We start from the raw sequence: 57,671 nt of genomic DNA on the forward strand, positions 1-57,671 counted from the left end.
CTGCAAGAGCTTCTTTTACAACAATCGACCAAGCCGTTCAAGCGGTAGTCACGATTTTATCCGCCGGTATTCAAATTGCTAGAATTGAATTGCTTGATGAAAAAACAATGGAACGCGTTAACCGCCATAGTGAAACAAACTACGAAGTGCTTCCTACATTGTTTATGGAATTCCACGGAAATACTGCTGGTTTACAACGGGATGTGGAATTTTCCAAGGAATTATTAGCTGATCTCGGTTGCCAACAATTTAAATTCGAACAAGATACTCGTTCACAAAATCAGTTATGGGAAGCACGCCATAACGTCGCATACGCATACATTCACACCTCCCCCGGTAAAAAGATGATGGTAACGGACGTTTGTTTACCCTTATCCCAGTTGGCCGGTGGAATCGAATATGCTAAAAAGTTAATGGACGACTACTTACTTGAAGGTGGTATTGTAGGTCACGTTGGTGATGGGAATTACCATGTTCTACTTATGTTAAATATGGATGACGCAGAAGAAGTACGTTTAGGAGATAAATTCAATAAAGAAATAGTCGAATATGCCCTACAAAGAGGCGGTTCATGCACTGGCGAACACGGCGTCGGTGTTGGCAAGTTAAAGTATCAAGAAATGGAACACGGTAAGTCATTAGTGGCTATGAAAGCCATTAAGCAGGCACTAGATCCGCTCAATATATTAAATCCAGGCAAACTAATCAATGTATGATGATTGCTATGAAACTTAGGGGGAACTATTAATGAAAAAACAAAAGTTTGGCTTTTTACTAATTATGGCTATGTTATTACTCGTTATTTCGGCTTGTTCGGGTTCAAAAGAAAAATCGGATAAAGATACAAGTTCAAAAAACGATTCAAAATCCGATGAAACATTTACCCTTCAAGCGGGACACTCTTTACCAGAAGATCACCCATACCATCTTGGATTTCTTGAAATGGCAGAAAATGTTGAAAAGCGCACAGACGGTCGTGTCAAGATTGAAGTATTTGCAAACTCCGAAATTGGAGCAGAAAGAGAATTAACAGAAGGTATGACACTTGGAACAGTGGATCTAGTTGTTTCTTCAACGGCTCCAGTAACAAACTTCGTACCAGAATTAAGTGTTCTCGATGTACCGTTTATTTTCAAAGATCGTGATTCAGCTGTAAAAGTGCTAGAAAGTGATATTGGCGAAGAATTATTTGACAAGATGAATGAACATGGAATCATCGGCCTGTCTTGGGCAGAAAATGGATATCGTCATATTACAAACGGTAAACACCCTATCAATAAACCAGAAGATCTAAAAGGACTTAAAATTAGAACACAAGAAAATGAAATTCATATTGCAGCGTTTAAAGAATTAGGTGCCCTACCAACACCAATGGCATGGACAGAAGCATTGACTGGACTACAACAAGGTGTCGTTGACGCACAAGAAAACCCTGCTATCGTTGCAGACCAATTTAAATTATACGAATCAAAACAAAAGTACATGACATTAACAGGACATGTCTACTCTGTTGCTATGTATATGATGAGTCAAAAAGCTTACGACAAACTTCCCGAAGATTTAGCTAAAATCGTTGTAGAAGAAGGTCAGAAAGCGGGTTCAAAAGAACGTGATTTAATCATTGAAATGGAAAAAGAATCAATTCAAGTCCTAAAAGACAACGGTGTTGAAATTATTGAAGATGTAGACCTTGTCCCTTTCCAAGAAGCTGTTAAACCAATCTATTCAAAAGTTGAATTCCAAGATTTATTAAATGATATTATTGCTGCGCAAGAATAATATATAAGTTTGTAAAAGGGAGATCTTTCTTTCTCCCTTTTTTATGTTTAGGAGGAGATCCATTGGACAAGTTCGTGGGCTATATGAATTTTACTATGAAGCATTTTTTAAATATAATAATGGCTGTATTATCTTGTGCCGTATTTGCACAAGTTCTATTTCGTTTCGTCTTCAAACTTCCACTGGCTTGGTCTGAAGAATTAGCTGTTTATTGCTTAGTTTGGATTACTTTTTTAGGTGCGGCCTATGCGCTCTCTCTAAAAGCCCATATAGGTGTTGATTTCTTTGTTGAACGTTTTCCAACTTCTATGAAGAAGTTTTTTTTAATCCTTGCTGCAATTGCTAGTTTTTCATTTTACATAATTTTGATTGTTCAAGGATTCGACTTGGTACAACAATCGTTGAAGCAATTATCTCCCGTTATGAGAATTCCGATGGGCTGGATATACTCAGTTATTCCTATAAGTGGGTTCTTCTTAATCATCAACCTCATCCACTTGTTGGCAAAGGATTTAAAGACAGGGGGTAAAACAGCATGACTGCTCTTTTATTTGCTTTATTAGCTCTTTTATTTTTAATTGGCGTGCCGATTGCGGTCGCATTAGGTATGGCTTCTTCACTTGTTTTTTTAGTAGACGGTCAAGTTTCTTTAATCGTCCTTATGCAAAGAATGTTCAATTCGGTCGCATCGTTCCCATTACTCGCCATTCCATTCTTTATTTTAGCCGGAAAGTTAATGGAAAACGGTGGAATATCTAGACGGTTAATTCATCTAGCAAACGTTATGTTCGGACGTGTAACTGGTGGACTTGCGATTGTATCCATTATTGCTTGTGCATTTTTTGCAGCAATTTCTGGATCAGCCGCCGCAACAACAGCAGCTGTCGGTTCACTTCTAATTCCGGCTATGATAAAGAAAGGCTATGATAAAAGCTTTTCTACAGCTGTACAAGCGGCCGGTGGAACAATCGGTGTAATGATTCCACCAAGTGTTCCACTTGTTTTATATGGAGTATCTGCAGGTGTGTCTATCAGTTCCCTTTTCATCGCCGGAATCATTCCAGGCATTCTTGTTGTTGTCTCGCTTTTAATTCTAGTTTATGTTATTTCACTTAGAAAAGGCTATGGTGGCGGAGAAAAGTTCACGATAATGGAATTTTTCAAAGCGTTCGCGGATGCTATTTTAGCGATACTTATGCCTGTAATTATTTTAGGCGGGATTTACGGAGGGATTTTCACACCAACTGAAGCGGCAGTCGTAGCCGTTTTCTATGGCTTAATTGTCGGAGTATTTATCTACAAAGAAATCAAATTAAAAGATTTGATAGAGATTTTCTCTTCCTCTGTCGTTGTCTCCGCAGTCATTATGTTTATCATCGCGGGTGCTTCGATATTTGGTTACTATTTAACAAGGGCGCGGGTCCCAAGGGAAATAACAGAAGTTGTACTTGGTGTGACGGATAACTGGATTATCGCCTTGTTAATTATTAATGTTTTACTACTTTTCATCGGAACCTTCTTAGAAACGTCCGCGGCAATTATTATTTTGACGCCGATTCTTGTGCCAATCGTAAGTGCCCTTGGAATTGATTTGGTTCACTTCGGTATCATTATGATTTTCAACTTAGCAATTGGCTTCATCACACCACCGGTAGGCCTAAACTTATTTATCGCTGCAAATATAGCGGGAACGAAATTTGAAAGCTTGATAAAAGCCATTATTCCGTTCATCATCATTATGATTCTTGATATTCTCATCATTTCATTCATTCCATCAATCAGTCTGTTTTTAGGTGGCTTTATGAAGTAATAAGAAAATCGACAACGCCTAGGTTGACATACTAAAAAAGCGGACTCAATTTCTATTAGTAGAAATTGAGTCCGCTTTCCATATTTCACAATTCGTTATTCTTCTTTCCCCGATACGCCGGCACTTTCAAATGTCGCCATTTCTTTCACCATGTTAACTGCGGATTGCAAGATTGGAAAGGCAACCGCCGCCCCTGTTCCCTCACCAAGACGCATTTTTAATTGTATCAATGGATCTTTATCTAAATGCTTAATGGCTGTTAGGTGTCCAGGTTCAACCGACTGATGCGATAAAATCATATAATCCGCCGCTTGTGGTGATAGTAGTTGAGCTACACAACCAGCTACTGTACATATAAACCCATCGAGAAGAACTGGCACCCGTTTTTCCGCCGCTGCAATCATAGCACCAGCCATGGCTGCTATCTCAAGACCGCCTACTTTAGATAGAATATCAATCGCATCTGTTGAATCCGGTTTATGATAATCGATTGCTTCTCGAATAACTTCAATCTTATGCGTATATTGGTCACTCGAAATTCCTGTTCCATAACCGACAATCGAAGCAGGGTCCGCACCAGTTATCACGGCTAGTACCGCACTACTCGTAGTCGTGTTACCAATACCGACTTCACCAATGATTAGGCACTTAACGCCACTTTCAATCAAATGACTGGCTTCTTCGTGGCCAGTAGATACAGCTTTTTCTGCCTCTTCCCGTGTCATCGCCTTTTCAGTCAAAAAGCTAGCCGTACCCGGGCGGACTTTTCTATGTATTACTTGTTCTTCTAATACCTCGCTTGCAACTCCAACATCAACAACTCTAAAGCTAGCGCCTATTTGCCTACCAAAAACATTAATGGCCGCCCCACCTTCCACAATATTAGTGACCATTTGCTTTGTCACTTCCTGTGGAAAGGCAGACACACCTTCTTTTGCAATCCCATGATCGGCTGCAAACACAATTACTCCAGGTGGGGTCACTTCAGGGAATGGCTCCCCCGTTATTTCCGCAAGCTGAATCGCAACTTCTTCAAGTCTTCCTAAACTCCCCACCGGTTTTAACAATGTGTCAATATAAACCGCTGCTTTTTTTCCCGCTTCCATATGTAAAGAAGCAATATTTGGCTGTATCATCTACTTCCTCCCTTTCTAATACAAATCGTTTTTGTGAAAATAAGATAACTATCTGCTTGCTTACATTAGTTGAAAATCGGCATTGTAACTACAATCATCATTATAAACAAGATCGCTATATAATTTACTGAAATAAGGAAAATCATTCGTGCCCATTTAATATCGTCTTTCACGAAAAAACCTGTGAAACTTGCCACTAAAAAACTAATGTTTAGCATCGTAGCGATTATTAGAAAGACTGTTCCTAGTGATGCCAGAAAAAATGGTAACGGAAGTAAGCAAGCAACATAAATGACAATTTGTCGCTTAGTAAACTCGACCCCACGCAGAACTGGTAGCATCGCAACTCCGGCGGCCTTATATTCATCATGCCTTCTTATTGCAATAGCAAACGTGTGAGGCATTTGCCATATAAACAAGATTAGGGCCAAAACAATCGGAACGTAATGATAACTTGGCGCGATTGCCGCCCATCCGATTAAAGGAGTAACTGCCCCTGAAAAACTACCAATGACCGTATTAAGTGTATACTTACGCTTTGACCAGAATGTATACAGTACAACATAAGTAAACCACCCAATAAAGGCATAAGCCGTTGCTTCCCATGTAGTAAAGGCTATAAGAATCATACCGATCAACGAGATTATAATTCCCATTGCTAATACTGTTTTCAGTGAAATTGTGCCTGTAACTGTTGGACGCTTTTTTGTTCTGCTCATTTCCTTGTCCAAATCAACTTCGTACCAGTTATTAAGCAAAAGCGCCCCACCCATAACTAATGTACTGCCAATAATCGTTAGTAAAAATACATCCCATTTAGCAGTAAAAGCAGTATTCGTAAAATAAAGGGCTAAACAGAAACCCGTAAATACGGGAAGAACATTAGATACCAATACGAGTCCTTTAAACAGAGATATTAAATCAGAAATTAAATTTAGGATTGTTCGCTTATTCGATGGAGTTGACTTTTCAACCTTCCGCCAAGAAGATATTTGTTCTACACTCATTCATTATTCTCTCCTTAAAACGTTAAATGCTCAACATATGAATACAATCTTCTTACCAAATTGCATACTAACTTCTAGTTTACTATTACCGCCGTTGTAAAACAAAGGAATACTTTATGACAAATAAAAGGCGGGTAAACTTAACGTGAAAATTAATACAATAAAGGACTTTATAAGTTCATCGCGAAGTATTTAAGCACTATTAAATCGGACCTATGGGTGAAGCTAATGATCAAGCTTCTTAGATTATAGGCGTCGCCCTTCCTGTAGACTGTGGGCAAACAGCCAAGTAACCGAATATTTATTTAAAATAGCGTAAAAAAGCGATTGCATAATAAGTGCAATCGCTTTTTCCTATTTATAAATTGAAATTCTTAGCGAACTTATTTCTTCGTAGCCGTTTCCCATACATTTTCAAGCCACTGATCAAAATCAGTACCCTTATCCCCTTCATACGTGTCATATAAATCCAATCTCATGTTTTTCAACTTCTCCTTGAACTCTTCATACGTATGGCCCGCAGGTAAACTTTTCTTAATTCTAGGGAACACTTTAGTAGCGTCTTTAATCAAATCGCCTTTCTTCCTTGGCGGCAATTCAACATCTTCACCAAACTGTTCAAGTTTATTAAATGCAGCTTCTTGCACTTTATAGACAGTATCGTTAATCATTCTATGCGTTAGTACATCGATGGTCCTTTTATGTTTCCATTGACCTAACTCTTCAATAGCTTCAAGACGTTCTTTCCAATTCGAGTTTCGATTCGCGGATTTCTTTAGTTCTTCGTAGTTCGGTGGCAATTCATTTTTAATTAGTTCGTTCGTCATTTAATTCAATCTCCTTCTAAATCAATCTTCTATTTATATAAATACTTATATATAGAAATTCTCTACTATGTATTGTATCATTATCTGTTGAAGCATAACCTATTTAACGCTTTATTATTTTTTTAGACATAAAAAAAGCAAATCAAAAACATAATCGATTTGCTTTTTATACATTATGAACCAACTTTTCTACGGGTGCTCGTAACTTTTTTTGATTGTTGGCTTTGCATTTTTTTTGCAGATTGTGTTCCTTTTCCTTTTACATTACTACCAGAAGTTTGATTTTTCTTCGCTTCTAACTGTTTTTGTATTGCTTCTTTCAAGCTAACTTTTGTCTTTGGTGTTTCTTTATTTTCTGTCATATCCTAGCCTCCCAACTAATAAATCAATGTTAGTTTCCATTATACTCGAATCTTTATTAATTTACTTATATCTTTCACTACAATTAATACGCAAGTTACAAAATAAGCATACTCCATCAAAGCATAGGATGTGCTTATCTCTAATTCTACTTCAATAGTTGAATGAATTCACGCATGAAACCGGGTAAATCGGGCCAAGCGTGACCTGAAACGAGGTTCCCGTCCGTGTGTAATGGCTCTTCAATATATGTAGCTCCACACGCTATGACATCCGGTTTACAAGCAATATAAGCAGTATACTCCCGCCCCCTCATCAGATCAGGAACAATAGATAACACTTGGGCTGCGTGACATATTGTGCCCACTGGCTTATTCTCCTCGAAAAAATGGCGAACAATGTTCGGAAGTGCTTCATCCAATCGAATGTATTCAGGTGCACGGCCCCCTGGAATAATCAATCCATCATATTCTGTAGGATCAATATCAGCAAATGCAGCATGAGAATCTAGCCCATATGCGGGCTTTTCCACATACGTTTCCATGCCTTCAATAAAATCATGTGTAACAGTATAAAGTTTTTTCACAGAAGGCGAAGCAATCGTTACGTCAAACCCCTCTTCAAGACAGCGGTAATAAGGATAAAATATTTCCAAAGCTTCTACTCCATCACCAGAAACAATTAACACCTTTTTACTCACAAACAAAACCTCCATTCAATTTTTATCACACAGCATTGCAACGTTCATATAGACCTTTCGCATAATCTATTTCGACATTTCCAAACGATTCCCCTCTTTTATTGTTGCTTCCCATAATAGGCTCTTAAATTTATTTCAATCGAATTATATTTATTCTCGCCAATTGCTTTTAATGGTATAGTAATAGATGGAGGTAAGGAGGTCCTTTAAATGATTGAACTTAACTCGGTGGAGAAAAAGTTTGGAGATGTATTGGCAGTCCATTCTATGTCGATCAAAATCAAAAAAGGTGAGATTCACGGAATTGTCGGGACCAGTGGTGCCGGTAAATCCACATTAGTCCGGATCATGAACCTTTTGGAAAGACCGGATCACGGAACTGTCCGCGTCGGGGAGAAAGTTTTGACCAGTTTATCCGAAAAAGAATTGCGTAAAGCAAGACAAAATATCGGGATGATTTTCCAGCAGTTTCAACTCGTCCTCAATCGAACAGTTGCCGAGAATGTAGCAATGCCTTTGGAATTAATCGGTGTTCCGAAAAAAGAACGAGCAAAAAGGGTCGAAGAATGTCTGCGGTTTGTAGGGATTTTCGATAAAAAAGACGCTTACCCTTCCCAACTAAGCGGTGGACAAAAACAACGTGTTGCAATTGCAAGGGCTTTGGCAAACAAGCCCGCGGTTTTATTATGTGATGAACCAACATCTTCACTTGATCCAAAGACGACGACTGAAGTATTACAAGTACTGCGCCATATTAAGGAGACATTAGGTGTTACGATTGTTATTGTTACCCACGAGATGGACGTCGTAAAAAGTATTTGTGAACACGTTTCGATTATGAAAGACGGTCAACTCGTTGATAGCTTTGCAATCACGCCTCAAGGATTAAACAAAAATGAAGATTATTACATAGAAGACTTGAGAAGAATCGCGGTGGTGAAAGCGTAATGGAAAAAGTAATTGAATATCAATCCGAAATTTGGCTTTCCATCGGCCAAACGTTCATCATGGTCGGCATTTCCCTACTTGCTGCGATTCTCATTGGATTGCCCTTAGGTACGTATCTATATTTAAGTCGACGTGGGAATTTGTACGAAAACAAATTTCTATTTGCGATTCTAGATACATTTGTGAATGTCGTTCGCTCATTTCCATTTCTCCTGCTAGTTGTATTTTTAATTCCTTTTACTCGCTTTGTAATCGGAACAGCTATTGGTACAATGGCCGCAACCGTTCCATTGTCCATTATTTCAATCGCTTATTATGCACGGCTAGTCGAACAATCGTTGTTGGACGTGCCGAAAGGAATCATTGAAGCTGCGGTTTCAATGGGCGCTTCAAAAACCCAAATCATTTTCAAATTTCTTTACCGGGAAGCTCGCTCGGGGCTCGTTTTCGGGTTAACTACCGCAACAATTAGTTTCATATCCTACTCGACCGTAATGGGAATTGTCGGTGGTGGAGGTGTAGGTGATTTTGCAATTCGATACGGATACCAACGTTTCGAAACAGAACTGATGACGTTCACTATCATAATGATGGTAATCCTCGTGCAATTTATCCAAGTTATCGGAACTAGTGTTTCAAAAAAAATAGACAAACGTTCATAGAAAAGGAGTTTTTATGTTGAAAAAGTTATTTGTTTTGTTGTTTGCTTCGGTTCTTTTACTAGCTGCTTGTGGGTCCGGTAAAGAAACGGATACAGGTAAGGAAAAAGAAGATCTAGATCCAGGAAATAAGGCTGAAGAAATTACTAAAATCCGCGTTGCTTCACTTATCCCACCAATGACGGATATGCTTGAAATTGTAAAACCTTTACTTAAAGAAGACGGTATTGAAATGGAAATCGTAATCCTATCGGATAATATTCAACCAAACTCTGCTTTAGCAAATAAAGAAGTAGACGCAAACTTTTTCCAACACCCTCCATATATGGAGATGTTCAATGAAGCAAACGATTCCAACTTGGTAATGATACAACCTGTCTATCATGCAATTTTGGGCGCTTACTCTACTAAATATGATAGCCTCGATGAGTTACCAGAAGGTGCACAAGTAGCTATTCCAAACGACTCTTCTAATATTGCACGTTCTTTGCAATTACTTGAAAAAGGCGACTTAATTAAATTAGCTGAAGGTGTCGGTCTCGAAGCTACAGTAAAAGATATTACTGACAACCCGAAAAACCTTAAATTTATCGAAGTTGACTTATTAATGCTTGCACGTTCAATCGATGACGTCGACCTAGTTACAATGCTTCCTGCTTATGCAGAACCGCTTGGACTAACGCCGGTAAACGATTCGTTGATCGATGAAGGTGAATCGGCATTCCCAATCTCCCTTATGGCACGTGAAGACAATAAGGATTCGGAAGCGATTCAGAAATTAGCTAAGCATCTTTCAGGCCCAGAAGTTAAAGCGTTTCTAGAAGAAAATTTTGCCGATATTGCAACTCCAGCATTTGAATAATTAATACACCAAAAGGAGCTACGGACCGCAATGGTTTGTAGCTCCTTTTCCACTTAAACACTTACCCTTGCCATTTTCAATAAGCTTTTACAATTCCTTCATTCTTCGCTTTTATAATAAGTAATGATGTCGTTATAATACCGGTTTAATGACGAAGTAGATACGCCAAACCAATCAGCAATTTCTTTTACTGTCATATCCAACGACTCAAAAAATGCATTATCTTGACCAAATCGAATTGCGCCAGCTGCAATTGCTACATCTTTTCTTGCATTCGGCTGTTTCTCTACTAAAAAGTCTTCTATTATCTCTAACAGTTCTTCAGAATCCCGATCATTTTTCTCTAAAAACTCTATCGCCTTTTGTAGAACACCCGCTTCAAAGTTGGTGAATTCTCCTCCATCATACCCATCTTCCCCAAGTAATTTCCAAAATGCAATTTCATTTTCTTTCAAAAATGCAGAAACCGATTGTTCTTTTTGAGATTCAAATTGCGCAACGAACTTCTCGAATACTTTACTATGGTCCGTAGGGAAAAATATCAAACTAGATACGGCCAAATAATGATTTTCCTTGGAGGTGCCATCCGGTAAAATGAAACAGTAAAGATGGACGCCTACTGGGACAGGTTTTTCACTTTCACGTCTCAAAAGAATTGTCTCATCTTCCATAATGTTTTTCACAGACATATAATTGTCATCCACTGCGACTACTTCACCGATGAATATACGCGGATCACGCCATGTATTTAACACTTTTTCTACAGTGGGACGGATCACTTTCTTCTGTTGTTTTCCTAAATAACCCTTCCATATTTCTGGTTTATGATGGAAAAAGAATTCGTCTAATACAATGGCTTCAATCATTTCCTCAACATAATATGTATCTAATTGCCCAGACCACTTTTTAACAACAGCCATGAACTCGTTTATGTCTTTTCGTTCAGGATACTCTTCATAAAAAGTTTGCAAGATTCTCTCTAACTCTTCTGATTGCACCTCTTCTATTGATACAGCCTGTTTCGATTCACAACATTTTTTATACTTCTTCCCGCTCCCACACAAACACGGATCATTACGTCCTATCATACGAACACTTCCCTTTTCCAATAAAGATATTCATCTAGTTTACCACGTTTACACATGATTTTAGATGTAATCTATAATTGAAACACTTCTGTAAATAATCACAACAATCCCTTTAGCAAAATACAAGAAGTAGAAATCGTGAAATCTCAACAGGAATTGCTAAAAATATTTCAACTAGACACAAGTTTCCCCTTCGAACCCCTAACCCGTTGTTGAATCCATCTGTATGTCCGCCCATTCCAATAGAAAAAGCGACTTACTTTTCCACCTTGCTTCATGACTTTTTTCGCAAGTATTTTGACTACTTTTTGCTCATTCACTTTCCCATCCGATAAATAAATACCAAGCAACCCTCTAACAATCAACCTATGAAACTTTTTATCCGGCAAGCCACTCGTATGTTTGTCGGCCTCGTGTAAAAAATGAATAAGTCTTTCAGTTAACTCTTCGTCATCCGCATAATAAAAACAAAAATTCAAATCGCCGCCTTCACGATCTTCTTCTTGATCAATGAAGTAATCCAACAAAATATGCAAACCTTGTATATAAGGAAAATAGCCCTCTCGAATCATATCCGCATGTTGAATTTCAAAATCATCCCGCAATGTATAAGAAACGAGACAAAAAATTCCTAAAGTCGAACCAGAACAGGCAGAAAATTCATACCAACTCATTTCTGGCAAAATACTCTTATTTTGTTTATACCAGTTTTTCAACCTTACTTCCCGTTCCTCTATACGCACATGTTTATGGATTTGCAAATCGCAATAATATCCGCATAGTTCGAGTAAATATGGCTGAATCGTTTCGTAATTCGGCACATCACTTAAAACGGACTGACATGTTTGCATCAGTTCTACTAAATAGCCACCATCTTCTTGATCTTCACGAAACCGGTAATATGAACGCGGCTGTGCACCGACTGTTAGTGCATCGGTCATTGATTCATGTAAGGCAGAAAAATCATCTGGATCAAGGGAAGTACTTCTATCGCATAGATTATCCAAGTAATCACTAATCGTTTGATAAGCGACGATGAACTTAATGGCGTTGGCTCTTTTTCCAAGCGCGGTCAACGCCATTATCGATCCCCCTTCGCAATGAAATGTTTTGTGGGAAATACTCGCCAATGCCTGTCCCTTTAGCTCTTGATTTGGAATTTCTTCCGCACGCTTTTTCCAAAACTTTAGCTCCTCATGCACCGCTGGCATAATCCCACGGTATACTTGTGTCATTAAAGATATTGGATTTAAAGGTACAGTCATCTTTTTAGCACCCCATTCATTTTGCTAAGTAATCCATAATTCCCATCGCACTTACTTGCATATCGACTTCGATTAAATAATACACTTCATGGTCATCACTGACATTCAAGCTCCTCAAATGTTTCCTTACTTGGCTGAACAATCGTTGCGATAATTCTTCATGATCCTTTCCTTCCGCAACGACTGCTTCTCCTTCTTCCATGAAAAGTACAAGCCACTCGGATACTTGTCGAAGTGCTTCTTTTGGGTCGTTAGTCATCCCGTAATGACCGAAGTAAATTGAAGTTAGATTCATCTTCTCCATTCTTTCGATTGCAACATTCATTTCCGAAGGATCAAATTGGTTTGGTGAAGTAGAAGGAAGGAACAAATCAACCCCATTACCAATCAATTGCTCATAACGAATACCGACCGTATCCCCTGTAAACATGCCATTACTCACCGGATCATAAATACTAAAATGGTGTTTCGCATGTCCCGGGGTATCGAAAAATGTTAACGTACAATTTGGACCGATTTTCAACGTATCTCCTTCATCTTTAATGAGTAGTCGACTTTCATCTATCGGAACAACCGGGTCAAATAGTTCTGAAAATCGTTCGCCGTACACCATTTGGGCACCTGCTACTAATCTTTCCGGCGCCGCCAAATGCCTTGCCCCCCGTGGATGGACAACAACCGTAGCATTTGGACATTCCTGAACGAGTAATCCCGCCCCTCCGGCATGATCCAAATGAATATGGGTAACGATTATGTATTTCACTTGGCGAAGCGAAAAGCCTAATGCTTTCAATCCTTTTTTCACATGCTTCACCGACGGACTTGGACCGGTATCAACAATTGTTAACTCTTCTTCATCAATGACATACGTTCCAGTGCGTCCAGCTACGCCCAAATCAAATCCGTCAATTAAGTGAACCCTATCATTCAATCGCAAAGGATAGTTCGTATCCATAATGGTAGCCCCCCAAGTATATTATTAAGTCTGATTATTCTAGTATACTTGATAATCTACCTTTAGCAAATTTGTCTGAATAAGGAAAACTTCAAATGACTGCCTAGCAAAATAGACAGTCACTTTTCATTATTCGACTTGAGATAAGAATCTTCTCGTTCTTTCCTCTTTTGGAGAATGAAAAATTTCTTCTGATGTACCTGTCTCAACAATAAATCCTTCATCCATAAAAACAACTCTGTCAGCGACATCTTTTGCGAAGTTCATTTCGTGTGTAACGATGATCATCGTCATTCCTTCTTGGGCCAAGTCTTTAATAACTTGAAGTACCTCTCTTACAAGTTCAGGGTCCAATGCAGAAGTCGGTTCATCATAGAGCATGACTAACGGATTCAATGCCAGTGACCTAGCGATTGCGACACGTTGTTGTTGGCCGCCCGACAGTTGAACCGGATAGTGATTCATATGATCTTCGAGGCCTACTTTAACAAGCAGTGATTTTGCTAACTTCTTTGCTTCTTCCTTACTCGTCCCGTGAATAACAATTGGTCCTTCCATTATATTTTCAAGCGCTGTTTTATGTGGAAATAGATTGAACGACTGAAAGACAAAACCGGTTTTTTTCCGTAACTCTCTTATCTCTTTTTTACGTTTTCCATTTATTTTTCCGCCTGCCTGTACTTTGAATTCACCAATTTGTATAATTCCATCAGACGGCTCTTCTAAGAATGTTAAACATCGCAACAAAGTTGATTTTCCAGAACCACTTGGCCCCATGATAACGACCACTTCACTTTTATTTATCGTTAAATCAATTCCTTGTAAAACTTTATTCAAACCAAAGTTCTTTTTTAAGTCAGTAATTTGAATGAGGCTCATTGCCCTCTCCTCTAATTCGTATTATCGAACTAAGTGTTTAGATGTACGAGCTTCCATTTTGTCCAATAGCATTGTAAGTAAAGTAATTAACATCCAGTAAATCGCCGCAGCGAGTAAATAAATCGTTAAAGGTTCAAACGTTTTTGCGATAATCAGACTCGACATTTGTAATAATTCCGTTACGGTGATAACTGAAACGAGAGAGGTATCTTTTATAAGTATGATAAATGAGTTAGATAAGGTTGGAATTGCAATTCGAAGGCTTTGCGGTAAAATAATTCTTCGTAACGCTTGTGAATAGGTCATTCCCATCGACATAGCCGCTTCCATTTGTCCGTTATCCACAGCAAGAATGGATGCGCGAAATGATTCGGAAAGGTACGCACCCGCATTTAAACTTAACGCCAATATCCCAGAAGAAATCGGATCTAATGCAAGTCCTATTTGTGACAGCCCGTAGTAAATAACAAAGATTTGAACTAGGAGTGGCGTTCCACGAATAATCGAAACATAAGTGCTCGCAATTCCGTTTACTATCCGCACTTTTAAAATTCGTACGATTGCAGTAAAAAATCCAATAATTAGTGCAATTAGTATCGATATACCTGCCAAAAAGATTGTCATTAACGTTGCTTTTAGTAGAGATGGCAATGAATCAATGATAATCGTAGCGTCCATGCATCCTCCTCCTGTTGGCCAAACTTTACATAACGACTTCTTCTATGCACTCAATTTCGACACCCAAATGATTCAATTCATCAATAAATGGCTGAAACCTTTCCCTTATAAATAAACTTTCTACTGGGACAACGCCCGTTTCCGTTATTTTTTTCAGTGCAATCCACTTGGCGGCTAGTGCCGCTGGAAGTGCAGTTGTCTTTGCCATCGAAGTGATATTTCTCCCATGATCATATCCGTCAATCATTTCCCATGTATACTTTGTCGATTTTCCATCCTTAACGCCGCTTACTTCTACTCTCACGACCGTAATATCTTCAGTGGAATCACCACTCATTTTTGGGACAAGAACTTTTTCCGAAAGGGCTCGTGGAGTTGTAGTAATGCCATTGATTTCAATCGGATCCATGTCGAGAAAACCCAATTCGTTTAACACACGCATTTTTTCCCAATGTCCCGGATAACGAACTGTTTTCTCATATAGATTTTCTACTTTATCTTTTAACATGAACGCTGTGCTATGCGCATCTGTAATGACTGTTTCACAGACACCTACGGGATCCGGAAAAGTCACTTTTTCCAGTCTTGAAAGAGGCGGCAATTTAACAAGTTTCCCCTCTGCAATGGCCATCGCAGGTTTCGTATAAAGCCCCAACACACTTTCTAAACTGAACACAACTTGATACCACAAAGGTGGGACAGGATATCTAGGTATTCCACCACAAGTCATAACAGCTTCTTCCGCTTTGTCGAGCATTTCAATTCCTTGTGCCGCCAAAAAGTTTGTGATACCTGGTGCAACTCCACATCCCGGCACAATAATTACACCCGCGTCTTGGGCTTCTTGATGCAATGCCATTTTCTCAGTAAATTGGGACCCAACAAGATCTACTAAATGGCACTTAGAAGCGATAGCCGCCTTCACCGCAATCAAACTTAACGAATGAGGCAAACAGCCCACAGCTACATCCGCATCTTTTAACATCTTTCCAATGTCTTCTTCAGTTGCCAATGATGCGGTTCTACCCGTCACCTTTGGATTGTTTGCAGTTTCCAAACATTTATCAATACTCGCTTGTCTTACATCCACTGCCGTTACCGCGTCTATCCCATCGAATTTCGCAATTTCACTAACTACCGTCGTACCTATCATCCCTGTTCCCAAAACAACAATATGCAAAGCTATCACTCCCTAGTTTATATAGGTTGATCAAATGAATAGATGTGAAAAACCAAGCGATAGTGCCTTTCTAGTGGCAACCTAGCTTATCGCGGGAGGCATCCACAAAGCGCCGCAGCGAGTTAGGAGGACAATCAATTTTCCAAAGGATCTGTCCCGAACCATTTTTTATAAATTGTATTATACGTTCCGTCTTCTTTCATTTCGTTCAGTGCTTCGTTTACTTTTCCAATAAAGTCTTCGTTCCCTTTATTCACAGCCATTCCAATTTCATCTTTATTGACAATGTCGCTGGCAATTTTAATGGGCAAATTATTTTCTTTAATATTATAGCTGATAAGAAGTTGGTCATTGATAATAACATCCAATCTTTTGTTCTGAAGGTCTTGAATGTAATCATTTACTGCTTTGTATAATTTAACGTCTGCTCCGTCAACACTATTGGCAACTTCTTCGAAAGTCGTGCCACCGCCAACGCCAACTTTCTTCCCTTTAAGATCCTCAAGCTTTGTAATATCGGTCGTTTCTTCCCGTGTAATTAAGACAGAACCCGTTATGACATAAGGGTCTGTGAAATCGACACTCTTTTTTCTTTCCTCTGTTACGGTCATTTGACCAATGATAATATCAAATTTATCCGCCTTCAATCCGCCGATCAAACCATCCCACTTTGTCGCGATGAAATTTGCTTCTGCACCTAATCTTTCAGCAATTTCATTGGATATATCTACGTCGAAGCCTTGAAACTCGTCTTTATCGTCTAAAAAGTTAAATGGTGGATATGTGCCTTCGAATGCAACATTTAGAACTTTAGATTTCTCTATACGATCTAGGACGCTTTTACTACTTGTCTTTTTTCCTCCCGCACCACATCCAGCGACAATACTAACTATAAAAACGGTTATGATAAGCAATATTAGATTCTTCTTCACCCAACTTCCCCCTTTTAATTGCAATTGAACGAATCCTTATCATTTGTAAAATGATCTTTTAAGCTTGTCCCACTGTTAGCCTATTCCTAAGGTAGATTGGTTATGCCGCTTTGATGGATTCGTAGAGTAACCATTTAGCAGTTTAATAAGAAAAACACAAAAAATCAGTCGTTTTCACGGCTGACTTTTTATGTTTCTATTTTGAAGACACTTTATAATTAACTGGCGATATTGCCTGATTTAAATATACTCATATTTGCATGACTATACACACCATAATTTTCAATGTTGCTATTTTCACGTGGTATTTTCTTTCAAATTTGCATTGCTAATCTTCAGTAAATAACGTACAATTTATTTACTTCTAAATAATTATTCATTTTTGAATAAATTGTTTTTTAGGAAAGGTGGTCGTATGACAGGATTTTTTTTACATCCCAATTCGAAAGAAGAAATTATCGATTCGTATGATGAAGATATCATCGTTACAAATCATGCGGGCTTCATTGTAAAAGCTTCACAAATTAGCGGAAGGCATTACGGACTAAAAGCCAAGGAACTTCTTGGAAAGTCTGTTTATGACTTGGAGAAGAAAGGTATTTTCTCCCCTGCCATTACACCGCTTGTCCTAGAACAAAAAAAGAAAGTAGTCGCCATCCAAACGACACCTTCCGGAGGAAAAGCGCTTATTACGGGCATGCCCTTTTTTAATGAGTTAGGTGAGGTTGAATTTGTCTTAAGCTATTCCTATGAGGTCGAGGAACTTTTAGTAATCCAGGAATATATGAAAGAACTTGAAAACGAGATGGCATTAGCAAAAGAAGAACTTTCGCTGCTTCGGAAAGAGCACCTAATGATTGAAGGCCTAACGATTGAAAACAGATCCACTCGGATTGCTTATGAAACCGCTCGAAATGCGGCTGCTCTAGATGTGTCTGTGGTCCTCTACGGTGAACCCGGAACCGGTAAATCGACGATGGCAAAGGTCATCCATAATGAAAGCGTTCGAAAAAATGGACCTTTCATTGAAGTCGACTGCGAAACGCTACCCGAAGCGATGTTTGAACGTGAACTTTTCGGCGGTGAGTTTGAACAAAAAGAAACTGGGCTGTTAACGTTATCCAATGGCGGGACTCTTTATTTAAAAGGCATTGATAAACTTTCATTACATCTTCAAGGAAAACTTGCCCATGTATTGAAAGAACGTAAATACATACCGTTTCATGGAGAAACTGCCCTTCCGCTTAACATTCGACTCATTAGTTCCTCTGAAAGTCTATTGACAACAGCGGTATCCGAAAAAGCATTTCATTCCGATTTATATTATTTGCTGCATATCGTCCCGATTCATTTAAAACCACTTCGGGAACGGAAAGAAGATTTAAGTGCTCTAATCTCAAACTATTTAACTCAATTTTCAACAGACTATAAAACTGTAAAAAACCTTTCAAACGATGTATTCAATCAGTTGATTCGTCTTGATTGGCCCGGAAATGTAGACGAGCTTAAAAACGTAATAGAGCGCCTCGTTGTACAAAGTAATACTCCAATCATCACGGCAAATGATTTACCACCAGAGTACCGAAATGAAACCGAGGATGATTTTTCTGTAATTCACCTTGGAGGTCGTACCCTTCCAAGTATTTTAGAAGATGTGGAAATGAAAGTGTTAAAAGATGCGCAAGAGCGCTACCGGACAACGACTGAGATGGCGAAATTTCTAGGAATCAGCCAACCTTCTGTCGTTCGCAAATTAAAAAAATATATAGAAACCGAATAGGGGGTTCTACTGTGCAAAACAATGTAACTAAAAAACAAGACTGGCTTCATATGGTCGACAACATCGGGAACTTCCTTGCACCAAGCATGGCAAAAGACCACCCGAACTTACCTGTTGTAAAAGCAGAAGGATGTTATTATTACGGAGCTGATGGCAAGAAATATTTAGATTTCACGTCTGGTATTGCAGTAGAGAACGTCGGTCATCGCCATCCAAAAGTTGTACAAGCGATCAAAGACAGCGCCGACCACTTAATACATGGGCCATCCGGCGTCATTATTTACGAATCCATCTTAAAACTGGCAGCGGAATTGCAAACGATTTTGCCGCCGAAACTTGATAACTTCTTTTTCGCAAATAGCGGTACAGAAGCGATTGAAGGCGCATTAAAACTTGCTAAATATACATCGAAACGTCCTTATATTGTCTCGTTTACAGGTTGCTTCCATGGCCGGTCAATGGGCGCATTAAGCGTTACAACATCCAAGAGCAAATATAGGAAGCATTTGCAACCATCATGGCTTGCCTATCAGTTGCCTTATGCACTCCCCGAGTACCTTCCGGAAGGAGCCGATCCAAACGTTTTCTTCCCGGAGAAACTTGAGCGGGATGTAAAAAAGTTGTTCGATCACCAAGTCGATCCAGAAGAAGTTGCTTGTATGATTATCGAACCAGTTCTTGGTGAAGGTGGGTACATCATTCCCCCAAAAGCTTGGCTGAAAAAAGTTCGTGAAATTTGCGACCGCCATGGCATTCTTCTTATTTTCGATGAAGTGCAAACAGGTTTTGGTCGCACAGGCGATTGGTTTGCAGCGCAGACATTCGATGTCAAACCGGACATTATGGCCATTGCTAAAGGGATTGCCGCAGGACTTCCGTTAAGCGCGACTGTCGCATCGAAAGAACTGATGGACCAATGGCCTCTTGGTTCTCACGGTACAACGTTCGGAGGCAATCCTATTGCTTGCTCCGCCGCCCTCGCTTCGCTTGAAGTGATGAAAGAGGAACGTTTGTTGGAAAATGCGACCGCGGTAGGTGCCTATGCAGTCAAACGCCTTCTTGAAATGAAAAAAGAGTATCCAATCATTCGAGATGTAAGAGGTCTTGGCTTAATGATCGGTATCGAACTTGGCAATCCCGAAACAGGCGAACCCGATGGGAATGCGGTAATGGATATACTAGATGCCTGCCTCCAAAAAGGTGTGCTCTTCTACTTATGTGGCAACTCCGGCGAAGTCATCCGGATGATTCCCCCACTCACGATTACAAAAGAACAAATTGACGATGGATTAGACATGTTGAATGAAGCATTAAAAGAGTATAAAAAATAAACCAATATAGAAATGGAGCGAACAATGATGAAAAAATGGTCAGGGATTGCAATCCTTCTTCTCCTTATGATGAGCGTGCTTGCAGCATGTGGAACAAAAAATGAAGAAGATGGTGAAAAAGCAAGTTCAGCAAATAAGGATTCCGATAAAAAGGTACTAACAATGGCAACTTCGGCGGATTATCCCCCTTTCGAATACGTTGACACAGCAGTAAGTGAGGAAATTATTGGCTTTGATATTGACTTAGCAAAAATGATTGCTGAGGAACTTGGTTATGATCTCGTAATTGAAGACATGGATTTCAACGGCTTAATTCCGGCGCTTCAAGCAAAAAGCATAGACTTTGTCATTGCAGGGATGGATGGAAATGATGAAGAACGGAAAAAAGTTATCGATTTTTCGGCCCCATATTTTACACCTACAAATTTAGTTATTACGATGAAAGATCTCAACATTGAAAAACCTGAAGACTTAGCAGGTAAAAAAGTTGGAGCACAAACAGCTTCCATTCAAGAAAAAGGTGCAGTTTCAATTGAGGAAACCTATGGCTATACAGTTGAAAGCCGCGATCGTGTCCCCGATCTTTTTCAAGAAATCAGATCTGGACATCTGGACGCAATCGTAATAGCGGATGCAGTAGCAAATGGATACTTAGATGCAAGTGAAGATCTATCAAGTTTTGAACTTCCAGTAGAACATAAACCAGCATTATCCATTGCATTTCAAAAAGGTAGTGCATTAACGGCAGAGTTTGATCGTGTGCTAAAAGAATTACAAGACAATGGAAAAATAGATGAATTATCTATTAAATGGTTTGGTAACTAATTCTTAAGAAAGTGAGGTGTTTAAGCCATGGATTTAGACTTCACTCAAATAGTTCCCTCGATTCCTTATATTTTACAAGGAATCGGGGTCACTCTAAAAATTGTCGGGATTGCTGCAATTATTGGTTTTATGATTGGTATTCTTCTTGCTTTATGTAAAATCGGCCGAATTAAAGGACTCAAATGGTTTGCGGATATCTATACGTCTATCTTCCGTGGAACTCCACTGATTCTCCAACTTCTTTTAATTTATTATGGGACGCCGCAACTTTTTGATATTAAAGTAACAGCTTACACCGCGGCTGTCTTAGCGTTTGGATTTAATTCGGGAGCGTACATTTCGGAAATTATTAGAGCCGGGATTTTAGCTGTAGACAAAGGCCAATTGGAAGCTTCGATGGCTCTTGGTATCCCCTATAAGAAAATGATGAAAGACATTGTGTTACCACAAGCTTTGAAAAACATTTTACCCGCGTTAATGAATGAATTTATTACATTAACGAAAGAATCTGCGATTGTTACTGTAATTGGTGTAACCGACATTATGCGAAGAGCCTATATTGTAGGTGGTAGTACATATCGTTATTTTGAATCACTTATCTTCGCAGGTGTAATCTATTATCTGATGGTAATTGTGTTAACACTGCTTGGTAAATTGGTTGAGAGGAGGATGAGAAGAAGTGATTAAAATCCAGGATCTTCGTAAAAGTTTCGGAAAGAACGAAGTATTAAAAGGGATTTCAACGACGATTAAAAAAGGTGAAATTATAGCGATTATCGGTCCTTCGGGTTCCGGAAAATCAACATTTCTTCGGTGCATCAACCTTCTCGAAACGCCAACAAGCGGACATATATGGGTAAAAGAGGATGAAGTAACAAATCCAAAAGTAGATATTATGAAAGTAAGAGAGCAAGTTGGAATGGTCTTTCAACAATTTAATCTCTTTCCACACAAAAATGTGCTTGATAATATTACGTATGCACCGATGATGGTGAAAGGTTTACCTAAGAAGGAAGCAGAACAATTAGGTCGAGAATTACTGAAAAAAGTAGGCCTTTTAGAAAAAGAGCAAGAACATCCCGTTCGATTATCTGGCGGTCAAAAACAACGTGTCGCTATCGCAAGAGCGTTGGCAATGTCTCCTGAAATGATGTTGTTTGATGAACCAACCTCTGCCTTGGATCCTGAAATGGTGAAGGAAGTGTTGGAAGTTATCAAGTCATTGGCGGTAACAGGTATGACGATGGCTATTGTGACACATGAAATGAACTTCGCAAAAGAAGTTGCAGATCGCGTGTTGTTTTTGGACGATGGTCAATTAATTGAAGATGCTCACCCTGTTGAATTTTTCTCATCGCCTAAAAGTAAACGTGCACAAGACTTTTTGGAGAAAGTCTTATAGGCAAATTAATTCAGAAAAGACCAGTAACTTGGCCGGATAGTAATCCGCTTAAGTTACTGGTCTTTTTGTCTAGATTTTTCTCGGTTCTTTTCTCTTGGCTCCTTACCATGTTTTCAGAAATTTTGTTGCACGACTCCGCCCTGTTGCCATTAGATCATTTTTGGTTTCTTCATCAAGATCAAACTCAGTTGCGCTATGACCGGCGGTTGGAATGAATATAATATTTTTTTCGTGTTTCCTAGAAATATATTTTTCATCATGCGCGTTTTTCATCGTTGAAAAAAGAGCCTCAAATAAATTCAAGGCATTATCAATTTTTCGCCCCGGCATTTCTTCGGAACTACTACTTAACTTCACTCCGAGGATTGGGCGTTCTTTCTTCCCCATCGTATCTTCAAATATCCACATCGGAAAATTGCTTAATACCCCACCGTCTACAACAATTGTTTCCCCAGATCCAACGAGCATTTTTACTGGTTCAAAGAAAAATGGAATGCCACAGCTCATCCGTAATGCACGCGCGATTGGAAAACTTGCTGCTGATATTCCATAACGCTCTAAATCGTCGGGGAAAACAATTATTCGCCCATTCGTTAAATCGGAAGCGATAAGTTTCAATGATCCGGGTGGTAAATCAGAAAATGAATAGACGCCTTTAGCCGCTAACTTATCCAAAAACCATTTCTCTAAAGCTTTCCCTTGATACAAACCAAGTCGCCAATACAGAAGAATCCACTTCATGGACGGTAGCCGAAGTATTGTTTTACGCGGATCCAAAAGTGAAGGTATGTCTAACTCATCTAGGATTACCTCAATTTCCTTACTTGTATACCCAGCAGCTATAAAACTTGCAATAATGGCTCCAGCACTTGTTCCGGCTACACGTTGAAAGCGATACCCCTTTTCCTCCAACACTTGATACGCGCCTACTAACGCAAACCCTTTCAAACCTCCCCCTGAGAACACGCCATCGATTACTATTTAAAACCTCTCCTTTCTCATGCCCTGTTACACTGTAAGAAGAACGAGAGGTTATTAGAACAAAAAAGTCACCGTTCCACATCATTCATGTGAGACGGTGACTTTTCATCCTTCCAATCAAACAATTACCTTTCATCCAACCCTTTCCCCATTCCCTTTAAGAAATGGAGACCGAATTGAATGGCGCGGTTCACATCAGGATCCTTTAATGATTTCATCAAATCAAATACACTGATTGTTTCATTGTTTCCCCCATGTAATTCTATTTCATGAAGTCCGCTTTTGACGCCCGCCGCAAGCTTTTCTGTTACTTCCGGATCAATGGATGTCAACATCCCCGATGCATTTAATACATGATTAACTAAATTCGTTATCGGTTCACGCGATGCTTGATTGACAGCAATTTCTGCGATGTCTTCTTTCGCCTTTATCATCGCTTGAACCGCATCAAGCACACCAATATCGTTCAGTTCTCCGGTTATTTCAAGAATCTTGTTAATCGCTTGCTCCTGTTCGGCGATTAGCGACTGCAGCTCTGCCAGTTTTTCTTGTTCGGTTTCAGCAGATGTTAATGCTTTCAATTTAATAGAAGTAATTGGTGCCGCCATAGAAAATCACCTTTCTTTATCTGTCGTTAAGTGCACATATCCCGGTTTTGCCCATTTCCGCTCTACTTCAACGCCATTTTGTGGGTGGCGTTTTTTGTTACGGTGGTTCGACTTTGGCAACGGATTCGTCCCGTCTCTTTGAAGTACTTCCATACGCACTTTTGTTTGTTTAAATGCAGGTGTATTCGTGCGCTCATCTACCGCTGGACCCGTTAAAAAGTTAATGGCCGATTCTTTTTCAACGGAATTCATTGGCAGAAATAGTTCATTTTCTTTCACTCGATCGGTCACAAGGGCAGGTAATTTCAATGCCCCGTATGGGGAGACTAACCGGACGAGTGAACCGCTTAGCACCCCTCGCTCTTTCGCAAGTTCAGGCGATACTTCAACAAAAACTTCCGGTACCTTCGACTGGATACCCGCTGATTTATTCGTTAAATTGCCTTCATGGAAATGTTCAAGTAGTCGGCCATTATTAATATGAAGATCGTATTCTTCTGGAAATACCACAGGCTCTACCCAATCAGACAGAGCAAACCGTGCTTTTTTATCCGGGAAATTAAATCCATCTTTATATAATAACTCCGTGCTTGAACCATCTAAACTACCCCATAAGAAGCTGTCCCAGCCCTCCATCACACTGTAATCTGCTTGACTGAATATCGGTGATAGACTTGCCATTTCCGCAAAAATTTCGCTTGGGTGGCTGTAATTCCAGTCTGCACCGAGTCGGTTAGCAACTTCCTGTACAATCCACCAGTCCGCCCGGGCATTGCCCATTTCGGGAAGTGCTTTATACAAACGTTGCACGCGTCTTTCTGTATTTGTAAATGTGCCGTCCTTTTCCAGCGAAGGGACAGCCGGCAAAATAACATCAGCATATTGGGCCGTTCTTGAAAAGAAAATATCCTGCACAACGAGGAAATCTAACTTCGATAGCACATCATGCACATGATTTGCATTTGAATCGACAAGCGCCATATCTTCACCGACAATATACATCGCCTTCATAATTCCTTCATCAATTGAGTGAAGCATCTGGATATTATCAAGACCAGGCTTATCATCGATTTTCACACCATATGCTTGTTCAAACTTCTGACGAGCTACGTCATCCGTCACATGCTGATAACCCGGTAACCACCCGGGAAGTGATCCCATATCACAAGCACCTTGAACATTGTTATGCCCACGAAGTGGATACGCACCTGCACCAGGACGTCGGTAGTTACCCGTAGCTAGCAGCAAATTAGAAATAGCCGCGGATGTGTCCGAGCCACCGGTGTTTTGCGTAACACCCATCCCCCAAAGAATGCATGTCCCATCCGCATCACGGATCATTTCAGCGGTTTCGATTAACGCGCTCTTCGACACCCCCGTAATTTTTTCTGCGTAATCTAATGTGTACATTCCAAGCGCATCTTTAAATTCATCGAATGAATTCACGTTTTCTGCTATAAAATTCGCGTCATGCCATCCCTGATCAATCATATATTTGGTTACCGCCATAAGCCATACTTGGTCTGTACCTTGCTTTGGACTTATAAAAATGTCCGAGCGTTCGGCCATTTCGTGTTTACGTAAATCAGCAACAATCAGTTTTTGTCCGTGTAACTTATGCGCACGTTTTACACGTGTCGCAAGAACCGGGTGTCCTTCGGCTGGATTTGCGCCGACGATTATGACGAGTCCAGCTTTAGCGATATCTTTAATCGTCCCTGCGTCCCCTCCCATACCGACCGTACGGAACAGACCATCCGTCGCAGGTGACTGGCAGTAGCGTGAACAGTTATCGACGTTATTCGTTTCAAAAACTTGACGTGCAAGTTTTTGAATGACATAGTTTTCCTCATTCGTAATTTTCGATGAGGAGATAAGCCCGACACCGTCTTTACCGTGCTCTTCTTTAATTGCACCGAGTTTTTGCGCAACAAGGTCAAGCGCTTCTTCCCATGTCGCTTCCACAAAATCGTCGCCTTTACGAATGAGTGGTGTCGTAATCCGCTCCTCGCTGTTGACAAAGTCCCATCCAAATTTCCCCTTTACACAAGTTGAAATCGCATTGACCGGCGCATCGGAGACAGGCTGAATTTTTAATATTTTACGGTCTTTTGTCCACACTTCGAACGAGCAACCCACACCACAAAATGTACAAACCGTTTTCGTTTTCTTTTTCCTCGTATCACGCATTGCTGCCTCTACTTCAGAGACGGCCATAATGCCACTGTATCCCGGCTCTACGTCTTTAATAAGATCAATCATTGGCGTCATAATTTCCTCTTTAATGTTAGTCATAAACCCAGCTTCACCAAGCATCGATTTTTCCATGAGCGCATTACACGGGCAGACAGTCACACAATGCCCACATCCTACACAAGATGAGTCATTAATTTTTGCGCCCCCATCCCAGAGTACGATTGGACGATCCCTTTCCCAGTCTATCGATAACGTTTCATTCACCTGTAAGTCCTGGCAGACCTCTACACACTGACCACAAGCAATGCACTGATTTGGATCGTATCGGTAAAACGGATGCGTAAAATCAATACTACTTGTCGAAGATTTCGGCTTATAAGGATATTTCTGATGTTCAATTTCCATCATATCGACGGTATTATGAATTTTGCAATTGCCGTTATTATTGTCGCATACCGTACAGTACAGCAGATGATTTTCTAAAATTCGGTCCATCGCTTCTGTTTGGGCTTCTTTGGCATCCCGAGAAGAAAGTGATATATTCATGCCGGAAACTGCCTTCGTTGAACAGGCACGTAAAAGTTGTCCATCCACTTCGATAATGCATGTATCACATGTTTCAATTGGGTCTACTTCCGGCAGATAACAAATTTGTGGATGTTCAATTTTATGCTCATTAATCACCTGAAGTATCGTCATCCCGTCCCGGAAATCATAATTTGATTCATTAATTTTTATAGACATGAAAGAACCCCCTTTAATGATAAAACAACTGTATATTTAGCTCACTAGTTTCAAAGTATCCTTTACAAGTCCTACCAAGTGATTGCATCATCTATGCTATTATTATAGGTGACATTATAAGAATAGACAATGTCTTTAGATAATTGAAGAAATCGGATATATTTGTATGTAGGCAATAGGTAATTTCAAAACCCTCATTTATAAATGAGAGCATTGGAAAGGAGAAGATTTGGTGGAGCAAGTAAAGAACCGAACCATTTTACGGTTTTCAAATGACCATTTTGAACAAATACAAGATAGTATCGTGGTAGAACATCCCGTAACGATTAAGATAAATGGCAATGAGTTTATGACAATCGTATGCACCCCAGAATATATCGAAGACATGGTCGTTGGCTTTTTAGCATCTGAGCGAGTCATTGGAAAGTATGAAGAGATCAAAAAAGTATGGGTTCAGGAAGAATTGGGATTTGTCCACATCGAAACCGATAAACTATATCCATTTTATGAGAAACTACACAGCAAGCGTTACATTACGTCATGCTGTGGAATGGGCCGGCAAGGATTTGTATTTGCAAATGATGCACTTACAGCGAAAAAAATGACGAGTACAAGCGTAACATTGACGCCAGAAGAATGCTTTACTTTAATGAAGGAAATGGATGATTCAGCTGAAATGTTTCATCATACTGGCGGCGTCCATAATGCCTCCCTATGTGATCAGAATGGGATTGTACTATCAAGAATGGATATTGGACGTCACAATGCGCTTGATAAAATATACGGCTATTGTTTAAAGCACAACATTTCAGTCCACAACAAAGTGATTGTTTTTAGCGGACGGATTTCATCAGAAATATTATTGAAAGTAGCAAAAATTGGCTGTGAAATCATTCTTTCCAAGTCGGCACCGACTAACCTAGCTTTGGAACTTGCCGAGGAACTAGGGATTACAACGGTCGGTTTTATCCGCAACAACTCATTTAACTTGTATACGCATCCGGAACGAATTATCATCTAATGAGGTTAAAATCCTAATTGGAATATTTTTGTTGTTATTTCCAACCATAAATGTGGTACATTAATATTCACAAGATTATTCGTTTGTCCGAAAGGCGGTTTTTCATATACAACTAGTTAACAAGGAATCCTTTCAATTAAATAAAATTTTAACGCTGATATCCTCCTCTTTAAAGGGGTTTTCTCAAGTATTATTAATTAATAATGCAATAACCGGGGTTATTATTTTAATTGGAATAACGATCCACTCGCCTTTACTAGGACTCATTGCTTTTCTTTCAGCCATCGTCGGTACGTTAACCGGAACGTATATCGGTGGAGATAAAGCGAAAATTCAGGAAGGTATATACAGTTTCAACGCAATTTTAACTGGAATCGCCGTCATGTTATTTCTAACGGATGATTTTCGTTGGATAAGTGCATTACTTTTTGCGGCAGGTTCTTCTGTAGTTATGTTCTTATTATCAAAACCATGTACAAAATGGAAAATCCCAATTTTAACAGTGCCGTTTGTTGGTGTTACTTGGATTGGACTTTTAATTTCCTATAATATAAAAGCGATGCATATCAACCCAAACTTTGTAACAAGTTCCCCAGCACAGTGGAATTTGCCAATCGAAGGCAGGCCTACGTTAATTATTGGGCTAATCAAAGGAATTGGAGAAGTTTTCATTATTGACTCCATTTGGGCAGGCTCCTTTATCCTTGTTGGTTTGTTTGTTGCTGGATGGAAATTTGGAGTTTACGCAATTATTGGTACACTCGTCTCATGGATTACTGCTTTTTTTATAGGTGCCGACATCCAGTCACTCAATCTAGGGTTATATAATTATAACGCTGTTCTAACAATCATTGCTGTAAGCATCGTACTCAATAATCACACGAAAACATCTCCTATATTAGGAATTCTAGCCGCCGCGTTGACTGTCCCCGTGACTGCGGGATTGGAATTGCTGCTTGTTCCAATGGGGCTTCCCGCCTTAACGTTTCCATTTATAGTTTGTAGTTGGCTGTTCCTAGGTGCAAGAGCTTTTTTCAGGAACAGTAAAAGAGCGTGATCTGATATGGATCACGCTCTTTTTATTTCCTATGTTCGTTCTAACATTCGCTCCAATGCAGTTATCGCATCATTTGTTGTTTGTTCATCTACGATGATTTGATTGACCGCCTCGCCATTTACAATGCCTTCTAAGCACCAAAGTAAATGCGGAAGATCAATTCGGTTCATTGTAAGACAAGGACACATATGCGGATTTAATGAGATAATATGTTTGTCCGGATGTGCTTGGATGAGTCGATTTACTAGATTCATTTCTGTTCCAATTGCCCACTGGCTACCAGCCGCCGCGTTACTGATGATATCAATGATGTTTTTTGTAGAGCCACTGTCGTCTGCAAGTGCCACGACTTCACGCGGGCATTCCGGATGGACGATAATGCGCATTTCCGGATACTCGTTCCGAATGTCAATTGTATTTTGGACGCTGAAACCTTCGTGTACGGAACAATGCCCTTTCCACAAAATCACTTGAATGTCTTCAAGTCGCCCCTCATATTCCAATTTGTCGTGTATTGGGTCCCAAACGGCCATTTCTTCAAGTGGAACGCCAATATCGAACGTCGTATTTCTTCCGAGGTGCTGGTCTGGTAAGAAAAGGATTCGTTCTTTTTGTGTAAAAGCCCATTTCACCATGGCATGTGCATTGGACGATGTGACGGTCGCTCCCCCATTTTTACCAACAAATGCTTTAATTGCTGCGGTTGAGTTGACGTATGTTAAAGGAACAATTGTCTCTCCGAAAACATTTTCAAGCGCTGCCCACGCTCGATTCGTTTGGAAAATATCCGCCATATCGGCCATTGAACATCCCGCACGCATATCAGGTAAATATACTTTTTGTTGATTATTCGTCAGAATGTCAGCTGTTTCCGCCATAAAATGGACCCCACAAAATACAATATGTTCTGCTTCTTTATTATCCGCGCACATTTGAGCCAGTTGCAAGGAGTCACCGGCCGCATCCGCAAATTGAATGACATCATCCCTTTGATAATGATGACCTGGAATGAAAAGCTTATCGCCAAGCTGTTCTTTGATTTCAAGAATACGTGTTTCCATTTGCTCCCTTGTTAAGTCACGATATATTTCCGGTAGCGTCCCGCTTTTTTGCTCTTCAAAATAATGTAAGATAGACATGTTCATTCCCCTTCACCTGTTATTTAATGAAACGTTTGCACTTATATCAAAAGCCTGCACAGAATGCGTTAAATAGCCTAAAGAAATATAGTCAATGCCTGCAAGTGCATAGTCACGAATCGTTTCTTTTGTAATCATTCCGGATGCTTCAGTAATAATTGAATCCGGTACAATCTTCCGCCATTCTAAAATTTGTTTCGGTATGCAGTTGTCAAACATAATAATATCGGCACCGGCTTCGATGGCTTCTTTTAATTGCTCAAGTGTTTCAATTTCGACTTCTACTTTCACTGTATGGCCGACGTTCTCTTTTACTGTTTGCACCGCTTTTGAAATCGAACCGGCAAAGGCTAAATGATTATCCTTTAGCATCACCGCATCATATAATCCGTTGCGGTGATTGAAACCGCCACCGACGCGAACCGCATATTTATCCAGCATGCGAAGTCCAGGCATTGTTTTTCGTGTGTCGCAAATTTTTGTATTTGTCCCTTTGATCCGCTGAACGACTTCGTTTGTTTCCGTTGCAATTCCACTCATTCGTTGAATTAAATTAAGAAGAACCCGTTCGCTTTTCAATAAACTATGGACAGATCCATTTGCAGTTGCGATTATTTCCCCTTTTTTTAAAGGGTCACCGTCCATTACATGGCAAGTAACCGTTGTTGCTGGATCCACGACATGTAAGCATTGTTGAATGACTTTTTTTCCACAAAAAACACCATCCATTTTTGCAATAAGATTCATTTCACCTTCGGCGGTTTCGGGAAAAAGAAATTCACTCGAAAGATCCCCGTCCCCAATATCTTCAATATAAAATTGCTCAAGCATGGATTTTAATTTTATGTCGTTCATTGATCCGTCTCCTCATTTCTATCCCGTTGATTGATTGAAAAATATGTACCTCTTTCCACTGCTCGTTTTCAAAAGGAAAGTCTTCTCGAATGTGCGCCCCCCTACTTTCTTCTCTTAAAAGGGCAGCGTTTGTTACAAGTTTTGCCGTCTGAAGCATGAACAGCACTTGGACTTCTTCAATACTGTATTGGTCAAGAGAAGGAATCGATTCGTCATATTCACTTAACCAAGCCTTCAATTCTCTCAGTTCTTTCTGAGTCCGGATGATCCCGGCTTTGGACATTAGAAACATTTGAATATCTTCTTTCCTTGGTAAAGTTAACTTCTTGTTCGTAGCCGGTTTATTTTCTACTGAAAATACGCCGAATTCCCTATTCACTAGTCCATTCAAATGACTCGCTACTTTTTTTCCGTAATGAAGTCCTTCTAACAGTGAGTTACTCGCAAGCCGATTTGCACCGTGAACCCCCGTAGCCGCTGTCTCTCCAATAGCATACAATCCATCGATTGACGTCTGTCCTACTGAATTCACTGCGATGCCGCCCATTAGAAAATGACAACCCGGTGCGACGGGGATTTTTCCATTGGCTAACGAAATTCCGCTTGCTTCGCATAGGACCGTTATCGTTGGAAACTTCATTTCAAAATCGGAAATCATAGCTATATCAAGAAATACTTCATTGCCGGCTGCACGATTTTCAAATATTTCCTTGGCCACAATATGTCGCGGTGCTAAATCTTTTTGGGGATGCTTACCATCCATTAACGGCGTACCCGATGCATTAACCAACCGACCTCCTTCACCCCTCACCGCTTCGGAAATTAACCCATGGGTTTTGCCATCGACATACAAAAGCGTTGGATGAAACTGAATGAATTCCATGTCGACAATGTCCGCACCTGCACGGTACGCTAATGCGATGCCATCCCCTGCAATTGTTGAATCATTGGATGTGAACGTAAATAAGCCACCAATCCCACCGACTGCTAAGACAACGTTATTGCAATAATACGAATGGTTTTCGCCATTTTCACCTTTCGCCTGGACGCCAATGCATCGATTCGTGTAGGGATGAAGGATTAATTCGTATACAAATTGGTTTTCAATGAGTTCAATATTGGACTGAATGGTTAAAAATAAATGGTCCATTAGATGTTTTCCGGTTGCATCGCCACCACAATGAAGGATCCGTTTTTGACTGTGGGCGCCTTCCATACCAAGTGACACTTCACCAAAGTTATTTGCATCGAACATGAAACCTTGATTCTTCAATTCCTCCATAAGGGGAGGACCATTTTTAACGAGATTCCAAACCGCTTGTTCGTTATGAAAGGAACAACCTGCCCGAATTGTATCTGTAAAATGAATGGATGGATTGTCGCCTTTTGCTACAGCTGCTGCAATTCCACCTTGCGCTCGATATGAATTACTCGCTTGCCGTTTGGACTTTGTAATAATTAGCACACGAGATTCTGTGTTAAGGTGCTTCGCAAGTTGCATAGCAGCGATTCCACTTCCGATAATAATGCAGTCATACGTTTTCACATGAATCCTCCCTCATCTGAAGTGTCTTGACACCTATCTTTACATATTTCTGTTTATATGACAAGATGAAACTATTAATATTTTTTTGGGGAGGAAAATTCATTGAATTATTTTGATTATGCAGCTTCGACACCCCTTCATTCAGAGGCGGCGCTCGTTTATACGAAACTTTCAGAGTCATGCTATGGAAATACAAGTAGTTTACATGAAGTGGGTGCGATGGCTCAAAATATGTTGGCGCATTGCCGAGGAGAGTTCGCGGATATGCTACGAGTGGAGTCAGCCGGAATTTATTTTACTGCAGGAGGTACGGAAAGTAATTTACTTTCAATTCTTTCACTTGCAAAAGCAAACAAACATAAAGGAAATCACATCATTACCACATTAGGTGAACACCCTTCCGTTGATTCCGCCCTTGAATATTTAAGGGAAGATGGATTCACGATCACAAAGATTCCATTTACGCAAGACGGATTTGTCAATCTTGATTTATTCAAAAAGGCAATCACAGATACTACGATTCTTGTGAGCGTACAGCATATCAACCCCGAAATCGGAACGATTCAGCCACTTAAGGAAATATCAAAAATAGTAAAAGAACACGACATTCTTCTTCACAGCGATTGCATTCAATCTTTTGGGAAGGTCGATTTACAATCCGTTGCTAATCTTGTTGACAGCTTAACAATTTCTGCACATAAAGTGTACGGACCAAAAGGTGTTGGAATGGCATACATCGATCCAAAACACCGCATTGTCCCCGTTTTCCCAGGATTGGTTCATGAATCTAGATTTAGAGGGGGTACGGTCAACGTTCCTGGAATTGCTGCATTTACGACGGCCGCAAAGATGAGTCAGCACAATAAAGAATTATTCACAACATTTCGGAATGCATTTTCAGATAAAATCAAACCATTTTCTGAACTTTTTACGATGTATAATTGTGACGACAAAGACAAACAACTCCCTCAAATCGTCGGGCTTCGAGTACATCATGTCGAAGGCCAACTCATGATGCTAGAGTTAAACAGGCGCGGCTATGCCATTTCAACAGGCAGCGCTTGCCAGGTCGGCCAACAAACATCTTCAAAAGCGATGATGGCTTTACAAATTGAACCGCAAGAAGCAAAAGAATTCATCCGAATTTCTTTTGGAAACACGACAACATTAGAAAGTGTCCGTGCACTGGCCGATTGCCTCATTCAAGTAAGACAACAATTCCACCGAACAACTGCAACCATCGAATCTATATGATAAAATGATAAATAGAAGCCACGCAAGGAGTGAATATAAATGAATCGTAATGAAAAAATACTCGGAGATGCGCGGCATCAGCTACTAGTCTCCACTTTAAAAGGGGCTAGCGCACCCATTTCCGGTCGGGAACTCGGACTTTTGACGAATGTCAGTCGACAAGTCATTGTCGGCGATATCACGTTACTAAAGGCAAAAGGGGAGCCGATTATGGCGACGAGTCGGGGCTATGTCTATATGCACCCACAAACTGAACCAAAAAGGATCGAGAAAATTATCGTTTGTAACCACACTTCAGACCAATCCGAGGAAGAGCTAAATATTCTTGTGGATCACGGCATTACTGTGAAAGATGTTAAAATCGAACACCCTGTATACGGTGATTTAACCGCGTCTGTCATGGTCTCCAACAGAAATGAAGTGAAGGAATTCATCGAAAATATTCAAAGGACAAATGCTACGTTTTTGTTGGAATTAACCGAAGGAATTCATCTACATACAATTATTGCGGACACTGAACAGGAAATAGAAAATGCAGAAAATGCATTAAGAAAAGCAGGTATGCTTGTTGAGTGAGAGGTTGGATCAATAATTATCCATAATCCACGCTTCGGCTACAACCCGCAAAAGACGTCTACGCTGATTTTTCCTAGGTATTCAAGCACAGGCCCGCTGGATGTTGCACCATCTAACGGGTCTAAAAGTATTAAAGTGAATCGGCTTCGTAATTCCCGGTCCTCGTCCCTTGAAGGTTCCAAATTTAAAAATAAGTAAGTGACGAAACAAAAGTATTGAAGATAAAATGGGCTATTTTGGAAAACAAAAAAAGATCCAAAAGTTTTCATTTTGGGTCTTTTTATATAATTCTTTATCTATTTTCAGAGTGATTTAACGCTTCCACCATCTATCAAAAGCGAACTACCTGTAATATAAGAAGAAACGTCCGACGCTAAAAAGGCCACCACTTTACCAAATTCACTTACATCCCCATACCTGCCTAGGGGTATGCTTTTTTTCACGTTTCCTTCAACTTCTTCAATAGAAATCCCCAACTTATCCGCGCGGGTTTGATTTAGGCTAAGTAATCGATCCGTCGCGATGCTACCTGGAGAAACGGTGTTTACGAGAATATTAAATGGTGCTAATTCTTGAGATAGTGTCTTCGAAAGTCCAACGACACCCGGCCTAAATGTATTAGAAAGAATCAAACCCGAAATCGGTTGCTTCACGGAAGAGGACGCCAAATTGATAATTCGACCGGATTGCTGTTCTTTCATTCTCGGAACGACTTCACGAATAAAGCGAACAAAGCTTAATAAATTCAATTCAAATGCATGATACCAGTCATCATCGCCCATTTTATCGAAATCACCTGCGGGAGGGCCCCCAGCATTGTTTATCAATATATCTACTTTACCGAATTTTTCATTCGCGAAAGCAATCGCTTTTGTTATGTCGGCTGATTTTGTTACATCACAAACTACGTACTCGACCCGACCCTTCGCAACTGCTTCAATTTCTCGTTTCGCTTGGATCAAATCTTCTTCGGACCGACTAGATATAATTACATGGGCGCCTTCTTTTGCCAACTCAAGGGCACACCCTTTTCCTAACCCTTTACTTGAAGCGGAAATAAATGCTACTTTATCTTTAAGTCCTAAATCCATATAAAATTCCCCCTCCGATTTTCAAAGTATTCATTTATAAATAAAAGAGCCAAGCAATAAACGGACCTATTATCGAACCAATGATTGCCGAAAGTGTCATGGCAATGGAACTTACGGAACCTTCCCCCTCTCCTAATTCAAGCGCTTTTGACGTTCCAATTGCATGCGATCCTGTTCCTAAAGCAATTCCGCGTCCAATCGTTGTCTCTATTTTTCCCCATTTCATAAGATGGGGACCAAATATAGCACCCGTAAAACCTGCGAGCATTACAAAAACGACAGCTAAAGAAGGGACCCCACCCAACCCCGATGCAATCTGAAGAGCTACTGGTGTTGTGATGGATTTGGGTAAAATCGTTAAAATGATTTCCTTTGAGAACCCAAAGATTTTCGCAAAAAACATGCCACTTACCATACCAACAAGAGACCCAATAAAAACGCCGGCAATAATAGGAAACATATTCTGTTTCAATAATTCACGTTGTTTATACAACGGAATTGCCAAAGCGACAACCGCCGGCCCTAACAAGAAATCAATCCATTTGCCGCCAACCATATACGTTGCATACGGAATCTTAAACATCACTAATAGAACGATAATGGAAAAAGTCGATGTTACAATGGGTAATAAAAAAGGAAAATGAAATTTAAAATAGAAAAAGTTCATCACGAAATAAATAACGACTGTAACGATAATAATTGCTAGAGACATGAATACTATTTGCATGGCGACTGTTCCTTTCCCTTTTCGGATCTACGGGAAAAGTATTGGCTAATATGACCCGAAATTACAATTGTTAGGAACGTACTTATTACTGTAATTAAGATTAAAAGGATTCCTTTCCCTGCAAATACATGCCCATAATTCATAGCCCCTACTGTTGCGGGAACAAAATAAAGTGGTAAAAAACTAAGTAGAAAATGTGCCCCCGTATCAATCCAACTTAACGGTAAAACTTTCAAAAGGAGAGATGCCCATAATAATAATAGCCCAATTATACTTCCTGGAAGTGGTAATTGAAAAAAGTCATGAAGCCCATCTCCTGCAAGAAAAAAGCCGTATAGAAGGAAAACTTGAAGGAAAACCTTTAAATACTTCATATGCAATTTTATTTCCTCCCTACAAAAAATAACCGTTTTCCTCGAAAGGATTGACGGTTATTTTTGACATTAGACCTGTCGCTCTTTCCAAACTCATTATACAGAAAAATCGACATAGTTCCAATAGTTTTTCCTTTTATTTAGTTGCGTTTCGATCCTGCTGTTCCCATATCCGTAAATAAGGGAATGGATCAAAAGCCCATTCTGTCCTTCCATTGTATTTGTACATACCAAAATGAAGATGTGGTGGAAAGCGTCCTGAGGTTCCTTCTTTACCATACCCGGAACTCCCAACCCACCCAAGAACAGTTCCTGGCTCGACAATATCGCCTTCTTTTACTTCTTTATTATAACCAGACAAATGGGCATAATAATGATACGTATTGTGAATATCACGGACGCCTACTCGCCAACCCCCAAAATCATTCCAGCCCATTGCCTCCACTACTCCGTATGTCACTGCCCTCACGGGGACACCATAAGAAGCAAACAAATCAGTACCTTCATGTATTCGGCGCCCTCCCCAGCCTCTTCCAGCTCCCCAAGTGCTTCGATAGCTGTAGTTATGATTGACTGGCAATGGAAAGACACGTTTATCTAAGTTTAATGTTTGATAATGACTGTACAACTTGGAGATTGCCATGATTTGCTTGACTGTATCTTCGTTTTCGTAGTAATTTTTTATTGCTTTTTTGAAATCATTTTCTGTATAACCATAGCTAGCTAAATAAGTAGCCATTGTGTATAGTACATCATCGTCATTATTTGAATCAGCAATCCCATCTTGATTTCCATCTTGACCAAGTCCACCAAAAAATGCGATAGATGCTGGAGATGTATCTTCTATATACGGATTAAGAATACCTAGCCAAAACTCATCTGAAAATTGAATAGCAATTGGACCTTCTTTTTTCGGTATATCACTTCGTACTTGTTGAATATTACGTTCGAATTGATCTACAGCTGCTAAGTAATACCAAGGCAAAGTTACACTAGAATATTTCATATAATATTCCATGCGCTCTTCTAATACTTCTTCTCTTGTCGGTTGTTCTTCGGCCGCAACGACAGAAGTTAAAAAAAGGAAAAAAACAACCACAGAAAACGATGAACGAAACCAGTACATAATAAGAAACACCATCCTTTGTAGGTACAACGAATAGGTTTCCCAAATTATATTGTTTCATGAATGTTTTTCACTAAAAAACCGGCAGAAGCATAAAGCTTCTACCGGTCGGTAATGTCTATCCATTTTTAAAAACGATTTTTTCGGTCATTCTTTTGCGTTTTATCTTTTTTGTTTGGGTCTTGCAATTGATTTAGATCAAACTCCGTACCAAATTCTTCGCGCATTTTCTTCGGGTCTTCATTATTATTTCGATTTTGGTTCGTATTTTTGTTTTGGTTTTGGTTTTTATTGTTAGTCATGGATAATCACCTCCGTGCTCGTTAATATGTGCACCAATTCTTTTTTTAAACGTTGGTAATAGTTTACAGTCAAATTAAATTTCAATAACCTTGATTGTTGAATGAATTTCTTCACGTGGTGATGCACTGTTCCATTCATGTGGGTAATACCCAAGTGGATTACAAATCACTTCAATTCCTTTATAAAATTCATGAAATCTTGTATGAATATGACCGAATATATATTTCTTCACACCGTATTTCAATGCCAATTCCCCAAACTTGTGACTCCCCATCATTGAATTAAAAAAATCCCAACTTGGGTCACCTTTAGTTTGGACAAACTGTGAAAAAGGGACTGTATGTGTGACCATAATGATGTTTTTTCCCAAACTTTCCTTTAACCAACCTTCTAGTTTTTGGACATATCGATTGGTCTCTTCTATATCTGTTCCTGGCCAATGTGCGTAGTTCTTATCAGGCCAGGTGAAATTATTCATCGTCCCAATTGCAAATTGTTCGGTTGTGTATTCTTTCATGCCAAAGCTGTAATCGTACCAACCACCATCTCCAACAATAACCCATTCATCCGTTAACTGAACGGGACCATTCCCCAAGTTACCTGTAAACTGTAATAATATATCGTTTGCATCCGCAGAGTTTTCAGCGTAAACATCATGGTTACCATGTACAAATAATATTTTTGTATGAGTGCAAGCAGTTTGGAGCCGATTTAAAAGTGCAAGCGCTTTTTCAGGACCCGCAGTCATATCGCCACTAATAACAAATACATCGGGCATATGACTTTCAATCCACTCAATAATTAATTCCAAAATATCAACCTTTGTATACTTCCTGTTCAAACCTTCATGAATATCGGACAACATAGCAATTTTCACATATATCCCCTCCAAATAATCTGTTATTATTAGTATGGATCTTCCACGACTGAAGTCACGGATGTTCTTGGCTTAATTATAAAGGAAAAGAACATAAACGGAGGTTTATTATGCTGCAATTAATGAAAAACTCTGATACAGCAATCATTGTGTTACATGAGATCTATGGTGTTAATGAACATATGAAAAACTTTTGTCAATCACTGTTTGAATATGAGTTTGATGTCTTTTGTCCCAATCTGTTGGGGACAGAGACAGTTTTTGATTATTCACAAGAAGAAACTGCCTATCAATACTTCGTGGAAAAGGTTGGATTTGACAAAGCATCTTCAACTATTAAAAATCTGATTTCTGATATGAAAGATAACTACAAAGAATTATTTATCATAGGGTTTAGTGTGGGCGCAACCACCGCTTGGTTATGTAGTGAAGAAGAAAGCATTCAAGCAATCGTCGGTTATTACGGCTCTCGCATCCGGAACTACATAAATATTACACCCAAATGTCCAACGTTATTATTTTTTCCAGAAAAAGAAAAATCCTTTAATGTAGATGCGTTAATGACTTCTTTAGAGACAATGAATGCGGAGTCACAAAAGTTTAATGGTAACCATGGATTTAGTGACCCTTATTCCGCTAATTATAATAAAGGGTCAGCACAGGAAACGTTTAATCTAATGATTGATTTCATTTCGAACCACTCAACGAATTAGCTTTTGACAAATGTCTTCTCAAAAGCCTTGATTCCAAGTCAGCTAACCGTACCGGAATAGGTAACCGACTTTCTTTATCAATAAGATTTAATATAACTTCTGTAGTCGTCTCAAGATCAATCTCATTCCCACAAGAAATAAATATTGGCTTTACGTCTTTATGAGTACGCAAAACTCTGCCATATACTTCATTCTGCACCTTTATTTCTTTGTAAGAACTCGCTTGGTTTTCAGGCATTTCAAAATCTGCATTATCAATTTTAAAATAACTTTTCGCAACACCAATCGTTGGCTTATTTAGAAAAAATGCGGCATGGGTGGCAATTCCTATATGTCGGGGATGTAAATAGCCATTCCCATCGAAAATAAATAAATCTGGTACGTTTGAAATTTTCTGCGCCGCTTCAAGAACTAATGGCAGTTCCCTAAAAGCTAAATATCCCGGGATATAGGGGACCGTAATTTGTCCAACGCTATATGTTTTTTCAACTACATTTTTCGTTTCATAATCAATAACGACAATACTACAAACGCCCCATTCGATTTCCCCTTCTACCCAATAAGCCAAATCTACACCCGCACAATATTTAATATCTTTAACGGTCCAAACATTGTTTAAATCGATTTTACTAGAAAGAAACACCTGGGTAGATGTAAACGTATCACTTTCAATCCCCAATGGATGTATGTCTTCGATTTTCATAGCAATCCCTTTCCCATATAAGTTTGTTCGTAGTTTTCCCCATATAAGTTATTTCATAATTACTTTTTCAATAAATTGAAAATAGCGGATTGTATGATATGATGGAAAATAAACGAATAACTTCTGGGGGTATATCAATGACAGTAAACAGCATTACATTACCGACTGCCTATATGATTGAAACATTGCGTAGTAACGGTGCTTCTGATAACGAGATACTAACAAACATCGAGCGAAAAAATAGTAGCCTTTGGGAAGAATTAGAGTCATCATTTGATTATAACAATCTAATCGAACTATATGAGCAGGACTCGGATGCCTTTAAATCGATTATCCATGATGGATATACAATTAAATTCGTCACAATAAGGGGATTACAAAACTTATTAAAACTTAAGTTTGATAAAATTGCAGAGCGAGATTACCAACTCACAGATAAAGGAATCAACCAACTACAAATCGATAATCAGCAATTAACTAAAATCAAACAGATTCTCTCTATAAACTGGATTGTAACGGAACTAGACTCACATAATGATAGTCAACAAACGAAAGAAGTTAGCATTTTATTGCAATAATTGTCTTATCAAAAAACGAGGTACGGCTATCTTTTGGATAGTCGTACCTCGTTTTTTATAATAGATTTAGCTTGGTAAATATTACCTACGACGTCGATTTTCCCGTTTTGAATTAGACGAATTAAGGAATAGGTTCAAAATGGACATCAAAATAGCAATTAATAATGCAGTGCCAAAACCATCAATAATGAACCCTTCGCCCATCAGTTTATTCGTCAACAAAAGCATAAGCGCATTAATAACAAACAAGAACAAACCAAGTGTCAAAATTGTTGCCGGTAATGTAAAAAGTATCAACAACGGGCGAACAAGCATATTAACTAAGGCTAAAAGAATACTTGCAAGAATAGCATTTCCTACGCCAACTACAGTAAAACTCGGAATTAACAATGATAGTAACAAAAAGAATACAGCATTTAGTAAAATACGTCCAAACCATTCCATCCGACACAAATCCTTTCGAAAATTATATTGAAATCAACCATAACAAAATACTTGTTTACTAATTTCATCCGCTAACATGATGCATTCATTAATCGTAATCGATAGGCATTCATGGCTGTTTCACCAAGCTGATCGAGCAAATTGTAGTTTGCATATGCACCTACAACTGCACCAAAACCCGGAATTAGTTGAAACATTTTAATTAAATCGATATAGTCACGGTATTCTTGCTGGAATTCATGCCAATCCATATCTTTAATATGTTGCTTTTCTTCCTCCCAGTTTTCTATTATAAAAAAAGTATCCCTTCTTTTTTCATCACTTGAAAATGCGAGCTTGAACACATGTAACATAAAGAGGCGTTCTTCATACTCATTCGCATCAAATCCGTATACATTTGCAGCTTCAAACAAAAACTTCATTTTAATAGACAGTAATAATGGAAAATCAGCAACGCCGAGTAAGATTCCCCCTGCGCCTGTCCCAGCACCTTCTATAACCGCAGTCTTTCGATATGCTGACAGTTTTCCTTTCAGAAGTTCATCCCGTTCAAAAAGGCTTAGTTCGGTAGATACCCTTTTCCCCGCAGTTATATTAGAGCCAAATAATGTAGCTTTGACCATATTTTTAATGCTTTCCGTAATAACTTTATGAACTTTTTCAGGAATCATTCCATTGACTTTCACTTGTGCTTTCTTTGACAAACGATTGATAAGCCGTGATTTCTTCACTATATTTCTCTTCCAATTTTGTAACTCTTCATTCACCTTGGTTGTATAGTCAGTCATTATATTCCCATCCTTCACCTTTCGTTCCATAACTAGATATACGGTTACCTTTGGAAAAAGATTCAAATTCATCCAAAGAAATTAAAACAGGTACACCTAGTCGATAGGTGTACCTGTTTTTTCAGTCTATAACCGGCTCTTCGAGAACATCTATTTCGATTTCTTCATCTGCCTCGTTATCTCCGTTATCGCCTACCAAACTTGCTAATACATGAACCCGTAAAATAATGCCTAAAATCACATTCGCTTCATTCACAACAACTAGCGGATATTTTGATTCCAAGACCATTGGGATAATATTTTCTACATATTCCGATGGATCTACTGTATTGACATCTGTTTGCAAAACATCCAGTAACGTTTTCTTTTGTTTTAAGCCTTCAATCGCGGCGTCAATTGTTACAATTCCTTTTAACTGGCGATTTCGTTCTGTCACAAAAGCACTGGAGATCCCGTTTTCTCGCATGACTTTTATTGCCATATTTAGTCCATCTTTTAACGACACTAACCCAAATGGACGAGACATTATATTTTCTGCTTGTAAAACTTTCGAGCGATCGATGTCACGTATGAACTCCGATATATACTCGTTTGCCGGTTCAGCTAAAATTTCTTCTGGTGTACCTATTTGCTCCACATTACCGTCTTTCATAACAGCTACACGGTCACCAATCTTAAATGCTTCATTGACATCATGTGTAATGAATATTATTGTTTTTTGAAGTCGATTTTGAATATCAATCAATTCCAATTGCATTTCCCTTCGAATTAATGGATCGAGCGCACTAAATGGTTCATCCATTAATAAAATATCCGGGTCATTCGCAAGTGCTCGCGCAATCCCAACACGCTGTTGCATGCCACCAGATAGCTCGTCAGGATACTTGTCTTCCCATCCTTTTAATCCAACCAATTCCAGATTATGTTGAGCAATTTTTCTTCTTTCTGCTTTTGGAACATTCTTAATTTCCAAGCCGTATTCGATATTTCCAAGAATTGTACGATGACTAAACAATCCAAAATGTTGGAACACCATAGCAATCTTCTTTTGCCGGTACTCTTTTAATTGTTTAGGATTATACTTTACAATATCTTTCCCATCAACATATATTGAACCTGATGACGGTCGGTTTAGCATGTTCAAGCATCGAATTAAAGTTGACTTACCACTACCAGAAAGGCCCATTATAACGAAGGTTTCCCCTTCTAGAATCTCCATCGATGCATTATATACACCTACTGTATGACCAGTTTTCTTTAAAATTTCTGTTTTAGACTCTCCAGCTTCAACCATTTTCACAATTCTTTTCGGACGTGGACCGAAAATCTTAGAAACGTTTTCAACTTTCATTTTTACTGTCATGATTCCGTCCTCCTTTGCTTCTGAAGACGTTCTGCAATTCCACCTGTAATACGGTCAATAATGATTGCTAGGAAAACAATACTAATTCCAGCTTCAAATCCAACTGCAATATCTATACGGTTGATTGCAAAGAGAACTCGTTCTCCAAGACCTTGCGCACCAACCATTGATCCGATAACCGCCATGGATAGAGCCATCATTGTTGTTTGGTTAACTCCAGCCATAATAGTAGGTAGCGCTTGTGGAAGCTGAACTTTTGTTAGCATTTGTGCTGTTGAAGAACCGAATGATTGTGCGGATTCAACTACTTCTTTATCAACATTACGTATAGCAAGCTCAGTTAATCGCATTACTGGAGGCAACGCATAAATTACCGTTGCAATTACAGCTGGCACGTTACCTAAAGGAAAAAAGAAGATAACTGGGATTAAATAAACAAAACTTGGCATCGTTTGCATCGCATCAAGTATCGGTCTTGTAATAACTGATACAGTTTTATTAAACGCCATCAAAATCCCTAACGGAATACCAATTATTAAGGAAAGAAGTACGGAGATTAATACGATAGAAACGGTAATCATCGTTTCCGCCCATAAATCAAATGAACCGATTAAAAATAGAAACACACCGAAAAGTATACCACCTGGCAGATTTGTAAAATACCAACCTAATAAAAAGATTAATACAATGAAAAGCCACCAAGGAATTGCTAGTAAGCCAGCTTCTAAACCTTTTATTGAAGCAGAAGCTATCACAAAAATAAAATCAAATAATGCATCAAAATTTGCTGCTAAAAACTCTACAAAACTTTGTACACTATCACCAATTGGAAATCTTATATCGGGAAATTCAAACATAAACATCGGACTGTAAGAAACAGTCACTTTCACACCCTTTATAACAAAGAGTTGGAGATGAGCTCAGTATAGACCGAGCATCTATCCCCCAACAATTTATTTAATTTATTTTTTATTATTCTAATGAAGCAAGTACTTTTTCAGCTATATCTTCAGGGACCCATGAAGTCCAAAGATCTTCATGTTCTTTCATCCACCATGCAGCTGTTTCATCTGCATCTGTTTCATTTGCTTCCATATAGTTTAACGCCTCTTCTGTTAACTTATTACTAGTTTCATAGTTCTTTAAAAATGCAGTTACGTCCTCTGCTTGTGTTGGAAAATCTTTATGAACGGCAACAGTAACAAGGTCAGGTGCAAATTCGGTCCCTCTGTTCTCATCCCATATTTCTTTGTCATAAGGATTATCTTCTAACATTGTTAAATCATATTTTGCAGTTACCCAAGTTGGTGACCAATAGTAACCTACCCACGCTTCACCTTTTGTGTAAGCTGCAGCTAAAGAAGCTACAATTGCTGAATCTGATCCTGGAGCTAGATAATTGTAGTGTTCATCTAAACCATACGTCTCAACTTTAATCCCTAAATGTTCACTAACTGCCCAACTAGAAGGTGCTCCAACAATTCGGCCTTTACTTCTTTCTTCTGGATCGGGGAACAATTCAGGGTACTTTTCTAAATCTTGAACTGTTCGCAAGTCCGGGGCAATTGGTTCAATACCTCTTTCTTTATCACCTTCGATTACATAAGTTGGTACAAAGAGACCTTGTGCATTATCATCAAAGTTTGTTGATAAACTGATAACAGATCCTTCATCAACTGCTTCGTAATATGGATCGCCTAACGTTTCCGTCCATGCTTCCATATAGACGTTTATATCACCTTTTGCAAGTCCTTGAAATGTAACTGGTGTTGATCCTGGCACAACTTCCGTTTCATAACCATAGCCTTCTTCAATAATACGCTGTGCAATACTATTGTGGACACGAATACTATCCCAACCAGCATCAGCAAATTTAATCACTTTAATGCTATCTTTACTTTCCTCACTACTACATGCCGCAAGCAATAAAAGTAGAATAACCGATAAAACCATTGCCATTTTACGCATAAAAAATCAATACCCCTTTTGCATTAATAGTTTTTGTCTGTTAAAAACAGAAGAACTACTATCCCCCTAGTATACAAAATTTTACAGACGATCAAAGTTGTAAACGGATTGGTTAGTATCATAACAAAGTCCCCACATCAGAACAAATGCATTTCCAGACTATTTTATCGATTAACAGTCGAAGGGCTCAGCGGGGTCAATGGTTCTCTACCAATTAGCAATTAATCAAAAAGGGTACTTTAGAACTAGTAAATTCATTGCATATTCACCGTTTTCACACCCGTATTTTTTGGTAGATACATAGGTTAAACTTAAAAAACGACAGATAGACTCATACAACCTTACTGGACAATTCACTAACCTCCCTATTAGATTATCCACCGAACCCCGTATATCGTCTTTTAGCAAGGCGTAGAGGCACTTTAATTCATTCTTAGTTGTTATTTTAAAAATAATAAAAAAATCCCTTATCCTAATTAAATAAGGACAAGGAATTACGTATTTATATTTTTTATCGACCAACTTCTCTGTCTAGCTGATTCAAAAATTCAACCATATACATATGTCGCTCTTCCGCAAGGCGCTTTCCTTCTTCCGTCACCATCAAATCCTTTAACAATAGCAACTTCTCATAAAAATGAGTGACGGAGGCAGTTCCCCGTCCACGATAATCCGCTTCAGACATGTTGGAGCGGACAGATTCACTTTTATCGTAAAGTTTTCTTCCTTTTGCACCACCAAATGCAAACGTACGAGCAATTCCAATTGCGCCCATCGCATCCAGTCGATCTGCATCCCGAATAATGGCCCCTTCAATCGATGTAATCGCTTGTGCATTGCCACCACTAAAAGAGACACTTTTAATACACTCTATTATTTTATCTGTAAGTTGTTTGGAAGCACCGATGGATTGTAAGATTTCCATAGCCGACGGATTGGCATCTGATTTGTATTTAGCATCATCAATATCGTGAAGAAGAACCGCTAAACGAATGATTGATTCATCCACATTATCCTCGGTCGCCATAATGTCTTCTGCATTTTTCATAACACGTTCAATATGAGCGTAGTCATGACTTGCATCGAATTGTTCATAAATTGTTAGGACAGACTGTTTGCATGTCTGAATAAGTTGATCCATTTCGTCACCCACTTTTAAATATTTTTTAGTTTCCAAACATCTTTCAGAAACTTTAGACATATCATTGACGGTAACTGTCGAATCATGTATAGTTTAATGCATCCGCGTATTGTTAGCGGATAGACATTGATTCTCCGAGGAGGAACTGACTATGTACGAAGGTAAAGTTAAATGGTTCAGCAACGAAAAAGGCTATGGTTTCATCGAAGCCGATGACGGTGAAGATGTATTTGTTCACTTTACTGGTGTTGTAGGTGAGGGGTTCAAAACGCTTGATGAAGGCGAATCCGTATCCTTTGAAATTATCGAAGGGAATCGTGGTCCTCAGGCGGCTAATGTCTTAAAAATTGAAACTGAATGATTAATAAGCTATCCCGCTGGCACATAATAAATTGCCCGCGGGATATTATTTTGTAAACTTATTCATTTCCTTCCCCAGAAACTTAAGATGCTCACCAATCGTGCACGTTGTAATACAAAAACGATGTGCGGCGGTCTTTCCATTATCTTTTGACAACTGTTTTTTCAAAAAACAGCCCTCGCAATATACATCCAGCGTCTTATCAATTTCACTCATCACCAATGCCTTATCCATAATGTCCTCCATTCGGGACGATGCACTTATTTTAAAGCTCATTGCCATCCTATGCAAGAGTCCTTATACTGATTAGCATACCCGATGAACTCCATATCATTAATACCAAAAAGTTACCTATTCCAAGTGAGGTGAAGTTGTAATGATTGAATTGTATGTTGATGGTGCAAGTGCAGGAAATCCTGGAAAAAGTGGGATTGGGATTTTCATTAAAGGCGAAGGCCATAAAATCAAAATTTCAGAACCGATTGAACCTACGAATAATCATACCGCTGAGTTTTTAGCATTGCTTAGAGGTCTAGAAGAAGTTGCAACATTAACGAGCGGCATGGTATCCGCCCGCTCTGATTCACAAGTCGTCGTTATGTCGGTTGAAAGGGAATTCGTGAAAAATGAGATGCATAAAGAAATACTCGCGAAAATTCTAGCCATTACAAATACATTCGATTATTTTTTCATTAAATGGATTCCAGGCGAAGATAACCGGGCGGCCGATGCACTTGCAAAAGAAGCGATTCATAGAAAAAATTGAAGGCTGGCAAAGCCTTTCAGTTTTTTCAGGTCGCTTTCATAAACTGAACTGTACCTTCTAGCGAATCATAGAGCGCCCATTCTTTATCGCCGACAACGGCCCCAACATTCACAAGCACGTTTTTCCCATCTACATGATACGGTATTCCAAATTCAATTTCCTGTTGAATACCATTAATAAGCAACTCCGAACAGTGACTATGTCCATAAAAAACAGGGGATTTTTCTACATTGGCATCGATAAGGGCCCATGGATTACCGCCCCACTTCCACTGATGTCCATGAATAATTTCTGCATGACCGATTTCGTATGTTTCCGGCATAGCTGCTAATTTTTCGCGTAACGGGTCATCCGTCTCTGTAATTTGTAAAATACGTTCTTCTTGGTTACCACTTATAGAAGGAAACGTTAAAAGTTCTGTGAATCCTTCTGGTAAAATCATAACCTCTTCAAGCAGTTTAAATTTGTAATTTGTAATATCCTTTTTACTAATCGTACATTCGAAGACATCTCCCGTGCCAATTCGAATGGCCTCGGGAGCTATATCTGAAATATTAGCAAGAACGTCTTCTAAATCTTTAATCGATGAATGAATGTCTCCGAGTAAAGCATATAGCATGTCTTCATCCCCTTGAAATCAGTCTTTCTCCACTTTTGCGCCTTCTTTTGAAATCCAATCGCTATAACTGCCGACGTACAAACGAATGTTTTCATACCCATTCTCCGCTAACATTGCATAAAGAGGGGCTGCTGTTACACCACTTCCACAGTATACAGTCACTTCTTTGGATGGATCTACGACGGTTTCCATCGCCACTTTTACTGATTCATCCATATTAAACAAACCGTCTTTTTTCAATTGTTCCCAATCAAAGTTGAACGCACCTGGAATTCGACCCGCAATCGGATCGATTGGTTCGGTTTCGCCACGATATCTTTCGGCTGAACGCGCATCGAGAAGAATGCTCTCTGTTTTTCCGGAAACTGTTTCTTCAACAAATTGTCTTGGGGCATAAATCATTTCATCCCACAGTGGAGATACTAAAGAATGTTTGGGATTTGGCGTATTTGCATCTACAGAAAGACCCGCTTCTTTGATTGCTTCAAAACCTTCAATGACAATATACGAGTTTTTAAAACCAGCATATTGAAGAATCCACCATGCACGTGCTGCAAATGGACTTCCACCGTCATCGTAAACAGCGATTTTATCATTAATAGAAAGCCCTGTTTTTCTAAATAGTTCAATAAGTGAATCTTTTTCAGCCATTGGGTGACGTCCTTCTTTTTTCGTCAAATCGGATAAGTCGGTATCTAAATTCCAGTAAACCGCTTCGGATACATGACCGCTTTCATATTTCTGGATGCCTTCTTTTGCATCTTGTAAAGAAAACCTCGTGTCAATCCATCGATAATCTGTATGATTTATATCTTTTACTGAAATAAATACTTTACCCAATTAAAATCAGCTCCTCTTCCACTAGTTTTGCGTAAATCGTACGCCATTCTTCGATATTATCTGTTGTGTTTAAGATTGCTCGTTCCGAATTAATCTGATTCAGGCACTCTTTCAATACATGTTGCCTAAACCCTTCTGTCTCACTATCTATCCACTGATTTGCCCACTTCTCTAATCTTTCTTTTTGTTTACCAAGATACGTCGCTGAATCGTGTTTCAAAACTTCTTCAAGCTGTTCTTTTAACAGATCACGTTCGCCTTTTTCAAAAAAGGACCGTTGATTTTTGAATAGCTTATTGACACTACTATAAACTTGCGGATTCGAAAATGGTAGATCAAACGATAACATTTCCGCATCAATCGCTTCATAAGGCGTTAAAGAGAACGTATCATCTTTTTCTTTTAATGTACTGAACTCTACACGTCCCCGGTCATTTAGTTGTTTCTTCATGTAATTCAATATTCGTAAGTTCGTTACTTTTAATTCTTGTGTCAAGTCAAAACCAACCATGCCGACCGCTTCATCTAGGGCAGTTTTTAGCGCACGATCTGCGGAGTAATTTGCGAATGTAGACGGATTATATGCTTCTTTAAAAAAGTCACCGTATCGTAAAAATACACGTTGCAATACATAGTAGACGAGCTCGCTTAATTCATTCGCAGTGCCTTTGGTCAATACTTCTGCAAAACTGGATGCGTATTTTTGACGAACTTCCCCTTCAAGTCGGTTGAGCTCGTCCAATCGGTCAGACTTTCGTAACATATTGGATTCCGTTCGTGAGATTAGCGAAGCAAGCCGCTCGGTTGTTTTTTCCGTTTCTTCCTCCAATGCTTGAACAGCGAGTCCCTTTAAATCTTGTTCTAAGAAATAATGGAACTCCTCTTCAAATGTTTTCATAAACGGATCTTGTTGCTTTGCCATTTTCGACTCCAGTGCTTGGAGACTCGATATGCCGTGAACTCTTGGATGTCGGATACCAAACTTTTGAAGTTCATTGGCTACAAATGATTTTACTTCCTCTGCCTCTTCCTCGTCTGTTGCTAAATCGATGGCATTGACAATGAAAAACATTTTGTCCAATTCAAATGCATCTTTTACTCGGCCTAGTTGGACGAGGAATTCCCGGTCTGCCCTAGCAAATGCATGGTTATAATAAGTGACAAATAAAATCGCATCCGCATTGCGAATATAATCAAACGCAACATCCGTGTGACGCGCGTTTATAGAATCCGCTCCCGGTGTGTCAACAAGTGTAATGCCTTTTCGAGTCAGTTCACAGTCATAGTAGAAATCAATGGATTCTACAAAGCAACTACGATTTTCCTCAGCTACAAACTTTACAAACTCATCGCGTTCCACCTTAATAACAGTACCTAGCGCATCCTTATAATTTGGATAGCCTTGTTTGAAAGCAGTGATGAATGCTTTATGAATATGAAGCGTTTCATCCTCTAACTCGGCTGCAAGAGCCGCATCCACTTTTGAATAGGCATCTTCTAGCGATATAGCATTCATCCCAAGCGCATCAAATGAACGAATTACATCTTCCGTCATTCGATCCATCGTCTTCAGTAATACATCAGCCGTACCATCTTCTTTTCCGTTTGATACGGGACGAATTCGGTTAATAGTCGCGGTTGTTGGATTCGGTGAAACAGGGAGAATTCGCTCTCCAATTAGTGCATTTGAAAAAGAAGATTTCCCTGCACTAAATGCTCCGAATAAAGCAACTGTAAACTCTTGACCTTCTAACCGCCCGGCTTTCATCCGTAAATATTCCGCTGTTTCCATAAACCCGGGAACGTCTTGAACGATTTTCGCTACACGGGCAGCCGTTTCCGCAACGATATCGGAATTAGAAGACACTTTGCTAACTTGTTCGGGATGAATTTCTTCTGTAGTTACATCCACTTCAATTAGCGCTTCTTCTATTTTATATTCCGTTATGTGTAGCGTTTCTCTTTTTTTCCATTTTACAATTAATGCGTCCCGTTTCGTAATAATAGCGGATGAAGGATTTTCACTTTCTTTTTCGATCAACTGTAAATGATTCATAAGTTCATTCACATGTTCGATTGCATATACTTTTTCATTCAATATATGTGCTCTCTGTTCAAAAATCCCCGAGTTTTCATTTCCCGCGGTCGATGCAATTTGAGCCATTTCTACTTTCCAGTCTTCTGTCATCCTTCTAAAAATTGTTTGAATAACTGTTTTCATTCGTTCTGAATGGTTAAGAATCGCATCGCCCGTAAGTACATCTGCAGCTGTAAATTCCTTTTCTAAGAAATCAAACGGAATCGTCAAATCCAGTGAATCTATTTCCAATGAACGATCATCTGTTAAAATACCTGCTTCTTTCAATGACTTTTTCATAAGTGATTTCAAATGTACTTCAATTTGTGCATGAACGAGCTTGCGCACATTTTCGAAAAATGCTTCTTTTCGTCGTTGCTTTTCGTCCCCTGTTTTTTTCGCACTAAATAGAAAACCCATTTTAAAACGAGATGATAGTGACTCCAAATACTCCCTTAATAGTTCACGCGTTTCGTACGGTGTAATTGCTGCATTTTTAAGAAGGCTATTTCTTTCCTTATCAAAAGCAACCGCAAACTCGTCCCCACTTAAAAGGGCCAACATTCGGTTTGCTTCTGCGGCTTCCACCGCTAGTTCTTCTTCCATATCCCATTCGTTTTCTGCAACAATTTCGGAATATACATTTTTACGTTCTTCGATTTCATCATTTAAAAATTGTGTATGCTCTTCCCGCAGTTTAATAATTGTTTGATGGGCATTTTCGATAAAACGCTCATGCCAATTTTCCATTGACCCCTCAACAATTTTCTTCACTTTTTCAAAATCATTATTAGGAAAATCGCGTTCCTTTAATGATGTATAAAAAATTCCTTGTGGTTCGACTCCCCACATTTTAAATGACTCTTCTACCGATTGTTTGAAAGTAGCAAATGGCAATTCACTTTCCCGATGTTTGTCGATTTGGTTAATGATCAAATATACATTGCTGTTGTAACGCATCAATTCTTTCGTAAAACGGAAATTCAATTCCGACTGGACATGGTTATAATCCATTGTATAAAAAACAAGATCTGCCAAATGAAGAGCTGATTCTGTAGACAGTCTGTGTGCGTCGTCTGTCGAATCCACACCCGGCGTATCCATAACGGTAATCCCGTCTGGTAGTGTCGATTCTTTATGGCCAATTTCAACAAGAGAGACTGCTGCGCCGTCCTTACTAAAGGATTTCACCGCATCTACCAAGCCATTGCCACCATACTTTACTGCGGTTCCATCAACCGAATGGATGATGCAATAGTCAGTCTCACTTTTTCGAACCTTGACGATGTTTGCACTTGTAGGTATTGGGCTTGACGGTAATAAGTCACCGCCTGTAAGTGCGTTAATCATCGAAGATTTCCCTGCGGAAAAATGACCCGCATAACCTATCATATATTCCTCATCGATTAGTTTATCAGCAAATAAAGCCGCCTTTTTAAACCGTTCTTCATCGTCATTCTCTTTAAAAATTTGTGCATATGTAGCGACTTCTTGAAGCAAATATGTAAGTTGTTTATCAAACTCAGACATGTTTAATTCGACCCTTTCATCCTTTAACTGTCCCTATCATACCACTTTTTGTACGTATTAATCGAGATAATTAAAGACAGTCCCGACTACCGGCTTTTTGCCAAAGACGGGACTGCCCATTAGTTTATAAATTATAAAGCCTTGTATACTTTTCAGATAAATAATCGGCCAAGTACTTCGCATTCAACCCTTCGCCGGTCGTATCTTTAATGATTTCTAGTGGTTTTTTCATCTTCCCAAATTTGTGTACATGTTCAGTTAACCAGTCAAGAATCGGACTAAACTCACCCTTCAAACAAAGTTCATCAAAATCAGGAAGATCCTTTAGCATGGCTACTTTCAGTTGTGCAGCATACATATAACCAAGTGCGTAGGATGGAAAGTATCCAAATGCTCCGCCCGCCCAGTGAACGTCTTGTAGGACACCTTCACCGTTATTTTTAGGGCGAACACCAAGATATTCTTCGTATTTGTCATTCCAAATTTGTGGTAAGTCTTTCACTTCCAAATCACCGTTGAAGAGCCCTTTTTCAATTTCATAACGAATCATAATATGCAGTGGATATGTTAACTCATCCGCTTCAATTCGAATAAGCGATGGCTTGGAAACATCGACCGCACGAAGAAAACCTTCTAGCGAGACTCCCTCAAACTGATCCGGTGAATACCTTTTTAATAAATCAAAATTATATTTCCAAAAGTTTTCGTTATGTCCGACGAATTGTTCATAAAAAAGGGATTGGGATTCATGAATACCCATCGATGTACCATCTGCGATAGGAAGTCCCTCAAGTTTTGTATCTATATTTTGCTCGTAAAGCGCATGTCCGCACTCATGAATGGTACCAAATACAGCTGAACGGAAATCAAACTCATCATATTTTGTTGTAATTCGTACATCTCCAATATTAATGCTTGTCGCGAAAGGATGTACAGTTTCGTCAAGACGACCTGCGTCAAAGTCATATCCGAGCTGTGTTAACACATCATGACTAAATGCTTTTTGATTTTCTTTCGGGAACTTTTTGAATAAAAAAGATGTATCTGGTTGCTCTGATTCATTAATTTTCTTAACGAGTGGCACAATTGTCTCTTTCAACTGGTTAAATACTTCATCGATAATATCTGTTGTCATTCCTGGTTCGTATTGGTCAAGTAAGGTGTTGTAGGCATTGCCGTCTTTTTCGCCCCAATACCCGATAAATTTCTTTGTCGTTGCGACGATTTTCTCAAGATAAGGCAGAAACATTTCAAAGTCTGCTGTTTCTTTCGCTTCTTCCCAAGCGGACTCGGATTGCGAGCTAAGCACAACAAACTGACGATATTCTTCTGCCGGGATTTTCTTACTTTGGTCGAACTCTTTTTTTGCTTCTTCATATGTTTTCAACAAAATCGGGTCTAAGTCTGCTTTCTTTTTTTCCAGTTCATCCAGATACCCTTCCATCTCGGCTGATATGCTCAATTTAAACAGTTCAGATGATAAAGTTCCAACAACTTCGGATCTGGCCGGGATGCCTTTTTTCGGTGCGCCTGTGCGCATATCCCAAAACATAATCGATAAAGCTTCGGAGTATGCACCCATTTTTTTCAGTAGCGCTAAAAAGTTTTCTTCTGTCGTCACCATAATTCCTCCTTATCACGTACATATGATTTTATATTATCATAATTCACTCAAATAAAACTAAATATGTAGTAGCATAAGTACTTCTCGGTACAATCCATAATCGGGTATCGACTCCTCCTATACAAAAAAGCCCTCCCAAAACTGGGAGAGCGATTGTATGATCAATCAAGTCTTAGCGTCATTGCATCCAGACTTTGAAAGGAGTTATACAGTTATTTTCATCTTCACCGGGAAAATCGAGTCGATTTTAGATTTCATCTCTTGTTCTTCGGCTTCTAATAGTAAATGAACTGTTCCCGAGTCAGCTGATGTTCGAATTAATCGACCCGCGCCTTGCCTTAAACGCAGTAACATAAATGGAAGATCAACTTCCTCGAACGGATTTTCTGAATGACTGCGTTTTGCTTCGAATAATGGATCCTTTGGAGGAAACGGTAAATCATGTATAATCACGCGTGTCAATGCATCTTGTGGAATATCGAGTCCTTCCCACAGATGATACGAACAAAGAACTTGAACACGCTTTTGTTGAAAGTCCCTTACGATAGATGACAATTCTCGTTCACCTTCAAAAGCAATCCGATCCATCCACTCCGCAGGTACTTGCGCTTTAAATTCCAACATTGTCCGCTCGGATTTAAAGAGCATGAGCGTCGGTTCGCCGTCTTTTAAGAGTTCAAGCCCACGATCTGCTTTCTTTCCAGCGTCAATATCATGTGCAAATACTTTCATTACTTCATCATAGTCAAAAGGAGAGTCGACAGAAAATGAAAGGAAATCTTGAATACCGAGCCCATCTGCCAAATACGAAAAGTCTTTTTGAATCGATAACGTCGCGGATGAAAAAACAATTGGAGTCTTCGATGAAAACAATTTCTCCCTCAAAATATCCGTTACAAGTCTTGGCATAATAACAAGTGTCGATTCACCCTTAGGTGTCTCGAGCCAGTCGACTGCATCGCTTCCCGACGTGAATAATTCCATCGAATAGATATATTGCTCAAGGTATTCCTCGACCATTTTCAAATCATATTCTGGTATTGTAAAAAGTTCTCCTTCAAAGACGAATTCTTCAAGAAGAGCCGTCGAAATCGTCACAGCCTCTTTTCCAACCTCTAAAAGAGCCGGCACTTTTTCAATTCCTTTGCGTTCATTATCGGTCGTGTCCGCACAAACGTCTAACATTGTGAAAAACGCCTCATGCGTATCTATCAAGCGTTCCATTAACTGAAGCGTTTCTTCCCTTACTCCATCGACCATGGCACGTTCCAATAGATTTAACAATGTGCTATTTTGAACTTCATATGTGAGTGCGCGTTGCGCGGAATACTCAAGCAGATGGCCTTCATCGAACACAATCATTGATGCTTCTGGCAAAAGTGGTAATTGGCCTTGCCTCACACGAGATTCTTTTGTCCAAATATGCTCCATATAAAAATCATGCGAACAAATAACAATTTCCAATGCGTCTCTATAATGATTGCGATGTATTGTTTGACCACATCGATTGCGTAAATCACATGCAGAACACTGTTGAGTAGGGTGATAATTTACGGTCTGCCATTCTTCGTCACTCAAATCAGGGTAATCTGACCGATCTCCATAAGGTACAATTGATTGTAATGAGCCGCTACCGTAAACAAAATCGGGAAGACTGTCTTCTAGGGTATCGATATACTCCGCGTCAATTTGGTTTCCTATTTCATCGAGACGTTTCAAACAAAGATACTGGCTTCTTGCTTTCGCCAGCCGAACATCGATATCGAGACCTAATGCTTCACTGATTTTCTTTATATCGCCATCTTCTTTAACAAGTTGGTCAATCAGTGTTTCATCTGCACAAGAAATCAGTGCTGGTTTTCCCGTATAACGGGCATACGCAATTGCTGGTAAAAGATAAGCAATCGTTTTCCCAGTTCCAACACCCGCTTCTGCAAATAACACATTCTTTTCTTTGAGCGCTTGTTCAATTTGAAACGCCATATAAATCTGTTCATCGCGGCATTCAAACCCTTTTTCAGTTAAATCGTCATATAACGTATCCCCGATCCAATCATTCAATGAGTCATAAAACGATTTTTCTTTCGATAAAGGGAATGGCATCTTTCTTTTCATATGGAACCCCTTCCTTATTTACATACAAAAGGAAGAGGACATCCTCTTCCTTACATTTATTTATTTTCGTTTACCCCAATATTGATAAAGATCCGTGCGGATAAACCCGTTAAATAGCTTCCGCTTTTTCGTTGCTCTTTTTCCATACATTGTTTCAAAGTTTTCTAAAGATGAAAGCATATAAACCGACCAAGATGGATGGGTTGCCATAAGACGGCCTAGAACTTCTGTTAGTTCTTCAGCTTCTTCCAATTCACCCATTCTTTCCCCATAAGGCGGATTTCCAACCATAACTCCGTTCAATCCATCTATTGTAAGGTCCCTTACATCGGACTGTTGCCAATTGATTAGGTCGTTAAAACCGGCTTCAGCGGCATTACCTTCTGCTATTCTTATCATTTTAGGATCGACATCAAAACCAGTTATATCAAGTGGTTGATCGTACTTCGCAAGGTCTTCCGCTTCTTCACGGACTTGATCCCAAACTTCTTTATGAATCCACGGCCACTGTTCACTTAAAAACTCACGATTATAACCCGGTGCAACGTTTTGCCCAATCATTGCGGCTTCAATTGCGATTGTTCCTGATCCACAAAATGGGTCTACAAATGGTCGATCCGGATTCCAACGAGTCAATTTAACAAGTGCCGCTGCAAGTGTTTCTTTTAGTGGTGCATCCCCTTGCCCTAGACGGTATCCACGTTTGTGAAGCCCGGTTCCACTCGTATCTATTGTTAGTGTGACTTTATCTTTCAAGATTGATACTTCTAATTTATATAAAGGTCCTGTTTCATCAAGAAATCCAGTTCTATTATATGCAATCTTCAACCGTTCTACGATTGCTTTTTTAACAATCGCTTGGCAGTCAGGTACACTATACAATGTCGATTTCACCGATTTTCCAGCAACCGGAAACGCAGCGTCTACCGACAAAAATTGCTCCCATGGAATCGCTTTTGTTTGTTCAAATAAGTCATCGAAAGTCGTTGCGTGAAATTCACCCGCAATAATCCGTACACGGTCCGCTACGCGAAGCCACATATTTGTTTTAGCTATTGCAGCCCCATCGCCTTCGAAATAGATTTTCCCATTTTCTGAAGTCGTTTTAAAGCCTAGTGCCTTTACTTCATCATTAACAATCGATTCAAGCCCCATTGCTGTTG

The 57,671-nt window shown here is 39.3% G+C and carries 58 protein-coding genes (2 of these 58 running past the window's edge); 20 read left to right on the top strand and 38 right to left on the bottom strand.

All coding sequences use genetic code 11. The features are described 5' to 3' along the window. The 4 genes from KSU66_RS07420 to KSU66_RS07435 all read left to right on the top strand — a co-directional run. Nucleotides 1–716, top strand: the 3' portion of a protein-coding gene (locus KSU66_RS07420; protein WP_443028950.1) for an FAD-binding oxidoreductase. Its footprint begins 658 nt before the window's first position; the window shows 716 of its 1,374 coding nt (coding positions 659–1,374); its start codon lies off the left edge, out of view; its stop codon occupies nucleotides 714–716. Between the two features lie 31 nt (nucleotides 717–747). Further along, nucleotides 748–1,779, top strand: coding sequence for a TRAP transporter substrate-binding protein (locus KSU66_RS07425; RefSeq protein ID WP_269050791.1), 1,032 nt, complete (start codon nucleotides 748–750; stop codon nucleotides 1,777–1,779). 62 nt (nucleotides 1,780–1,841) lie between these two features. Continuing rightward, the gene (locus tag KSU66_RS07430) at nucleotides 1,842–2,318 is read left to right on the top strand and encodes a TRAP transporter small permease (protein WP_269050792.1); all 477 of its coding nucleotides are present in this window, start codon (nucleotides 1,842–1,844) and stop codon (nucleotides 2,316–2,318) included. Then, nucleotides 2,315–3,589 carry a TRAP transporter large permease gene (locus tag KSU66_RS07435; RefSeq protein ID WP_269050793.1) on the top strand — a complete coding sequence of 425 codons (1,275 nt, stop codon included), beginning with the start codon at nucleotides 2,315–2,317 and terminating at the stop codon, nucleotides 3,587–3,589. The genes KSU66_RS07430 and KSU66_RS07435 overlap by 4 nt, the downstream gene beginning before the upstream one ends. A 95-nt stretch (nucleotides 3,590–3,684) precedes the next feature. On the opposite strand, the gene cobT is transcribed toward KSU66_RS07435, so the two are convergent. The 5 genes from cobT to KSU66_RS07460 all read right to left on the bottom strand — a co-directional run bounded on the left by cobT (nucleotide 3,685) and on the right by KSU66_RS07460 (nucleotide 7,619). Then, nucleotides 3,685–4,725 carry a nicotinate-nucleotide--dimethylbenzimidazole phosphoribosyltransferase gene (gene cobT / locus KSU66_RS07440; RefSeq protein WP_269050794.1) on the bottom strand — a complete coding sequence of 347 codons (1,041 nt, stop codon included), beginning with the start codon at nucleotides 4,723–4,725 and terminating at the stop codon, nucleotides 3,685–3,687. Nucleotides 4,726–4,790: 65 nt separating this feature from the next. Continuing rightward, a complete protein-coding gene (cyoE, locus tag KSU66_RS07445; RefSeq protein ID WP_269050795.1) occupies nucleotides 4,791–5,732 on the bottom strand; it encodes a heme o synthase in 942 nt (313 codons plus the stop codon). A gap of 383 nt (nucleotides 5,733–6,115) precedes the next feature. Next, on the bottom strand, nucleotides 6,116–6,559 hold the full coding sequence (locus tag KSU66_RS07450) for a HEAT repeat domain-containing protein (RefSeq protein ID WP_269050796.1): 444 nt from the start codon (nucleotides 6,557–6,559) through the stop codon (nucleotides 6,116–6,118). Between the two features lie 173 nt (nucleotides 6,560–6,732). Then, on the bottom strand, nucleotides 6,733–6,921 hold the full coding sequence (locus tag KSU66_RS07455) for a hypothetical protein (RefSeq protein WP_269050797.1): 189 nt from the start codon (nucleotides 6,919–6,921) through the stop codon (nucleotides 6,733–6,735). Nucleotides 6,922–7,067: 146 nt separating this feature from the next. Further along, nucleotides 7,068–7,619, bottom strand: coding sequence for a DJ-1/PfpI family protein (locus KSU66_RS07460; RefSeq protein WP_269050798.1), 552 nt, complete (start codon nucleotides 7,617–7,619; stop codon nucleotides 7,068–7,070). A gap of 210 nt (nucleotides 7,620–7,829) precedes the next feature. Here KSU66_RS07460 and KSU66_RS07465 point away from each other — a divergent pair, with 210 nt between their 5' ends. From KSU66_RS07465 to KSU66_RS07475, 3 genes are read left to right on the top strand one after another with little or no spacing between them, the layout of a single operon-like run. After that, nucleotides 7,830–8,567 carry a methionine ABC transporter ATP-binding protein gene (locus KSU66_RS07465; protein ID WP_269050799.1) on the top strand — a complete coding sequence of 246 codons (738 nt, stop codon included), beginning with the start codon at nucleotides 7,830–7,832 and terminating at the stop codon, nucleotides 8,565–8,567. Further along, nucleotides 8,567–9,229, top strand: coding sequence for a methionine ABC transporter permease (locus tag KSU66_RS07470; RefSeq protein ID WP_269050800.1), 663 nt, complete (start codon nucleotides 8,567–8,569; stop codon nucleotides 9,227–9,229). The genes KSU66_RS07465 and KSU66_RS07470 overlap by 1 nt, the downstream gene beginning before the upstream one ends. Before the next feature lie 13 nt (nucleotides 9,230–9,242). Next, a complete protein-coding gene (locus tag KSU66_RS07475) occupies nucleotides 9,243–10,088 on the top strand; it encodes a MetQ/NlpA family ABC transporter substrate-binding protein (protein ID WP_269050801.1) in 846 nt (281 codons plus the stop codon). Nucleotides 10,089–10,186: 98 nt separating this feature from the next. Here the strand turns inward: KSU66_RS07475 and KSU66_RS07480 are convergent, their stop codons facing one another. The 7 genes from KSU66_RS07480 to KSU66_RS07510 all read right to left on the bottom strand — a co-directional run bounded on the left by KSU66_RS07480 (nucleotide 10,187) and on the right by KSU66_RS07510 (nucleotide 17,065). Continuing rightward, on the bottom strand, nucleotides 10,187–11,176 hold the full coding sequence (locus KSU66_RS07480) for a YecA family protein (protein WP_269050802.1): 990 nt from the start codon (nucleotides 11,174–11,176) through the stop codon (nucleotides 10,187–10,189). Between the two features lie 170 nt (nucleotides 11,177–11,346). Beyond that, nucleotides 11,347–12,441 carry a tetraprenyl-beta-curcumene synthase family protein gene (locus tag KSU66_RS07485; RefSeq protein ID WP_269050803.1) on the bottom strand — a complete coding sequence of 365 codons (1,095 nt, stop codon included), beginning with the start codon at nucleotides 12,439–12,441 and terminating at the stop codon, nucleotides 11,347–11,349. 16 nt (nucleotides 12,442–12,457) lie between these two features. Next, entirely contained in the window at nucleotides 12,458–13,396 is a 939-nt protein-coding gene (locus KSU66_RS07490; protein ID WP_269050804.1) for an MBL fold metallo-hydrolase, read from the bottom strand. A 129-nt stretch (nucleotides 13,397–13,525) separates the two neighbouring features. After that, a complete protein-coding gene (locus KSU66_RS07495) occupies nucleotides 13,526–14,275 on the bottom strand; it encodes an amino acid ABC transporter ATP-binding protein (RefSeq protein ID WP_269050805.1) in 750 nt (249 codons plus the stop codon). A 21-nt stretch (nucleotides 14,276–14,296) separates the two neighbouring features. Next, nucleotides 14,297–14,953 (bottom strand): amino acid ABC transporter permease, encoded by a 657-nt coding sequence (locus KSU66_RS07500; RefSeq protein ID WP_269050806.1) that lies wholly within the window; start codon nucleotides 14,951–14,953, stop codon nucleotides 14,297–14,299. 25 nt (nucleotides 14,954–14,978) lie between these two features. Beyond that, nucleotides 14,979–16,133: a saccharopine dehydrogenase family protein gene (locus tag KSU66_RS07505; RefSeq protein ID WP_269050807.1), complete on the bottom strand. Its 1,155-nt coding sequence runs from the start codon at nucleotides 16,131–16,133 to the stop codon at nucleotides 14,979–14,981. 134 nt (nucleotides 16,134–16,267) lie between these two features. Continuing rightward, nucleotides 16,268–17,065 (bottom strand): transporter substrate-binding domain-containing protein, encoded by a 798-nt coding sequence (locus KSU66_RS07510; protein ID WP_269050808.1) that lies wholly within the window; start codon nucleotides 17,063–17,065, stop codon nucleotides 16,268–16,270. 415 nt (nucleotides 17,066–17,480) lie between these two features. Here KSU66_RS07510 and KSU66_RS07515 point away from each other — a divergent pair, with 415 nt between their 5' ends. The 5 genes from KSU66_RS07515 to KSU66_RS07535 are packed head-to-tail and all read left to right on the top strand — an operon-like array spanning nucleotide 17,481 to nucleotide 22,403. After that, nucleotides 17,481–18,845, top strand: a complete 1,365-nt coding sequence (locus KSU66_RS07515) for a sigma 54-interacting transcriptional regulator (RefSeq protein ID WP_269050809.1) — start codon at nucleotides 17,481–17,483, stop codon at nucleotides 18,843–18,845. Nucleotides 18,846–18,856: 11 nt separating this feature from the next. Then, complete coding sequence (locus tag KSU66_RS07520) at nucleotides 18,857–20,176, top strand: aspartate aminotransferase family protein (protein WP_269050810.1); 1,320 nt, start codon at nucleotides 18,857–18,859, stop codon at nucleotides 20,174–20,176. Nucleotides 20,177–20,203: 27 nt separating this feature from the next. Next, the gene (locus KSU66_RS07525) at nucleotides 20,204–21,001 is read left to right on the top strand and encodes a transporter substrate-binding domain-containing protein (protein ID WP_269050811.1); all 798 of its coding nucleotides are present in this window, start codon (nucleotides 20,204–20,206) and stop codon (nucleotides 20,999–21,001) included. Between the two features lie 27 nt (nucleotides 21,002–21,028). Further along, nucleotides 21,029–21,688, top strand: coding sequence for an amino acid ABC transporter permease (locus KSU66_RS07530; protein WP_269050812.1), 660 nt, complete (start codon nucleotides 21,029–21,031; stop codon nucleotides 21,686–21,688). After that, a complete protein-coding gene (locus tag KSU66_RS07535; protein ID WP_269050813.1) occupies nucleotides 21,681–22,403 on the top strand; it encodes an amino acid ABC transporter ATP-binding protein in 723 nt (240 codons plus the stop codon). The genes KSU66_RS07530 and KSU66_RS07535 overlap by 8 nt, the downstream gene beginning before the upstream one ends. Before the next feature lie 102 nt (nucleotides 22,404–22,505). Here KSU66_RS07535 and KSU66_RS07540 read toward each other — a convergent pair whose 3' ends face one another. The 3 genes from KSU66_RS07540 to fdhF form a co-directional block, all read right to left on the bottom strand. Continuing rightward, the gene (locus tag KSU66_RS07540) at nucleotides 22,506–23,384 is read right to left on the bottom strand and encodes a patatin-like phospholipase family protein (RefSeq protein ID WP_269050939.1); all 879 of its coding nucleotides are present in this window, start codon (nucleotides 23,382–23,384) and stop codon (nucleotides 22,506–22,508) included. A gap of 125 nt (nucleotides 23,385–23,509) precedes the next feature. Further along, complete coding sequence (locus KSU66_RS07545; protein WP_269050814.1) at nucleotides 23,510–23,992, bottom strand: DUF1641 domain-containing protein; 483 nt, start codon at nucleotides 23,990–23,992, stop codon at nucleotides 23,510–23,512. Between the two features lie 6 nt (nucleotides 23,993–23,998). After that, complete coding sequence (gene fdhF, locus KSU66_RS07550) at nucleotides 23,999–26,932, bottom strand: formate dehydrogenase subunit alpha (protein ID WP_269050815.1); 2,934 nt, start codon at nucleotides 26,930–26,932, stop codon at nucleotides 23,999–24,001. A gap of 232 nt (nucleotides 26,933–27,164) precedes the next feature. Between fdhF and fdhD the strand changes: the two genes are divergently transcribed. Further along, complete coding sequence (fdhD, locus tag KSU66_RS07555; protein ID WP_269050816.1) at nucleotides 27,165–27,953, top strand: formate dehydrogenase accessory sulfurtransferase FdhD; 789 nt, start codon at nucleotides 27,165–27,167, stop codon at nucleotides 27,951–27,953. 157 nt (nucleotides 27,954–28,110) lie between these two features. Continuing rightward, nucleotides 28,111–29,010, top strand: coding sequence for an urea transporter (locus KSU66_RS07560; protein WP_269050940.1), 900 nt, complete (start codon nucleotides 28,111–28,113; stop codon nucleotides 29,008–29,010). Nucleotides 29,011–29,039: 29 nt separating this feature from the next. On the opposite strand, the gene nadA is transcribed toward KSU66_RS07560, so the two are convergent. Genes nadA through nadB form a run of 3 tightly spaced genes read right to left on the bottom strand, consistent with a single transcriptional unit; the run spans nucleotide 29,040 to nucleotide 32,550 of the window. Then, nucleotides 29,040–30,149, bottom strand: coding sequence for a quinolinate synthase NadA (nadA, locus tag KSU66_RS07565; RefSeq protein ID WP_269050817.1), 1,110 nt, complete (start codon nucleotides 30,147–30,149; stop codon nucleotides 29,040–29,042). A gap of 12 nt (nucleotides 30,150–30,161) precedes the next feature. Beyond that, a complete protein-coding gene (gene nadC / locus KSU66_RS07570; RefSeq protein ID WP_269050818.1) occupies nucleotides 30,162–31,004 on the bottom strand; it encodes a carboxylating nicotinate-nucleotide diphosphorylase in 843 nt (280 codons plus the stop codon). After that, on the bottom strand, nucleotides 30,973–32,550 hold the full coding sequence (nadB, locus tag KSU66_RS07575) for an L-aspartate oxidase (RefSeq protein ID WP_269050819.1): 1,578 nt from the start codon (nucleotides 32,548–32,550) through the stop codon (nucleotides 30,973–30,975). Before nadB ends, nadC begins: the two co-directional genes overlap by 32 nt. A 102-nt stretch (nucleotides 32,551–32,652) precedes the next feature. On the opposite strand from nadB, the gene KSU66_RS07580 reads away from it, so the two are divergent. After that, nucleotides 32,653–33,804: an IscS subfamily cysteine desulfurase gene (locus KSU66_RS07580; RefSeq protein ID WP_269050820.1), complete on the top strand. Its 1,152-nt coding sequence runs from the start codon at nucleotides 32,653–32,655 to the stop codon at nucleotides 33,802–33,804. Nucleotides 33,805–33,843: 39 nt separating this feature from the next. Then, nucleotides 33,844–34,380, top strand: a complete 537-nt coding sequence (locus tag KSU66_RS07585; protein WP_269050821.1) for a transcription repressor NadR — start codon at nucleotides 33,844–33,846, stop codon at nucleotides 34,378–34,380. 302 nt (nucleotides 34,381–34,682) lie between these two features. On the opposite strand, the gene KSU66_RS07590 is transcribed toward KSU66_RS07585, so the two are convergent. From KSU66_RS07590 to KSU66_RS07615, 6 genes are all read right to left on the bottom strand, one after another. Next, on the bottom strand, nucleotides 34,683–35,471 hold the full coding sequence (locus tag KSU66_RS07590; RefSeq protein ID WP_269050822.1) for an SDR family oxidoreductase: 789 nt from the start codon (nucleotides 35,469–35,471) through the stop codon (nucleotides 34,683–34,685). Nucleotides 35,472–35,505: 34 nt separating this feature from the next. After that, a complete protein-coding gene (locus KSU66_RS07595) occupies nucleotides 35,506–36,198 on the bottom strand; it encodes an LrgB family protein (protein WP_269050823.1) in 693 nt (230 codons plus the stop codon). Beyond that, a complete protein-coding gene (locus tag KSU66_RS07600; RefSeq protein ID WP_269050941.1) occupies nucleotides 36,189–36,572 on the bottom strand; it encodes a CidA/LrgA family holin-like protein in 384 nt (127 codons plus the stop codon). Before KSU66_RS07600 ends, KSU66_RS07595 begins: the two co-directional genes overlap by 10 nt. Nucleotides 36,573–36,708: 136 nt before the next feature. Beyond that, nucleotides 36,709–37,698 carry a M23 family metallopeptidase gene (locus KSU66_RS07605; RefSeq protein ID WP_269050824.1) on the bottom strand — a complete coding sequence of 330 codons (990 nt, stop codon included), beginning with the start codon at nucleotides 37,696–37,698 and terminating at the stop codon, nucleotides 36,709–36,711. 128 nt (nucleotides 37,699–37,826) lie between these two features. Continuing rightward, complete coding sequence (locus tag KSU66_RS07610) at nucleotides 37,827–38,000, bottom strand: hypothetical protein (RefSeq protein WP_269050825.1); 174 nt, start codon at nucleotides 37,998–38,000, stop codon at nucleotides 37,827–37,829. 74 nt (nucleotides 38,001–38,074) lie between these two features. Then, a complete protein-coding gene (locus KSU66_RS07615) occupies nucleotides 38,075–38,878 on the bottom strand; it encodes a metallophosphoesterase (RefSeq protein ID WP_269050826.1) in 804 nt (267 codons plus the stop codon). A 110-nt stretch (nucleotides 38,879–38,988) separates the two neighbouring features. On the opposite strand from KSU66_RS07615, the gene KSU66_RS07620 reads away from it, so the two are divergent. Beyond that, on the top strand, nucleotides 38,989–39,591 hold the full coding sequence (locus KSU66_RS07620; RefSeq protein ID WP_269050827.1) for a dienelactone hydrolase family protein: 603 nt from the start codon (nucleotides 38,989–38,991) through the stop codon (nucleotides 39,589–39,591). Here KSU66_RS07620 and KSU66_RS07625 read toward each other — a convergent pair. After that, nucleotides 39,566–40,294: an endonuclease V gene (locus KSU66_RS07625; RefSeq protein ID WP_269050828.1), complete on the bottom strand. Its 729-nt coding sequence runs from the start codon at nucleotides 40,292–40,294 to the stop codon at nucleotides 39,566–39,568. The genes KSU66_RS07620 and KSU66_RS07625 overlap by 26 nt on opposite strands. A 137-nt stretch (nucleotides 40,295–40,431) precedes the next feature. Here KSU66_RS07625 and KSU66_RS07630 point away from each other — a divergent pair, with 137 nt between their 5' ends. Beyond that, nucleotides 40,432–40,872 (top strand): hypothetical protein, encoded by a 441-nt coding sequence (locus tag KSU66_RS07630; RefSeq protein ID WP_269050829.1) that lies wholly within the window; start codon nucleotides 40,432–40,434, stop codon nucleotides 40,870–40,872. A gap of 81 nt (nucleotides 40,873–40,953) precedes the next feature. Here the strand turns inward: KSU66_RS07630 and KSU66_RS07635 are convergent, their stop codons facing one another. From KSU66_RS07635 to KSU66_RS07660, 6 genes are all read right to left on the bottom strand, one after another. After that, the gene (locus KSU66_RS07635) at nucleotides 40,954–41,316 is read right to left on the bottom strand and encodes a phage holin family protein (protein ID WP_269050830.1); all 363 of its coding nucleotides are present in this window, start codon (nucleotides 41,314–41,316) and stop codon (nucleotides 40,954–40,956) included. A 71-nt stretch (nucleotides 41,317–41,387) separates the two neighbouring features. Beyond that, nucleotides 41,388–42,104: an EcsC family protein gene (locus KSU66_RS07640; RefSeq protein ID WP_269050831.1), complete on the bottom strand. Its 717-nt coding sequence runs from the start codon at nucleotides 42,102–42,104 to the stop codon at nucleotides 41,388–41,390. Between the two features lie 121 nt (nucleotides 42,105–42,225). After that, nucleotides 42,226–43,467, bottom strand: a complete 1,242-nt coding sequence (locus KSU66_RS07645) for a quaternary amine ABC transporter ATP-binding protein (RefSeq protein WP_269050832.1) — start codon at nucleotides 43,465–43,467, stop codon at nucleotides 42,226–42,228. After that, nucleotides 43,464–44,324 (bottom strand): ABC transporter permease, encoded by an 861-nt coding sequence (locus KSU66_RS07650; RefSeq protein ID WP_269050942.1) that lies wholly within the window; start codon nucleotides 44,322–44,324, stop codon nucleotides 43,464–43,466. Before KSU66_RS07650 ends, KSU66_RS07645 begins: the two co-directional genes overlap by 4 nt. 115 nt (nucleotides 44,325–44,439) lie before the next feature. After that, nucleotides 44,440–45,435, bottom strand: coding sequence for an ABC transporter substrate-binding protein (locus tag KSU66_RS07655; RefSeq protein WP_269050833.1), 996 nt, complete (start codon nucleotides 45,433–45,435; stop codon nucleotides 44,440–44,442). A 511-nt stretch (nucleotides 45,436–45,946) separates the two neighbouring features. Further along, nucleotides 45,947–46,576 carry an HD domain-containing protein gene (locus KSU66_RS07660; RefSeq protein WP_269050943.1) on the bottom strand — a complete coding sequence of 210 codons (630 nt, stop codon included), beginning with the start codon at nucleotides 46,574–46,576 and terminating at the stop codon, nucleotides 45,947–45,949. A gap of 151 nt (nucleotides 46,577–46,727) precedes the next feature. Here KSU66_RS07660 and KSU66_RS07665 point away from each other — a divergent pair, with 151 nt between their 5' ends. Then, nucleotides 46,728–46,937 (top strand): cold-shock protein, encoded by a 210-nt coding sequence (locus KSU66_RS07665; RefSeq protein ID WP_269050834.1) that lies wholly within the window; start codon nucleotides 46,728–46,730, stop codon nucleotides 46,935–46,937. Nucleotides 46,938–46,982: 45 nt separating this feature from the next. Here KSU66_RS07665 and KSU66_RS07670 read toward each other — a convergent pair whose 3' ends face one another. Beyond that, nucleotides 46,983–47,171: a zinc-finger domain-containing protein gene (locus KSU66_RS07670; protein WP_269050835.1), complete on the bottom strand. Its 189-nt coding sequence runs from the start codon at nucleotides 47,169–47,171 to the stop codon at nucleotides 46,983–46,985. Between the two features lie 142 nt (nucleotides 47,172–47,313). On the opposite strand from KSU66_RS07670, the gene KSU66_RS07675 reads away from it, so the two are divergent. Then, entirely contained in the window at nucleotides 47,314–47,703 is a 390-nt protein-coding gene (locus KSU66_RS07675) for a ribonuclease HI family protein (protein WP_269050836.1), read from the top strand. A gap of 25 nt (nucleotides 47,704–47,728) precedes the next feature. On the opposite strand, the gene KSU66_RS07680 is transcribed toward KSU66_RS07675, so the two are convergent. The 6 genes from KSU66_RS07680 to KSU66_RS07705 form a co-directional block, all read right to left on the bottom strand. Next, complete coding sequence (locus KSU66_RS07680; RefSeq protein WP_269050837.1) at nucleotides 47,729–48,322, bottom strand: metallophosphoesterase; 594 nt, start codon at nucleotides 48,320–48,322, stop codon at nucleotides 47,729–47,731. Nucleotides 48,323–48,340: 18 nt separating this feature from the next. After that, on the bottom strand, nucleotides 48,341–49,162 hold the full coding sequence (locus KSU66_RS07685; protein WP_269050838.1) for a sulfurtransferase: 822 nt from the start codon (nucleotides 49,160–49,162) through the stop codon (nucleotides 48,341–48,343). Continuing rightward, a complete protein-coding gene (locus KSU66_RS07690) occupies nucleotides 49,155–52,769 on the bottom strand; it encodes a dynamin family protein (protein WP_269050839.1) in 3,615 nt (1,204 codons plus the stop codon). Before KSU66_RS07690 ends, KSU66_RS07685 begins: the two co-directional genes overlap by 8 nt. A gap of 124 nt (nucleotides 52,770–52,893) precedes the next feature. Continuing rightward, on the bottom strand, nucleotides 52,894–54,393 hold the full coding sequence (locus tag KSU66_RS07695; protein WP_269050840.1) for a carboxypeptidase M32: 1,500 nt from the start codon (nucleotides 54,391–54,393) through the stop codon (nucleotides 52,894–52,896). A 204-nt stretch (nucleotides 54,394–54,597) separates the two neighbouring features. Then, nucleotides 54,598–56,508: an ATP-dependent DNA helicase gene (locus KSU66_RS07700; protein WP_269050841.1), complete on the bottom strand. Its 1,911-nt coding sequence runs from the start codon at nucleotides 56,506–56,508 to the stop codon at nucleotides 54,598–54,600. Between the two features lie 60 nt (nucleotides 56,509–56,568). After that, on the bottom strand, nucleotides 56,569–57,671 hold the 3' portion of the coding sequence (locus KSU66_RS07705) for a THUMP domain-containing class I SAM-dependent RNA methyltransferase (protein WP_269050842.1). 25 nt of this gene lie beyond the right edge of the window; the window shows 1,103 of its 1,128 coding nt (coding positions 26–1,128); its start codon lies off the right edge, out of view; its stop codon occupies nucleotides 56,569–56,571.

The organism is Sporosarcina sp. G11-34 (assembly GCF_026931025.1).

Bases quoted from the DNA above. Each gene is read 5' to 3' on its own strand.
- KSU66_RS07425 (WP_269050791.1), top strand. From the start codon at position 748: ATGAAAAAACAAAAGTTTGGCTTTTTACTAATTATGGCTATGTTATTA.
- KSU66_RS07435 (WP_269050793.1), top strand. From the start codon at position 2,315: ATGACTGCTCTTTTATTTGCTTTATTAGCTCTTTTATTTTTAATTGGC.
- cobT (WP_269050794.1), bottom strand. From the start codon at position 4,725: ATGATACAGCCAAATATTGCTTCTTTACATATGGAAGCGGGAAAAAAA.
- cyoE (WP_269050795.1), bottom strand. From the start codon at position 5,732: ATGAGTGTAGAACAAATATCTTCTTGGCGGAAGGTTGAAAAGTCAACT.
- KSU66_RS07450 (WP_269050796.1), bottom strand. From the start codon at position 6,559: ATGACGAACGAACTAATTAAAAATGAATTGCCACCGAACTACGAAGAA.
- KSU66_RS07455 (WP_269050797.1), bottom strand. From the start codon at position 6,921: ATGACAGAAAATAAAGAAACACCAAAGACAAAAGTTAGCTTGAAAGAA.
- KSU66_RS07465 (WP_269050799.1), top strand. From the start codon at position 7,830: ATGATTGAACTTAACTCGGTGGAGAAAAAGTTTGGAGATGTATTGGCA.
- KSU66_RS07470 (WP_269050800.1), top strand. From the start codon at position 8,567: ATGGAAAAAGTAATTGAATATCAATCCGAAATTTGGCTTTCCATCGGC.
- KSU66_RS07475 (WP_269050801.1), top strand. From the start codon at position 9,243: ATGTTGAAAAAGTTATTTGTTTTGTTGTTTGCTTCGGTTCTTTTACTA.
- KSU66_RS07480 (WP_269050802.1), bottom strand. From the start codon at position 11,176: ATGATAGGACGTAATGATCCGTGTTTGTGTGGGAGCGGGAAGAAGTAT.
- KSU66_RS07485 (WP_269050803.1), bottom strand. From the start codon at position 12,441: ATGACTGTACCTTTAAATCCAATATCTTTAATGACACAAGTATACCGT.
- KSU66_RS07490 (WP_269050804.1), bottom strand. From the start codon at position 13,396: ATGGATACGAACTATCCTTTGCGATTGAATGATAGGGTTCACTTAATT.
- KSU66_RS07495 (WP_269050805.1), bottom strand. From the start codon at position 14,275: ATGAGCCTCATTCAAATTACTGACTTAAAAAAGAACTTTGGTTTGAAT.
- KSU66_RS07500 (WP_269050806.1), bottom strand. From the start codon at position 14,953: ATGGACGCTACGATTATCATTGATTCATTGCCATCTCTACTAAAAGCA.
- KSU66_RS07515 (WP_269050809.1), top strand. From the start codon at position 17,481: ATGACAGGATTTTTTTTACATCCCAATTCGAAAGAAGAAATTATCGAT.
- KSU66_RS07525 (WP_269050811.1), top strand. From the start codon at position 20,204: ATGAAAAAATGGTCAGGGATTGCAATCCTTCTTCTCCTTATGATGAGC.
- KSU66_RS07530 (WP_269050812.1), top strand. From the start codon at position 21,029: ATGGATTTAGACTTCACTCAAATAGTTCCCTCGATTCCTTATATTTTA.
- KSU66_RS07545 (WP_269050814.1), bottom strand. From the start codon at position 23,992: ATGGCGGCACCAATTACTTCTATTAAATTGAAAGCATTAACATCTGCT.
- fdhF (WP_269050815.1), bottom strand. From the start codon at position 26,932: ATGTCTATAAAAATTAATGAATCAAATTATGATTTCCGGGACGGGATG.
- nadA (WP_269050817.1), bottom strand. From the start codon at position 30,149: ATGTCTATCTTACATTATTTTGAAGAGCAAAAAAGCGGGACGCTACCG.
- nadC (WP_269050818.1), bottom strand. From the start codon at position 31,004: ATGAACGACATAAAATTAAAATCCATGCTTGAGCAATTTTATATTGAA.
- KSU66_RS07585 (WP_269050821.1), top strand. From the start codon at position 33,844: ATGAATCGTAATGAAAAAATACTCGGAGATGCGCGGCATCAGCTACTA.
- KSU66_RS07590 (WP_269050822.1), bottom strand. From the start codon at position 35,471: ATGGATTTAGGACTTAAAGATAAAGTAGCATTTATTTCCGCTTCAAGT.
- KSU66_RS07595 (WP_269050823.1), bottom strand. From the start codon at position 36,198: ATGCAAATAGTATTCATGTCTCTAGCAATTATTATCGTTACAGTCGTT.
- KSU66_RS07600 (WP_269050941.1), bottom strand. From the start codon at position 36,572: ATGAAGTATTTAAAGGTTTTCCTTCAAGTTTTCCTTCTATACGGCTTT.
- KSU66_RS07605 (WP_269050824.1), bottom strand. From the start codon at position 37,698: ATGTACTGGTTTCGTTCATCGTTTTCTGTGGTTGTTTTTTTCCTTTTT.
- KSU66_RS07610 (WP_269050825.1), bottom strand. From the start codon at position 38,000: ATGACTAACAATAAAAACCAAAACCAAAACAAAAATACGAACCAAAAT.
- KSU66_RS07620 (WP_269050827.1), top strand. From the start codon at position 38,989: ATGCTGCAATTAATGAAAAACTCTGATACAGCAATCATTGTGTTACAT.
- KSU66_RS07625 (WP_269050828.1), bottom strand. From the start codon at position 40,294: ATGAAAATCGAAGACATACATCCATTGGGGATTGAAAGTGATACGTTT.
- KSU66_RS07630 (WP_269050829.1), top strand. From the start codon at position 40,432: ATGACAGTAAACAGCATTACATTACCGACTGCCTATATGATTGAAACA.
- KSU66_RS07635 (WP_269050830.1), bottom strand. From the start codon at position 41,316: ATGGAATGGTTTGGACGTATTTTACTAAATGCTGTATTCTTTTTGTTA.
- KSU66_RS07640 (WP_269050831.1), bottom strand. From the start codon at position 42,104: ATGACTGACTATACAACCAAGGTGAATGAAGAGTTACAAAATTGGAAG.
- KSU66_RS07645 (WP_269050832.1), bottom strand. From the start codon at position 43,467: ATGACAGTAAAAATGAAAGTTGAAAACGTTTCTAAGATTTTCGGTCCA.
- KSU66_RS07650 (WP_269050942.1), bottom strand. From the start codon at position 44,324: ATGTTTGAATTTCCCGATATAAGATTTCCAATTGGTGATAGTGTACAA.
- KSU66_RS07655 (WP_269050833.1), bottom strand. From the start codon at position 45,435: ATGCGTAAAATGGCAATGGTTTTATCGGTTATTCTACTTTTATTGCTT.
- KSU66_RS07660 (WP_269050943.1), bottom strand. From the start codon at position 46,576: ATGGATCAACTTATTCAGACATGCAAACAGTCTGTCCTAACAATTTAT.
- KSU66_RS07665 (WP_269050834.1), top strand. From the start codon at position 46,728: ATGTACGAAGGTAAAGTTAAATGGTTCAGCAACGAAAAAGGCTATGGT.
- KSU66_RS07670 (WP_269050835.1), bottom strand. From the start codon at position 47,171: ATGGATAAGGCATTGGTGATGAGTGAAATTGATAAGACGCTGGATGTA.
- KSU66_RS07675 (WP_269050836.1), top strand. From the start codon at position 47,314: ATGATTGAATTGTATGTTGATGGTGCAAGTGCAGGAAATCCTGGAAAA.
- KSU66_RS07680 (WP_269050837.1), bottom strand. From the start codon at position 48,322: ATGCTATATGCTTTACTCGGAGACATTCATTCATCGATTAAAGATTTA.
- KSU66_RS07690 (WP_269050839.1), bottom strand. From the start codon at position 52,769: ATGTCTGAGTTTGATAAACAACTTACATATTTGCTTCAAGAAGTCGCT.
- KSU66_RS07695 (WP_269050840.1), bottom strand. From the start codon at position 54,393: ATGGTGACGACAGAAGAAAACTTTTTAGCGCTACTGAAAAAAATGGGT.
- KSU66_RS07700 (WP_269050841.1), bottom strand. From the start codon at position 56,508: ATGAAAAGAAAGATGCCATTCCCTTTATCGAAAGAAAAATCGTTTTAT.